The sequence below is a fragment of the Oerskovia sp. NPDC060338 genome (genome assembly GCF_042726295.1).
GTDB classification, from domain to species: domain Bacteria; phylum Actinomycetota; class Actinomycetes; order Actinomycetales; family Cellulomonadaceae; genus Oerskovia; species Oerskovia merdavium.
Genome location: NZ_JBHXCQ010000004.1, coordinates 1 through 57,133 on the forward strand (window position 1 = coordinate 1; position 57,133 = coordinate 57,133).

The window sequence follows — 57,133 nt, forward strand, 5'->3', positions numbered from 1 at the left end:
GCGGGGGGGTGGTGGTCGGCTCTTCGGTGTCGCGCGCACGCCGCACCGCCCGCGCTATTGCGCACGGGTCACCCCCCTCCTTTGTGGGGGTGGTTGGGCTGCCCCCCGCCGGGGGGGCCCCCCCCCCACCACGTACTCGGCGGAGAAAGGGGTGAGCACGACGGCGGCGCACCGGTCGAAGGACCGGTGCGCCGCCGTCGTGCTTCCGTGCGAGGGGTGCCTCAGCGCGGGGCCGTGCCCTCCGTCGGGGGTGTGGCGGGAGGCGTGTCGGTACCGGTCGGCGGGACGCCCGGGCTCTTGGGCTCGTCGACCGGCGGGACCTGGGTCGTGGGGACGCCCGGGCTCTTGGGCTCCTCGACGGGAGCCGCGTGGGTCGAGGTGCGGGTGGGCGGCGTGACCGGCGGCGTCGTGGGTGCCGGCGTCGTCGGGGCCGGGGTCACGGGTGCGGCCGGTGCGGCGTGCGCCGGTGTGTGGGTCGACGGTGCGGCCGACGAGAGCCCGCCGCCCGAGGTGTAGCCGCCCGGCGTCTCGACCGCGACCGCCGGACCGCTCCCGATCTTGCGGAGCGCGATCCCGATGAGGATGAACATGATGCCCAGCCCGATCACGAGGGCCGCGACGCCGAACGCGACGACCGAGGTGAAGAGCGAGGCGCGCAGGAACGACGCGTTCATGACCGTGGCGCGGCGCTCGTCGTCCTGCGGGAGCTCCGCGTACGTCATGCCGTCGCTCATCTCGAGCGCGTGCTTGTTGATGACCTCGGCCTGCGCGTAGGCGGAGAACGGGCCGCTGACGTGGGTCCCCGCGAGGAACGACGCGTCGTCGGACACCGTGATGTCCTCTGCCGACAGCTGCGAGGACACGACGCCCCACGTGACACCACCCGCGATGATCATGACGATTCCCGCGATGACGCTGAGGAGTCCGATGACTCCTACGCCCTTCGCGGGCCGAACCGTGACAGTGCTGGACATTGCGGTATCCCTCCCCGAGCCGGATCTTTGGTGTCAACGTAGCGACGTTTCGTCGTTTCCGCCGGACGAAAGGTCTGTTCGACGTCGAAACGGCGCACGCACGGGCAGGTCGGACACTCCGTCGATGGGAGAATCCGGGGGTGAGGATCACCCATGTGACGGACTGCTACCTGCCGCTGCTCGGCGGCATCGAGACCCAGGTGAGCCGTCTCGCGGCCCAGCAGGCCGCGGCGGGCCACGTCGTCGAGGTGGTCACCACGACGCCCGCGTCGCGGGGCGAGCACGGGGTGAGCACCGAGGTGCACGACGGCGTCACGATCCACCGCGTCGCAGCCCGGGTCCCTGGTGGCTACCCCGTGCATCCCCGCGCCGCCCACCACGTGACCCACCGCCTGCGCGCGTCGCGGCCCGACGTCGTGCACCTGCACATGGGCGTCCTGACGCCGTCCGTGCAGGCGTCGCTGAAGCCCGTCGCGCGCCTCGGCCTGCCCGCGGTCCTGACCGTGCACAGCGTGTGGGGGTCGGCCGAACCGTGGTTCGCCGCGCTCGACCGCGTCACGCACTGGTCGCGCCTCCCGATCCTGCTCTCGGCCGTGAGCGAGCTGACCGCGGCGCCGCTGCGGCGCATCGCGGGACCCGGCGTGCCCGTCGAGATCCTGCACAACGGGCTGGACCTCGACGAGTGGGCCGTGCCGCGCGTCGATCGCGACGCGCGGGGCGAGGGCAAGGCCGTCCACGTCGTCGCCGCGACCCGGTTCGCGCCGCGCAAGCGCGTGCTGCCCCTGCTCGAGTCGATCCGGCAGGCCGTCGAGCGTCTCCCCCACGACGCGCTGTTCGCGACGATCGCGGGCGAGGGCCCCGAGCTCGACGCGGCCCGGCGCTTCGTCAAGGAGCACGGGCTGTCCTCGACGGTCAGCCTCCCGGGACGGCTCGGGGCGCACGAGCTCAAGCGGCTCTACTCGCGCGCCGACGTGTTCCTGGCACCGGCCGTCCAGGAGTCCTTCGGGATCGCGGCGCTCGAGGCCCAGGCCGCGGGGCTCGCGGTGGTGACGCGCGCGGAGTCCGGGGTGGCCGAGCGCCTGACGGACGGGGTCGACGGGCTGCTCGCCGCCGACGACGCCGAGATGACCGAGCAGATCGTGCGGCTCGCGACGCAGGACGGCCTGCTCGACCGGATCGTCGCGCACAACCGCGAGGTCCGGCCGTCGAGCGGGTGGCCCAGCGTGCTCGCGGACGTCGAGAAGGCCTACGAGAAGGCGGCGGCATACCGCGAGGAGAAGGCCGCGCGAGGCTAGAACCGGGGCTGTGGGGCGCGGAGAGGTATAGGGCGAGCGCTACAGACTTGGTCGCCCACGGACGATCATGACCTGGCCCACCGGCTCCTGGCACACTGTGCAGGTTTCACCCTCATCGCCGTGACTTCACAGATCGGGTTTCCGTGCGCGCACTGTTCCGTCTCCCTCGGAACCACTGGATGATTGCCACCTTCTTGATCGCCGTCTGGTGGCCGATCGCCTTGGCGCTCCTCGCGGCCTACTGGATCTACATCGGATGGTGGTGGCACTACTTCATCGTCATGCCTCGACGCGCACGCCACTCGTTCAGTCACCGGTCCACGTGGACGGGACGCCCCACGGGGAATCCTGGTCGCTTGACTCCTCGAGAGGCCGAGCACCACGTGGCCGAGATCATGCGCTGGCTCGGCGAGACGTCGGCCCAGGCCACCGAAGCCACGAACGATGGGGGGCTCGACGTCGTCGGCCGGCACTACGCCGCCCAGGTGAAGCACTACCAAGGCTCGGTCGGGCGCCCCGCCGTGCAACAGCTCCTCGGAGCCTCCCGACCCGACCAGCTGACCCCGCTGTTCTTCACCTCGGGGCGGTACACCGATGCTGCTGTGGAGTTCGCTGATCGAACACTCGTCGCGTTGTTCGTCTACGACGCCCAGGCGCGCGATGTCGCCCCAGTGGGAACCACCGCGCGGACCCTGGCACAGCGCGGGCTGCGGTGCACGACGCCGCCGGACGTCCGCTGCCCGTGCGCGAACCGTCCACGATGAGGCGTCAGGCGCCCTGAGTCGACGCGCGCTCCGACGGCGCAAGGTGATTCTGCGGAGCCGCAACGATCGTCGTGGCTCCGTAGAAAACACCCTCACCCCTGGACCTCTGTTCCGCACGCGAGCGAGCACGTCCCCTGCCGCCCCCGAACCCGCCGCGACGACAACGAGCATCCCCAGGAACGCCGAAGGGCCGGCCCCGCAGATCGCTCTGCGCGGCCGGCCCTTCGCGGCTCAGCGGGAGGTCACTCCCACTCGATGGTGCCCGGCGGCTTGCTCGTCACGTCGAGCACGACGCGGTTGACGTCCTTGACCTCGTTCGTGATGCGCGTCGAGATGATCGCGAGCACGTCGTACGGCAGGCGCGTCCAGTCCGCGGTCATGGCGTCCTCCGAGGACACGGGGCGCAGCACGATCGGGTGACCGTAGGTGCGGCCGTCGCCCTGGACGCCGACCGAGCGGACGTCGGCCAGGAGCACCACGGGGCACTGCCAGATCTCGTCGTCCAGCCCGGCCTTGGTGAGCTCCTCGCGCGCGATCGCGTCCGCCGCGCGCAGGATCTCCAGGCGCTCGGCCGTGACCTCGCCGACGATGCGGATGCCGAGCCCGGGGCCGGGGAACGGCTGACGGGCCACGATGACCTCGGGTACGCCGAGCTCGCGCCCCACGGCGCGGACCTCGTCCTTGAACAGGGCTCGCAGCGGCTCGACGAGCGAGAACTGCAGGTCGTCGGGCAGGCCGCCCACGTTGTGGTGGCTCTTGATGTTCGCGGTGCCCTCGCCGCCGCCGGACTCGACGACGTCCGGGTACAGGGTGCCCTGCACGAGGAACTTGACCTCACCGCCGTGCTCGCCCGCGTCCGCGACGATGTCGCGCGCAGCCTGCTCGAACGCGCGGATGAACTCGCGGCCGATGATCTTGCGCTTGGTCTCGGGGTCCGAGTGGCCCGCGAGCGCCGAGAGGAAGCGCTGCTTCTCGTCCATGACGACGAGCTTGACGCCCGTGGCGGCCACGAAGTCGCGCTCGACCTGCTCGACCTCGCCCGCACGCAGCAGACCGTGGTCGACGAACACGCACGTGAGCTGGTCGCCTACGGCCTGCTGGACGAGTGCCGCGGCGACCGAGGAGTCGACGCCGCCGGACAGGCCGCAGATGACGCGTGCGTCGCCGACCTGCTCGCGGATGAGCGCGATCTGGTCCGCGATGACGTTGCCCGGGGTCCAGTCGCCGGCGAGGCCTGCGCCCTCGTACAGGAAGCGTTCGAGCACGGCCTGGCCGTGCGCGGAGTGCTTGACCTCGGGGTGCCACTGCACGCCGTACAGGCGCCGGCTGGTGTCCTCGAAGGCCGCGACCGGGGAGCCGGACGACGTCGCGAGGACCTCGAAGCCCTCGGGCGCCGCGTGCACGGCGTCGCCGTGGCTCATCCACGTGGTCTGGTGGTCGGGGGTCTCGGCGAGCAGGACGCCCGCGGAGCACACCTCGACCTCGGTGCCGCCGTACTCGCTGAGGCCGGTCTGCGCGACCTTGCCGCCGAGCGCCTGGGCCATGGCCTGGAAGCCGTAGCAGATGCCGAGGACGGGCACGCCTGCCTCGAACAGCGCGGGGTCCACGAAGGGCGCGCCCTGCGCGTACACGGACGACGGACCACCGGACAGGATGATCGCTGCCGGGTTCTTGGCGAGCATCTGCTCGACGGTGAAGGTGTGGGGGACGATCTCCGAGTACACCTTGGCCTCACGCACGCGACGCGCGATCAGCTGGGCGTACTGTGCGCCGAAGTCGACGACCAATACGGGCCGGGGGGCTGAGGGGGTGGGTGTCACCACCCCAGGATAGTTGGCTCGGCGCCGATCCCCGGCATCGGTCCACGACGTGCGACGGGGATCACTTCGCCGGGTCAGGCGGGCAGCCGCTCGCGCAGCTCGCGAGCAGCCCGCTCGGGGTCGGCCGCGCCCGTGATCGCGCGGACCACGACGATGCGCTCGGCCCCCGCGGCGAGCACCTGGTCGAGGCGGGCCGGGTCGACGCCCCCGATCGCGAACCACGGCGTGGTCGGCGCCGACGCGGCGACCTCTCGCAGCAGGTCGAGCCCGACGGCGTCGCGCCCCGGCTTGGTCGGCGTGGCCCAGAGCGGGCCCACGCAGAAGTAGTCGACCTCGGGGTCGGCCTCGGCGGCCGCCGCCTGCGCGAGCGAGTGCGTCGAACGGCCCAGCACCGGGCCCTGCCCCAGGAGGGACCGGACCGCGGGCACGGGCAGGTCGCCCTGGCCCGTGTGCACCACGGGTGCCCCGGCGAGCAGCGCGACGTCGGCCCGGTCGTTGACGGCCCACAGGGCCCCGTGCTCGGTCGCGACGCGCGCGACGGTCTCCTGGAGCTCGAGCTCGCGCGCGACGTCGAGCCCCTTGTCGCGCAGCTGGACGACGTCGACGCCGCCCGCGAGCGCCGCGTGCAGGAAGTCCTCCAGGTCTCCGCGCTCCTCGCGCGCGTCGGTGCACAGGTACAGCCGGGCGGCCGCGAGCCGGGAGCGGGCGCCGTCTCCCGCCGAGGTGTCGACGGGGCGGGGCGCGGGGTGGGTGGTCGTCACGCGCCCAGGGTAGGCCGCGCGGACCGGTCGGTCACTCGGGTGCGTTCCCGGTGGACCCTCCGTGCCGGAAGGGCGTGGTCACTCCCCGGTACACGAGGTGGGTCACCATGCCCTGCGCGGCGTGGTCGAGGTTGTGGCAGTGGTCCATCCAGATCCCCGGGTTGTCGGCGAGGAGCTCGACCTCCCAGACCTCGCCCGGACGGACGTCGAACGTGTCGCGCAGCACCGCGGCGCCGGTCGGTTCCCGCCCGTCGACCGAGAGCACCCTGACGTGGTGCCCGTGCGGGTGCATGGGGTGGGTCTCCGAGCTCCGGTTCACGATGCGCAGGAGGACGCGGTCCCCCTCGTCGACGACGGTCGAGGGGACGTGGGGGTACACCTTCCCGTCGATCGTGTACCCGTACACCGGCACGCCGCCGTCGAACCGTGGCAGGCGGTCCAGGACGAGCGTCGCGGTCACGTCGGGTGCGGGTGCGGTGCCAGGTCCGGCCCCGGCCCCGCCCTCGGGCGGCGAACCGTAGGCCAGCAGGTCGAGGTCCTCGTCGGGGACGGCCCACCGGTCCGCGTCCCCCGGGGCGGCGTCGGCGTCGGCGCCCGCCCCGGCGTCGGGCACGAGCTCCAGGCCGATGTCCTCCTCGCCGTCGACCGCCAGGCGCACGGGGTGGGAGGGCATGGTGAGCTCGACGTCGTAGCGGCCTCCCGCCGGGACGCGCAGCGCGAGGCCGCTCACCTCCTCGGCGCCGGGAACGTCCGTGCCGTCGACGGCGACCACACGGAAGCCGGCCCCGTCCACCCCGATCCGGTGCGGCACCTGGTCGGCGTCGAGGAGCCGCAGCCGTACCCGTTGCCCGGGCGTGGCCGCGAGCTGCTCGACCTCGTCGCTGCCCGCGAGCGTCGTCGTGCCGCTGAGGGTGTGGACCGGGAGCACCAGGTCGAGGTCGGCGACCGGGCCCGAGGCCGGGAGCACGACGAGCGTGCCGAAGAGCCCCCGGCGCACCCCGTCGGACGAGCTCTGGTGCGTGTGGTACCAGTACGTCCCGGGCTGGTCCGCGACGAACCGGTAGGTGAAGGACCGCCCGGGCAGGACGGCGTCCTGCGTCACGCCCGCGACCCCGTCCTCGCCGTTGGGCACGTCGTAGCCGTGCCAGTGCACGCTGACGCCCGCCCGGACGTCCTCGTTGTGGAGCTCGACCTCGACGACCTGCCCGACCTGGGCCCGGATCTCGGGCCCCGGCAGGGAGCCGAAGCTCCAGGCCTGCACCACCTCTCCCGACGGGAGGGTCAGGTCCGACTCGCGGGCCGTGAGGGTCACCGGCACCCGCTGCCCGGGAACGTCCGCGGGGGTCCGGAGCTCGGTCACGTCCACGGTCGGGGCGCCGCCGCCCGCAGCCGAGAGCTCGTCGGTCGCGGGCTCGTCCGCGGCGTGTCCGCTCCCGGTGTGCGCTCCCGTGCCCGGGGCTGCGGCGCCCGCGGCCCCGACGGCACCGGGACCGACCACCTCGAGATGCACCTCTGCCCGGCTCGCCCACCAGGCGAGCCCGAGCGGCAGGAGCAGCACGAACGCCGCGGCGAGGCTCACGCCCCGCACGACGCCCGCGTCACGCCCGGCGAGCACGAGCCACGTCACGAGGGTCGCGGCCGCGACGAGGAGCACGACGACGCCCCCGCTGAGGGGCCCGACGGGGTAGCCGACCACCAGCACGAGGACCAGCTCCCCGGCGGTGGCGTACGCCGCCCCGAGGAGGCAGGCCTGGCGCGCCGGCATCGCTGGACGGCCCCTGCCGACGACGAGCACGACGAGCGCGAGCACCGCCCCGCCGACGGCGAGCGGGAGCCCGACGAGCACCTTCTCCTGGACGAACCACCACCCGTGCCCGCCCAGCAGGACCACGACCCCGACACGCAGCACGAGCGCCACGGTCGCGAGCGCGACCCACGGGCCGCGCCGCGGCCGGAGCGCGGCGAGCACCCACCCGGCCCCGCCCGCGAGGGCGAGGACCAGGTAGACGAGCTGGAGGGCGGGGACGGTCACCGTCAGACGTTCCCGGGGGCGGTGGTCGACGCCGGGCTGGGCACGCGCCCTTCCATCACGAGCGCCCGAGCCCTGGACGCGACGGTCCCCGTGACGCCGAGGATCGCGAGCCCGTTGAGGGCGTGGAAGCCGAGCATGACGGTGCCCGCCGTGGTGATCTCACCGGGGGGCGGCTCCGACCCCGTGAGGACTCCGGTGAGGATGAACAGGATCGTCTGGAACAGCAGGAGGCCGAACCCGAGCACGGCCAGCCACACGGTGCGTCTCCCGGCCTTGGCGAGGGCGGCGAACACGATCGACAGGATCATCAGCAGGGGCAGCACGATGCGGCCGCTCGTCCCGTGGATCGCGAAGAGCTCGTCGTCGGGGTCGCTGAACACGCCGACGGCGGCGAAGTAGAACTGCATGACCACGGCGACGACCACGAGGACGCTGATCACGAGGAATGTCTTGCGCATGAGGAGCTCCACCTGAAGCGGGGAAGGTGGGCGGGCCGCTCGGGTCCGCGGCGGGGCGGTCGATGCTCGACCGCTCGGGGAGGCCGTCCCTGGAGGGAGGTCGCACGCACGGGAGTCGGATGTCCCAGCGGATACACCGAGAGAGGTCGGCAACGCCCCGGTTGATACACGGTCGGCGACCGGACGCGTGCGTTGTAGGGTGGCCGCGAAGCACGGGAGCCCCGCACGGGGCTGAGAGGGCGAGAGCCGACCGTCGAACCTGATCTGGGTCATGCCAGCGAAGGGAGCGAGCGCATGTGCGCAGCCCTGTCCACCGACCACCCTGCACTGCCCGCGCGCCCACCGGGGCGCGGCGAGAGCCCGCGGGGCGTGCCGCCGTCGGGCGCGGTGGGGCGAGCCGCGCCCGCCCACCGGAGGACCACGGACGAGAGGCCCGACGGCGCCACGGACGTCCTCGTCGTGGGCGGCGGCATCGTGGGGCTCACCGCGGCCTGGCGGGCCTCTCGCGCGGGCCTGCGCGTCACCGTCCTGGACCCTTCCCCCGGAGACGGCGCTACCCACGCCGCGGCCGGGATGCTGGCGCCCGTGACCGAGGCCGACTTCGGCGAGGAGGCCGCGCTGCGCCTGGGCTCCGACTCCGCGGCGCGCTGGCCGGTGTTCGCGGCCGAGCTCGAGGCGGACTCGGGGCTGAGCGTGGGCCTGCGGACGACCGGGACCCTCACGCTGGCCTACGACGGCGACGACCTCGCGCTCGGGCGCCGCGTGCGCGCGCTGCAGGAGGCATGGGGGCTCGACTCGACCGAGATCTCGGTCGCCGCGGCGCGCGAGCGGGAGCCGCTCGTCGGTCCGCGCGTCGCCGGGGCGTTCTGGGCGCCCGGCGACCACCAGGTCGACCCGCGCGCGGTGCACCGCGCCCTGACCGCAGCCCTCGCGCGGGACCCGCGTGCCGCCGTCGTGCACCGCCGGGCGGTGCGGCTGCTCCGCTCGACGGGCCTCGGCACTCCCGTGACCGGAGCCCTCGACGACGCGGGGGTCGAGCACCGCGCGGGAACCGTGGTCCTCGCGGCGGGCGCGGACTCGGGCGACCTGCTCGGGGACGTCCCCGAGGTGTGCGCCCCGACCCGTCCGGTGAAGGGGCAGACGCTGCGGCTCGACGCCCCCGCGTGGTTCACGCTCGACCACGTGGTGCGCGGGATCGTGCAAGGGCGTCCGGTGTACGTCGTACCGCGTACGCCTGGACCCGACGGGCACCGCGAGGTCGTGGTCGGCGCGACGAGCGAGGAGCACCCCGACGACCGGCGTGCGACCGCGGGCGGCGTCTTCGCGCTCCTGCGCGACGCGCGCGCCCTGCTTCCCGGGCTGGACGAGCTGGCTCTCGTCGAGGTCACGCCGCGCGTGCGACCGGGCACCCCGGACAACATGCCGTTCCTGGGGCCCACCACCGTTCCCGGCCTGGTCCTCGCGACCGGCCACTACCGCAACGGCGTGCTGCTCGCTCCCGTCACGGCGGCCGCGATCGACGCGGTCCTGACCGGGGAGCCGGTGCCGTCCGCGGTCGCGGCGATCGACCCGCTGCGCTTCTCGCCCACCCCTACCCCCGCGAGACAGAGGCTCGCGTCGAGGTAGCGGGGCGGGCCCCTCTCCCTCGACGGCAGACCTCTACCTCGGCGACCCACCTCCTGGAGGACCGCATGACCCACCCGACTCTCCCCGCGGCCACCGGTGCGCGGCCCACGAACCCGCCCGCGACCGGGAGCGCCCTCGTCAACGGCGAGCACCACCCGCTCACCGCCCCGACGACCGTCGCAGCCCTCGTGGCCGCGCTGCTGCCCGAGCTCGTCGGGGACAGCGGAGACGTCCCCCGGGGCGTCGCGGTCGCGATCGACGACGCCGTGCTCCCCCGCAGCACGTGGCCGTCCACGACCCTGCGCGACGGCGACCGCGTCGAGGTCGTCACGGCGGTGCAGGGTGGTTGAGGCGGCGCGCGGCACGACCGGCGCGCCCGGTCCGGCGCACGCCGGTTCCCCGGCAGCGGACCCTCTCGTCGTCGCGGGCGTCCCCCTCGGCTCCCGCCTGGTCATGGGCACGGGCGGCGCGGCGAACCTGCTGACGCTCGAGGACGCCCTCGTGGCGTCCGGGACCGCGCTCACGACCGTCGCGATGCGCCGCGTCGCGAGGGTGCGCCCGACAGCTGACCGAGCCCGCCCGGGCACCGCAGGCGCGGGCGGTGGTGCGGGCGGTGGTGCGGGCGGTGGTGCGGGCGGCGGTGCGGGCGGTGGTGCGGGCGAGACCGGGATCTGGGGGCTGCTCGAGCGCCTCGGCATCCGTGCCCTGCCCAACACCGCGGGCTGCTTCTCGGCCAAGGAGGCCGTCCTCACGGCCCACCTCGCGCGCGAGGCGTGCGGCACGGACTGGGTCAAGCTCGAGGTGATCGCCGACGACGTGACGCTCCTGCCCGACCCGATCGGGCTCGTCCAGGCCGCCGAGACCCTGGTCCGCGACGGCTTCGTCGTGCTGCCGTACACCAACGACGACCCGATCCTCGCGCGGCGCCTCGAGGACGTGGGGTGCGCTGCGGTCATGCCGCTCGGGGCGCCCATCGGGTCGGGGCTCGGCATCCTCAACCCGCGCAACATCGCGGCCATCACGTCGGCCGCGCGGGTGCCTGTGATCCTGGACGCGGGGATCGGGACCGCGTCGGAGGCCGCGCACGCCCTGGAGCTCGGGTGCGACGGGGTTCTCCTGGCCACCGCGGTCACGCGTGCCGCCGACCCGGTGCGGATGGCCAGGGCCATGCGGCTCGCGGTCGAGGCGGGTCGTCTCGCGGCGCTCGCGGGCCGCATCCCGCGGCGCGAGCAGGCGCTCGCGAGCTCGCCGGTCGACGGGATGGTGGGCCGAGCCGGGGCCGTCGGCGCCGGGTCGCCTGCCGGGCTCACGGGGGCCGGGGTGCTGGGCGGAGGGAACCTCGACCTGGCGCTGTGACCGGTGCGCCGAGGGAGAGGATTCTCGTCGAGGTAGAGGGCGCTGGCCCTCTACCTCGACGGCAGGCCTCTACCTCGGCAGAGGATCAGAGGATCAGTACGTCGGGCGCCCCGGCTCGACGTCCCGCACCCACGCCAGGATCCCGCCCTCGACGTTGCGCGCGTCGACGCCCGCGGCCCGTGCGAGGCTCGCGACGCGGTCGGAGCGGCCTCCGACCTTGCACAGCACCGCGACGGTCCGGTCCCGCGGCAGGTCCGCGAGCGCCGCCCCGGCGCCCGGTCCCGCGTAGATCCCGCTCGGCACCACGCGGGCGCCGTCGATCCCCACGATCTGCGTCTCCCAGTCCTCGCGCACGTCGAGCAGCAGCAGGTCGTCGGTGGGGTCGGCGAGGCGCGCGGCGAGCTCGCGGGCCGTCAGGCTCGTCGGGGACTCAGCCCCCACGCGGCCCGACGACGCCGCTCCCCCTCCAGGGACTGACGCACCGAGGGCGTCGGCCGCGTCGAGCGGGAGCGCGTTCCCAGCGGTGGTCGGCTCCCCCGGCACCCTGGCGAGGTCGACGACGAGGCGACCCTCCGCCGTCGGGCCGGAGAAGAGGTCGCCGGCGACCGGCGGGCCGCCCGTGACGCCCGCCACGGTCGCGGGGGTGGCGGACGGGCCCAGCCCGCAGAACGCCTCGTAGGCGTGGTCCCCGGCCAGCAGCCCGGTGACGGGCACGCGCTGCGGGTCGGCGCGGACCGTGAGGTGGCGCCACGTGAGCTCGAGCGAGTCGTAGACCGCGAGGCGTCCCAGGAGCGTGCGTCCGGCACCCGTGACGAGCTTGACCGCCTCGGTCGCCATGACCGAGCCGATCGTCCCGCACATGGCACCGAGGACTCCGCCCGTCGCGCAGTCGGGGACCGTGCCGGGCGGCGGTGGCTCGGGGAACACGTCGCGGTAGACCACACCCTCGCCACCGGGGGGTGTCGCCCAGAAGACGCTGACCTGGCCCTGGAACCGGAAGATCGAGCCCCACACGCACGGGATGCCCGCGATCTCCGCGGCGTCCCCCACGAGGTAGCGGGTCGCGAAGTTGTCGGTCCCGTCGAGGACCAGGTCGTAGCCGGCCAGGACGTCCAGGACGTTGTCCGCGCCGAGTCGCTGCTCGTGCAGGCGGACGGTCACGTGCGGGTTGACCTCGGCGATCGCGTCCCGAGCCGAGGCGACCTTGGGCCGTCCCACGTCCGAGCCGCCGTGGATCACCTGGCGCTGGAGGTTGGAGACCTCGACGCGGTCGTCGTCGACGATCCCGAGCGTGCCGACGCCTGCCGCCGCGAGGTAGAGCAGCGCGGGGCTGCCCAGCCCGCCCGCGCCCACGACCAGGACGCGCGCGGCGCGCAGCCGTTGCTGGCCCTCGATCCCGATGCCCGGCAGCGCGAGGTGCCGCGAGTACCGGGCGAGCTCCTCAGGGCCGAGCGGCTCGGTCGAGGGCGCGACCAGCGGCGGCAGCGAGGTCATCGTGCGTACTGCTCCACGAGGGCGTCGAGCTTGGCCTCGGCCTCGCGGTGGACCTTCTTCTCCAGGATGAAGGACATGACCGGCACGACACCGGCGAACACCATGCTGGTCAGTCGGCCCCAGCTCCAGCGCATCTTGGACCACAGGTCGAGGACCGTGACGAGGTAGACCACGTAGACCCACCCGTGCGCGAACGGGATCCAGCCGACGAAGCGCATCACGCCGTCGACGTCGACGAACGCGCCCACGCCGTACTTGACGATCATCTCGACGCACAGGATCAGGAGCATCACACCGGTGATGAGGGCCATCACGCGGTAGCGGGCGAGCGCGCCGCGGGCCTTGCGGACCGCACGGTCGACGACCTCCTGCGCGGGGGCCTGCGCCACGGCGTCGGAGGTCTGCTGCGTGCCGGCGGGGTCGGGCGTGGTCATGGGAAGGTTTCCTTACGCTGTGCGAAAATCCGTGGCTCGGTGTCGGTGGCCACACCTAATGTTAGTGACCGTGCGACCCCTCCCCCTCCCCGACCCGGGCACCCCTCCGCTCACCGGCCCTGGCGCCCTCCTCTGGTGGCTCGCCCGCCGCCAGTGGGGCATCCTCACGGTCGCCGTCCTGCTCGGGATGGTCACGTTCGGGTGCCAGGCCGTCATGCCCTACGTGCTCGGCCGAGCGCTCGACGAGGGACTGACCGAGGGCTTCGGCGCGGTCCTGCTGGGCTGGGCCGCGGTCATGCTCGGGATCGGCGTCGTCCAGGTGGCCGCCGCCGCGGTCGGGCACCGGTTCGACATCGAGAACTGGCTGCGTGCGGCCTTCACCACCTCACAGCTCGTCGGGGACACCGTGGCCCGTTCGGGGCACACCATCACCGACGAGCTCCCCACGGGAGAGGTCGTCTCGGCCGTCGCGTCAGACGCGCTGCGCGTGGGCGAGGTCTACGCGATCGCGGCGCGGTTCGCGGGCTCGCTCATGGCGTACGCGGTCGTCGCGGGCATCATGCTGAGCACCTCGTTCCAGCTGGGGCTCGTCGTGGTCCTCGGCCTGCCCGTCGTCGCGGGCATCCTCGCGTTCCTCGTCAAGCCGCTCCAGCAGCGCCAGGCCGCCCAGCGCGAGGCCTCGGGCCGGCTCACGACGCTCGGCGCGGACACCGTCTCGGGCCTGCGCATCCTGCGCGGCATCGGCGGCGAGAAGGTCTTCACGGACCGCTACCGCACCCAGTCGCAGGACGTGCGCCGTACGGGGGTGCGCGTCGCGACGACGCAGTCCTACCTCGACGCGCTCCAGGTCCTGCTGCCGGGGCTGTTCGTGGCCCTGGTCCTCTACCTGGGCGCGCACGCCGCGGTGCGCGGGGAGATCAGCCCGGGGCAGCTCGTGGCGTTCTACGGCTACGCGGCGTTCCTGTCGTGGCCCCTGCAGATCGCGACGCAGACGCTCCAGGCCACGACGCGTGCGCACGTCGCCGCGAAGAAGCTCATCAAGGTCCTCTCGGTCGTCCCGGCGACGGGCGCGGCGCCCGGCACCTCCTCGGCGCCGCCCGCAGGTTCGGTGCTGGTCGACGACGCGAGCGGCGTCGAGCTCGCACCCGGCCGGGTCGTCGCGCTCGTGAGCGTGGACCCGGACGAGTCGGCGCGCATCGCCACGCGCATGGGCCGGTTCGACGACGTCGCGGAGGCGGGCACGCCCGTGCACCTGGGCGGGGTCCGGCTCGCGGACCTCGACAAGGACGTGGTGCGCGAGCGCATCGTCGTCGCCGAGGCCACGCCGCACCTGTTCTCGGGCGTGCTCGGCGAGGAGCTCGACGTGCGCGGCGGGAACCTCGAGGCCGAGCTGATGCGCGCCATCATGATCGCCGACGCGCACGACGTCCTGGACTCGGTCCCGGACGGCCTCGCGGGCGACCTCCCGGAGAAGGGCCGGTCCCTGTCCGGCGGCCAGCGACAGCGCGTGGCGCTGGCGCGCGCGATCCTCACCGACCCGGAGATCCTGATCCTGATCGAGCCCACGAGCGCGGTCGACGCCCACACCGAGGCCCGCATCGCCGAGCGCCTCGCCGAGGTCCGGCGCGGACGCACCACGCTCGTCGTGACCGCGAGCCCGCTCGTCCTCGACCACGTGGACGACGTCCTGTTCGTCGAGGACGGCCGCGTCGTGACCCACGGGACGCACCGCGAGCTCCTGCACCGGCCCCGCGGCGCGCACCAGGGCGAGCAGGCCGCTCGCTACCGTGCCGTCGTCGGGCGCTCGATGGACGAGCCCGCCGCCACGCCGCCCGGCGAGGACGTCGAGGGCGCGCACGGGACCGACCACCTGACCTCGAGCTCCCCCGAGCTCTCCGACGCCTCGAAGGGCGTGTCATGAAGCTGCCCATCGCCGACGGCCCCACCGTCCGCAAGCACACCGCCTACCTGGTCCGCGAGCACCGTGGGACGCTGATCGGTCTCGCGGTCCTGCACACCGTCGCCGCGGTCGCCGGGCTCGCGGGACCGTGGATCCTGGGCCGGCTCGTCGACGCCGTGACCCAGGGCACCACGGCCGGATACGTGAACCAGGTCATCGCGATCGGCGTGGTCGCGGTGATCGTCCAGGCCGTGCTCATCCGCTACGCGCAGAAGGCCTCGATGATCTTCGGCGAGGCCGTGTTCGCCGAGCTCCGCGAGGACTTCCTCGAGACCGTCACGACGCTGCCGCTGTCGACCGTCGAGCGCGCGGGCACGGGCGACCTCGTCGCGCGCACCACGAACGACGTCAACCGCATCCAGCACGCCGTGCGGTTCGGCGTGCCGCGCCTGATCGTCGCGGTCGTGACGATCCTGCTCACGGTCGTCGCGAGCCTGCTCACGTCGCCGCTCGTCGCGGTCGCGCTGTTCGTGGGCGTGCCGCTCATGGTCGTCGTCTCGCGCTGGTACCTGCGCCGGGCCTCTCCGGGCTACCAGCGCGAGTCCGCGGCCTACGCGGCGCTCAACGGCACCATCACCGAGTCGGTCGAGGGTGCGCGGACGGTCGACGCCCTGCGGCTCGGCGCACGCCGCCGGGCCCGGGTCCAGGCGGACCTGCGCGAGGCCTTCGCGGCCGAGAGGTACACGCTGAACCTGCGGACCGTGCTCTTCCCCGCGGTCGACTTCACGTTCGTCCTCGCGCCCGTCGCGGTCATCGTGTGGGGCGGCTACATGATCTCCACGGGGCACGCGACGCTCGGCGCCGTGACGACCATCGCGATGTACGCGTTCCAGCTCGCGGGGCCCGTGTGGGAGCTCATCTTCTGGCTCGACGAGATCCAGGTCGCCGCGACCTCGCTCGCCCGCATCGTCGGCGTCAAGCTCGTCGACAGCGACCGCGAGGCCGGGGACGAGGTCCCCACCGACGAGCACGTCGTGGCCTGCAAGGTCGAGTACGCCTACCGCGCGGGGCACAACGTGCTGCACGGGATCGACCTGGACCTGCGGGTCGGCGAACGCCTCGCCGTGGTCGGCCCCTCGGGCGCGGGCAAGTCGACCCTGGGACGCATGCTCGCGGGCATCCACCCGCCCACGGGCGGGTCGGTCCAGGTGGGCGGTGTCGACCTGGTCGACCTGCCGCTCGACGACCTGCGCCGCCACGTCGCCCTGGTCACCCAGGAGCACCACGTGTTCGTGGGCTCGCTCGCGGACAACCTCCGCCTGGCCGACGAGAAGGCCGACGACGAGCAGCTGCTCGCCGCACTGGCCGCGGTTGACGCCCGCGGCTGGGTCGAGTCCCTGCCGGAGGGGCTCGCGACCGGGGTCGGCTCGGGAGGGCACGTGCTGACCCCCGCGCAGGCGCAGCAGGTGGCGCTCGCGCGGCTCGTCCTGCTGGACCCGCACACGCTGATCCTCGACGAGGCCACCTCGCTGCTGGACCCGCGAGCAGCCCGGCACCTCGAGCGCTCGCTCAACGCGGTGCTCGAGGGGCGCACGGTCGTCGCGATCGCGCACCGTCTGCACACCGCGCACGACGCCGACCGGGTCGCGGTCGTCGACGGGGGCCGCATCACCGAGATCGGCCCGCACGACGAGCTCGTCGCCGCAGGCGGCGACTACGCCCGGCTCTGGAAGTCCTGGCAGCAGGAATAGCCGCACCTGCGCGCTGAGCCACCTCCCACCGCGAGGGCAGCTCACGACGCGTGCGCGCACCTCTCGGGGCGTGACCGGATCCCGGTCACGCCCCTCTGCACCTTCTGCGCGGCGGCCCGGCACGCCGGACGTGGCGACAACGATTCAGGATCAGCGACCTGAGCACAGGGGTCGCCGCAAATATCGCAGGACACTGCGGGATATCAATCGTCCGGTCGTCGCCGCCATGACCTGGCGAGCGCTGCTCGCGCCATGGAACCGGCCCGGTGATAGCGTGACCGCGGAGGTGGAATCGATGGAGCTGGTTTATCGAACCGGTGGAAACCACGTCGTCGTCAATCCGGCGCTTCTCGTGATCGCCTGCGATCCGCGCGAGCTCGAGCCGGTCATGGACTATACGCGCGAAGAGCGAGCGCTGCTGAATTCGCTCCGCAACTTCACCTTCTACACGACCTGTCTGCGAGTCTCTCCGCGCAGGGCGCAAGATCGGGTCGTCATCCTCGCTCCGGACATCGTCGAGTCCCAGACCGGCCTCGTGCAGGGGTATCGCAACGAGACGGCAAAACAGTGGGGCCTTCCCGCCGCGAACCGCGCCGCGACCAACGTCGTCACGATATACCAGATGGTAGGGATCAACGGCGAGTCGGATCCCGGCACCCTCGCCGCACAGCGAAAGGCATTCTTGGACGACCCTCCTTCGTGGTGGCCGTTCCGGCCCGGATAGTACGAGATCGTGCAGGTCGAAGAAAATCAGAACGGCGAGATCCACCCGGCCGTGAACCCGTTGCAGACGCCCTACTTCAACCAGTTCTTCTCCGGCGCGCTCGAAGCCGGGGCTCCGTGGCGATGGCTCGACATGCAGGGCGCGAACGACACGGTGTACGTCCACGCGTCGACGTGCTTCGAGTCCGTCCTGCACTGCTGGTCGTATCTGAACATCCTGCTCGACGCCAAGCCCGCCCTGCTGTCGGCAGCCAAGGACAGCGCCATCGTCGTCATCGGTGCGGGAGTGAGCGGGTTGCTCTTCGCGCAGCGCTTCATCGACTCGGGCTTCACCAACATCACCCTGCTGGAGAAGACGAACAGGTTCGCCGGCAAGACGCATTCGTTGCAGGTGCCGGACCAGGGCGTCACCTCGATCGCCGAGCTCGGCACGTGCTACCTGTCGCCGGCGTACGACGAGATGGTGCAAGCGCTCTCCGAGTTCACCGTCGGCAACAAGCGCGTGGCCGTCGCGCACGGGACCGAACGAGGCATAGTCGTCGGCACGCCGCCGAACGAGACGGTCATGGCTTTCGGCGACTACGGACTCATGGTCGCGTGCCAGTATCTCGGTTTCGGTTGGCCGTGCAGCAAGGTGGAGCAGGACCTCGCCTACGCCGAGCTGCTGGCCGCCGCCGCGATCTACGTCCGCCTGCGCTGGGAGATCTTCGGCACCGTCGACGGCGTCATGCCGGTCTCGAAGCCTGTCGGCGACCCGCACGGCATCTTTTCGAAGAGCTTCGCGCAATATCTTGACGACAACAAGATGGGCGCGTTGAAGGGCTATCTGATGTACGCCTATCAGGTGCAGGGTTATGGCGATCTCGACAAGATCCCTGCGTACTACGGCCTCGTGTGGGTCATGCCGGACATGGCACAACCCTTTGGCGAGTCGAGCGGCGTCACGGCCTGGCAGAAGGGCTGGGAAGACGTCTGGGATCAGATGGTCAAGAAGCGCAACATGAACATCAAGCTGAACACGAGCGTGGTCAGCATCCGCCGCTGACTGCACGGCGCGATAGAGGGCGACACCCGGCCGCTGCACGCTCGGGACAAAGGCAACGCGGAGATCGGTGAGTGCGAGGAACGTGCCGCCGCCGGGGAAGCGGCGCGCGGCTCGGGCGCGCCTGGCATCAGGAGAAGTCGCCAACCCTCGGCACGGCAACCAGGTTCACAGCACTCCCGACGCCCCGCTCCCAGGCAATCCCCAGGAAACCCGGCAAGGCTTAGTTGACCGTTCAACTAGGGAGCTGGGCCGCATGAAGAAGACCGTCGCACTGACCATCGGGATCGTGCTGCTGTGCGGCGCGCTGCTCCTGGGCGGCACCTGGGTCTACGCCCGCTCGCAGGCCGGGACCGAGGCAGCACCTCTCGCCCTCACGTCGCCCGCTCCGAGCGGGTCGTCGGACTCCGCCGACGACGCCGGCAGCACGGCCACCGGCCCCGTCGCCGACGGCGTCTACGCGGTCGACACCGGGTCGCAGGCCGGGTACCGGGTCGACGAGGTCCTCTCGGGACAGGACGTGACCGTCGTCGGTCGCACGAGCGACGTGCGCGGCGAGGTGACGGTCGAGGGCGGCGTGCTCACCGCGGCCAGCGTCGAGGTCGACATGACCACGATCGCGACCGACGACTCGGGCCGCGACCGGCAGTTCCTCGGGATCCTCGACACCTCGGCGCACCCGACCGCGACGTTCGTCCTGTCGTCGCCCGTGGACCTGTCGGGACTCGCCAGCGGCACCGCGACCGTCGAGGCGACAGGGACGCTCACGATCAAGGGCGTCTCGCACGAGGTCGTCGTGACCCTCGACGCCCAGACCGTGGGCGACGGCGCGCAGGTCAGCGGATCCATCCCCGTGACGTTCTCCGACTACGACGTGAGCGCGCCGAACCTCGGGTTCGTCACGGTCGAGGATGCCGGGACCGTGGAGCTGCTGCTCGAGCTCACGCCCGCTGGTTCCTGACCGGGCCGTCCGACGCCCCGCCGGTCGCCTCGCCTGTGGCCTCGCCGGCTGCCTCGCCTGCCGCCTCGCGAGGCGCGACCGGCAGGTCGGGGAGCCCGGCGATCCCGCTCGAGACGCCGTCGCCGCGCTTGCGCCCGCCGGCCGCCTCGTCACGCACCAGGCGGACCCACAGCAGGACCGCGAAGGCTCCGAAGATCCACCACTGGAGCGCATAGAACGCGTTCTGGATGTTGACGCCCGTGCCGCCCTCGATCGTGGGCCGGGGCAGCACGCGCGGACCGCCCTCGTCCGCTGCGAGCTGGGCGGGGTCGGAGTCGATCATGACGAGGTAGCCGCCGTAGATGGGGTTGCCCCAGGCGTTCGCGAGCGCCGCGGACGAGATCGAGTCGGTCTGTCCCTCGGGCAGGCCCCCGGTCCCGTCGGCCTCGGAGGCCTGGAGGTAGGCGGTGACCCGCACCTGGCCGGAGGGTACGGCGAGGGCCACCTCGTCCTCAGCGTCCGCCGTCGGGACCCAGCCGCGGACGACCGGGACGACGGGCGGGCCGGACAGGTCGGCCCACGACTCGCCGTCCGTCCCGTCGTCGGACACGCGCAGGGGCGTCAGGACGAGGAAGCCCGTCTCGCCGTCGAGCGCACGGCCGGCGACCAGGAGCTGGCCCTCGGGCTCGTACTCGCCCTCGACCCAGACCTTGTGCCCCACGAGCTCGCCCGGGAAGGTCGACTGCGGGGGCAGGACCTCGCCGAGCCCGTCGGGTCCCTTGGCCTCCGCCTCGGCCTCGGCCTCCGCGAGGGCGTGCTGCTCGGCGAGCTCGGCACGCTCGTAGGCGCGGTCGAGCTGCCACACTCCGAGGCGGCCGCACACGCCCGCCGCGAGGAGGAAGAGCAGCAGGAAGCCGATCATGCGGGGGCTGCGGGCGACGGCCCAGAAGCCTGGGCGAGGGGAGGCCTGGTCGGACACGCCCCCACGGTAACCGGGCGCGAGTTGCCCCGGAGAATCCGTGCGGGGAGACGTGACCCACACCACTGTCCGCGGTTCCGGCGACCCGATCGGGACTTCCTGACCGACCGGTCGGGGACCTTCGTCCTTTTCTGCCGTTTCGGGCGCACCTCACACTCCGCGGGACCACCGAAACCATGCGTCACCCCGGCCGATGCGGTTGTATGAAGGGGCCACCATCCCCCGGTACAGCTGGAGCGTGCGATGACTACGACCACCTCGCGTCCGACAGAAGGAACACCTTGGCGATCCGGTGAGGTCGCCCCTCTCTCGGAGGAGACCCTCGCCCGCGTCGACGGCTGGTGGAGGGCGGCCAACTACCTCTCGGTGGGTCAGATCTACCTGCTCGCGAACCCCCTGCTGCGCGAGCCCCTCGACCGGGACGACGTGAAGCCCCGTCTCCTGGGCCACTGGGGCACCACGCCCGGCCTCAACTTCCTCTACGCGCACCTCAACCGTGCGATCGTCGAGCGCGAGCAGTCCACGATCTACGTCACGGGTCCCGGCCACGGCGGCCCCGGCCTCGTCGCGAACTCCTACCTCGAGGGCACCTACTCCGAGGTCTACTCCGACATCACGCAGGACACCGAGGGGCTTCGCCGCCTGTTCCGGCAGTTCTCGTTCCCCGGCGGTATCCCCTCGCACGTCGCACCGGAGACTCCCGGCTCGATCCACGAGGGCGGCGAGCTCGGCTACGCGCTCTCGCACGCGTACGGCGCCGCGTTCGACAACCCGGACCTCCTGGTCGCGGCCGTCGTGGGCGACGGCGAGGCCGAGACCGGCCCCCTGGCCACGAGCTGGCACTCGAACAAGTTCGTCAACCCGGTCAACGACGGTGTGGTGCTGCCGATCCTGCACCTCAACGGGTACAAGATCGCGAACCCGACGATCCTCGGCCGCATCAGCGACGACGAGCTGCACGACCTCATGGTCGGCTACGGGCACACGCCCTACTTCTTCTCGGGCGGGTTCGACGGCGAGGACCACTACGAGGTGCACCGCCGGTTCGCGACCCTGCTCGACGAGGTGCTCAACCACATCGCGCAGATCAAGGCCGACGCCGCGGCAGGCAACGACGAGCGCCCGTTCTGGCCCATGATCGTGTTCCGCACCCCCAAGGGGTGGACGGGCCCCAAGACGATCGACGGCAAGAAGACCGAGGACTCCTGGCGCTCGCACCAGGTGCCGCTCGCGAGCGCGCGCGACACCCCCGAGCACCTCCAGGACCTCAAGGACTGGCTCGACTCCTACCGCGTCCACGAGCTGTTCGACGACAAGGGCCGCCTCGACGCGGACATCGCGCAGCTCGCCCCGCGCGGCACGCTGCGCATGAGCGACAACCCGCACACCAACGGTGGCCTGCTCCTCAAGGACCTGCGCCTGCCCGACTTCCGCGACTACGCGGTCGAGGTCACCGCCCCCGGCGGGGGCCTCTCGGAGGCGACCAGGGTCCTGGGCCAGTGGCTGACCGACGTCGTGCGGCTCAACCCGGACAACTTCCGGATCTTCGGCCCGGACGAGACCGCGTCGAACCGCCTGCAGGCGGTCTACGAGGTCACGGACAAGCAGTGGAACGCGGAGTTCTTCGGGCCCGACGTCGACGAGCACCTCGCGCGTGCGGGTCGCGTCATGGAGATGCTCTCCGAGCACCAGTGCCAGGGCTGGCTCGAGGGGTACCTCCTCACGGGGCGCCACGGGCTCTTCTCGTGCTACGAGGCCTTCATCCACATCATCGACTCGATGTTCAACCAGCACGCCAAGTGGCTCAAGGTCACCAACGACATCCCGTGGCGCCGGCCCATCGCGAGCCTCAACTACCTGCTCTCGAGCCACGTGTGGCGCCAGGACCACAACGGCTTCAGCCACCAGGACCCCGGCTTCATCGACCACGTGGTGAACAAGAAGGCGGAGATCGTCCGCGTCTACCTGCCGCCGGACGCCAACACGCTGCTCTCGACCTACGACCACTGCCTGCGCTCGCGCCAGTACGTGAACGTCGTCGTCGCGGGCAAGCAGCCCGCGCCGAACTTCCTGACCATGGACCAGGCGATCGCCCACTGCACGCGCGGCCTGGGCATCTGGGAGTGGGCCGGCACCGAGGTCCCGGGCGAGGACCCGGACGTGGTGCTCGGCTGCGCCGGGGACGTCCCGACGCTCGAGACCCTGGCCGCGGCCGACCTGCTGCGCCAGCACCTGCCCGAGCTCAAGGTCCGCGTGGTCAACGTCGTGGACCTCATGCGCCTGCAGGACGAGAAGGAGCACCCGCACGGGCTCTCCGACCGCGACTTCGACACGCTGTTCACCACGGACAAGCCGGTCGTGTTCGCGTACCACGGCTACCCGTGGCTCATCCACCGCCTGACGTACCGCCGCAACGGGCACGAGAACATCCACGTGCGCGGCTACAAGGAGGAGGGCACCACCACCACGCCGTTCGACATGGTCATGCTCAACGACCTCGACCGGTTCCACCTGGTGATCGACGTGATCGACCGCGTGCCCTCGCTGCGGTCGAAGGCGGCCGGGCTGCGCCAGAAGATGGTGGACGCCCGTCTGGAGGCTCGTCAGTACACGAGAGAGCACGGCGAGGACATCCCCTCGGTCCGTGACTGGGTGTGGCCCGACGCGGGCGACACCGCAACTGCAGAAGGCGGGCCGGCGTACGACGCGGCCGCCGCTACCGGAGGCGACAACGAGTGACCAGCACCGCCCGATCCATCTACCTCGCCTCACCCGAGGGTGAGACGGGGAAGTCGACGATCGCCCTGGGAGTCCTCGACCTGCTGACCCGCAGGGTCCAGCGGGTCGGGGTCTTCCGCCCCGTGACCAGGACCTCGCCCAGCGCCGTCACGGGGGCCGTGGCCCCCGTCGAGGCGGCCGGCACCCCGGCCGGGTCCGCCCCGGCAGAGGCCGGCGCACGCGAGCAGGACCGCGACTACGTGCTCGAGCTCCTGCTCGCGCACGACGGCGTCGACCTCACCTACGAGGAGGCCATGGGCGTCACGTACGACGACGTCCACGCCGACCCCGAGGCCGCGCTCGCGCAGATCGTCTCGCGGTACCACGAGGTCGCCAAGCAGTGCGACTTCGTGGTCGTCGTCGGGACCGACTACACCGACGTCGCAGGACCGACCGAGCTCGCGTTCAACGCGCGGATCGCCGCCAACCTGGGGGCCCCCGTGCTCCTGGTCGTCTCGGGCCGCGAGCGCTCCCCCGAGGCCATCGCGAACCTCATCGAGGTCAGCGTGTCCGAGCTCCGTTCGAACCACGCGCAGCCCATCGCGGTCATCGCCAACCGCTGCCTCCCGGCCAGCATCGAGGACGTGCGCGCCCAGCTGTCGGCGCTGTCGTCCGACGACACGGGCAGGGGCGCGGCGTCGTCGGGCACGCTGCCCGGCTGGGCCATCCCCGAGGACCCGTTCCTCAACGCGCCCACGGTGGCCGCACTCATGGAGGCCGTGGGCGGCGAGCTCGCCCTGGGCGACCCCGAGCTGCTCGGCCGCGAGGTCCTCGACGTGCTCGTGGGTGCCATGTCGCTCGAGCACCTGCTCGACAAGCTGGTCGACGGCGCCGTGGTCATCACGCCCGGCGACCGCAGCGACATCCTCATCGGGCTGCTCGCCGCCCAGCAGGCGCGCAACTTCCCGTCGCTCGCGGGCATCATCCTGAACGGCGGGTTCTACCCGCCCGACTCGACCGGTCGCCTCGTCGCGGCCCTCGACCCGAGCCTGCCGATCATCCGCACCGATCTCGGGACGTTCCGCTCGGCGAGCGCCGCGTCACGCGCGCGGGGCCGGGTCTCCAAGGAGTCCCAGCGCAAGGTCGACACCGCGCTCGCGCTGTTCGAGCAGAACGTCGACGGCGCGGCGCTCCTCGCGGGGCTCGACGTCCCGCGCCCGGAGGTCGTCACGCCGCTCATGTTCGAGTACGAGCTCCTGTCGCGGGCCCGCGCGGACCGCAAGAACATCGTGCTCCCCGAGGGGGAGGACGACCGCATCCTGCGCGCGGCCTCGACCCTCCTGGGCCGTCAGGTCGCGGACCTCACGATCCTGGGCGACGAGCAGTCGATCCGGGCGCGCGCGACCGAGCTGGGCCTGGACATCGACGCGGCGACCGTGATCGACCCGCACGACCCCGAGCTCGTCGAGCGGTTCGCCGAGGAGTACACCCGGTTGCGCGCCCACAAGGGCATGACGGTCGAGCGCGCGCGCGAGATCGTGCCGGACGTGTCCTACTTCGGCACCATGATGGTCCACCTGGGCCTGGCCGACGGCATGGTCTCGGGCGCCCGGCACACCACGGCGCACACCATCAAGCCGTCGTTCGAGATCATCAAGACCGTCCCGGGCGTCTCGGTCGTCTCGTCGGTGTTCCTCATGTGCCTCGAGGACCGTGTCCTGGTCTACGGCGACTGCGCCGTCAACCCGGACCCGACCGACACGCAGCTCGCGGACATCGCCATCTCGTCCGCGGCCACGGCGCTGCAGTTCGGGATCGACCAGCGCGTCGCGATGCTGTCCTACTCGACGGGCGAGTCGGGCTCGGGCGTCGACGTCGACAAGGTGCGCTCGGCGACCGAGCTGGTCCGCAGCCGTCGCCCCGACCTGTTCGTCGAGGGCCCCATCCAGTACGACGCCGCGGTGGACGCCTCGGTGGCGGCCTCCAAGATGCCGGGCTCCGACGTGGCCGGCAAGGCGACCGTCTTCATCTTCCCGGACCTCAACACGGGCAACAACACCTACAAGGCCGTGCAGCGCTCGGCCGGCGCGGTGGCCGTGGGACCGGTCCTGCAGGGCCTCAACAAGCCCGTGAACGACCTCTCGCGCGGTGCCCTGGTCCAGGACATCGTCAACACCGTGGCCATCACGGCCATCCAGGCACAGGCAGGGTCGACAGCCCTGTCCAGCACGAACGGAGCTTCCGCATGACCGTCCTCCCGGAGCACGAGCGCACCAACCCGTACTCGGCGTACGGCGCGCACGGCTCGGTGCTCGTGATGAACTCGGGCTCGTCCTCGCTCAAGTACCAGCTGGTCAACCCGGTGGGCGGCGAGGCCATCGCCGCCGGGACGATCGAGCGCATCGGCGAGTCGAGCGGGGTCATCAAGCACCGCTTCGCGGGGAACACGACGACGCGCGAGGAGCGCGTCGCCGACCACGGCGAGGCGTTGCGCATCGCGCTCTCGCTCTTCGACGAGGTGGGCCCCCGGCTCGCGGACGCCAACGTGTACGCCGTGGGGCACCGCGTGGTGCACGGTGGCGCGACGTTCTCGCGGCCGGTCCTGGTCGACGACGACGTGGAGCGCCAGATCCTCGACCTGGCCCCCCTCGCGCCGCTGCACAACCCCGCCAACGTCACGGGCATCTCGGTCGCACGCCGGCTCCTGCCCGACGTCCCGCACGTCGCGGTGTTCGACACCGCGTTCTTCTCGTCGCTGCCCCGGGCCGCCTCGACGTACGCGCTCGAGAAGGAGACCGCGGAGAAGTACGGCGTGCGCCGGTACGGCTTCCACGGCACGAGCCACCACTACGTGTCGGGCAAGGTCGCGCGCGTCCTGGGCCGCCGGCTGCAGGACCTCAACATCATCGTGCTGCACCTCGGCAACGGCGCGTCGGCCTCGGCCGTGCGCGGCGGGATCGCGGTCGACACCTCGATGGGCCTGACGCCGCTCGAGGGCCTGGTCATGGGGACCCGGACGGGCGACATCGACCCCGCGGTCATCTTCCACCTGGCCCGCAACGCGAACATGTCGATCGACGAGCTCGACGACCTGTTCAACAAGCGCTCGGGCATCAAGGGCCTCGCGGGCGAGAACGACTTCCGCGCCCTGCACGAGCTCATCGCGTCGGGCGACGAGGACGCGAGGCTGGCCCTGGACGTCTACATCCACCGCCTGCGCAAGTACATCGGTGCCTACATGGCCGTGCTGGGGCGCATCGACGTGATCGCCTTCACGGCCGGCGTGGGCGAGAACGACGACATCGTGCGCGCCCAGGTCGTCGAGGGTCTCGCGGGTCTGGGTATCGCCGTGGACCCCGAGCGCAACGCGGTCCGCAGCAAGGAGCCGCGCGTCATCTCGCCCGACTGGACGAGCACGCTCGTCATGGTCGTCCCGACCATGGAGGAGCTCGCGATCGCCCGGCTGAGCGTCGAGGTCGTCGAGGAGACCGAGAAGGCGGGTCGCCCTGTCACGTTCCCCCCGGCTGCGCTAGCCTCCGAGGCGGTGGACCCCGAGGTCCCGGCCGAGGACCACGCGCCCGAGCCGACCCTCGCCGAGGAGAGCTGACCTCACCACCCCGCTGACGCCGTCGGGCAGGGAGCACCGCCCGGCGACGACAGTGCACCGGCACGGCACTGCCGGCGCACGACCCGAGCCACGCCTCGACCCTCTAGGGTCGAGGCGTGGCTCTTCTCATCGACCCGCCGACCTGGCCGGCCCACGGGACCCTCTGGTCCCACCTCGTGTCCGACTCCTCGCTCGACGAGCTGCACGCGTTCGCCGAGCGGTTGGGGCTCGGGCGGCGCGCGTTCGACCTGGACCACTACGACGTCCCGGCCGAGCGCCACGCGGACTGCGTCGCCGCGGGTGCGCACGGCGTCTCGGGGCGAGAGCTCATCGTGCGGCTGCGCGCCTCGGGCCTGCGCGTCCCCGCACGCGACCGGGCGGCCGCGAAGGCGGCAGCGCTCACGGCCCGCTGGGACGCGCTCCTGCCGGGCGTCCCGGGCGCGCGCGAGGTCGGCGCGGACCTCGTGCGGCGCTGGCACGAGCCGCACCGCGTCTACCACGGCCCCTCGCACCTGGTGCACGTGCTCGACTCGCTCGCGGTCCTCGAGGGGCGCTCGCCGGGCGTGCCCGCGCGGGGCGAGGCGGCGCCGTCGGGCACGTCGTCGCGCGCGCAGCTCGCGCTGTGGTTCCACGACGCGGTCCACGAGGGGGTCGCGGGCGAGGACGAGGAGGCGTCGGCGGAGCTCGCGGTGGCGAGCCTCACCCCGCTGCTCGCCGGCCCGACGACGGAGCGCACCCCGGGCGCCGATCCCGCCGCCGGCGGGACTCGCCTCACGGCGGACGACGTCGCGGAGGTCGCGCGGCTCGTCCGGCTCACCGCGGGCCACGACCCCTCCCCCGACGACGCCGTGGGAGCGCTCGTGTGCGACGCGGACCTCGCGATCCTCGGCGCCATGCCCGACCGCTACGCCCGCTACGTGCGCCAGGTCCGGGCCGAGTACGCGCACGTCCCCGACGACCTCTTCCGGGCCGGACGCGCCGCGGTGCTCGAGCAGCTCCTCGCACTGCCCGCGCTCTTCAGGACCCCGCTCGGTCGCGAGCGCTGGGCCGCGCGCGCCGAGGAGAACCTCCGGACCGAGCTCGCGGGACTCGTGGGCGCCTCGGGAACTGCCTGACTGCTCCCCTGGGTTCGCGGCCTTCCCGGGGGCGTGCGGCCCGGGCTCCGCGCCTCGGGCCGCGACGCGCACGACGGCAGGGCTCCGGAGCCCGGACCGGCCGCTAGGCTCGCCCGCGTGAGCGCACCGCAGGGGAACCCCGCGCCGACGGTACCGACGGATCCGACGGCAGGGCCCGTCCCGACCCCTCGGGGGCGTCGGCGGACGCTCGCGCTCGGCGCTGCCGCGCTCGTGCTCGTGGTCGCGGCCCCGCTCGCCTGGGTGCAGGTCGGCGGTCGGCTCCAGGTCAGCCCCGACGTCGCCTCGACGCCCGAGCGGCCCGTGGTCATTGTGCTCGGTGCCGGACTGCGACCCGACGGGTCACCGTCGACCTTCCTGCGTCGGCGCCTCGACGCGGCGCGCGAGCTCTACGAGCAGGGAAAGGTCCAGGTCGTCCTCGTGAGCGGCGACAACTCCCGCGAAGGGTACGACGAGCCGACCGCGATGCTCGACTGGCTCGTCGAGCAGGGGGTCCCGGCCGAGCACGTGGTCCGCGACTTCGCCGGGTTCGACACGTTCGCCGGGTTCGACACGCACGACACGTGCGTCCGCGCGCACGAGATCTTCGGCGTCACGGAGGCCGTGGTCGTCACGCAGGACTACCACCTGCCACGCGCCCTGTTCTCGTGCTCCCAGGCGGGTATCGACGCCGTGGGCGTGGGGGTGCCCTCGACGAGCGTCGAGCCCCCGAAGGCCGTGATGTACCGCGTGCGCGAGGTGCCCGCGTCGCTCAAGGCGGCCTGGGACGCCCTCACGCACCGCGAGCCGGTGCACCCGGGCGCGAAGGAGACCGCGGTCTCCGACGTCCTCGAGTCGCGCTCCGCGACGCCCTGACACCCACGATCGATCGCCCGCCCCGGACGTGGGGCGGGCGATCGATCGTCGTGGGCGCCGGTCGGCGCGACGCCGCTACGGCAGACGCAGCTTCTTCATGACCGCGAACGCGGCCGTGAGCAGGCGGCTGGGCCGGTCCCCCGGCTGGGCGTACAGCGTGTCGAAGCTCAGCCCGCGCGACACCCCGCGCTGGACCACGATCGTCTGGGGCTCGGTGAGCGCCTCGATGCCTTCGCGTCCGTGGCGGCGCCCCTGCCCCGAGGACTTGAAACCGCCCATGGGGGCCGAGACCGAACCGAACGCCGCGGCGTAGCCGTCGTTGATGTTGACCGCACCGGCCTCGACCTGCGCCGCGAGGCGACGGCCCCGCGCCGTGTCCTGGGTCCAGATGCTCGCGCTGAGCCCGTACTCGGAGTCGTTCATGACGCGGATCGCGGTCGCGTCGTCGGGCACGCGCGTCACCGAGACGACCGGCCCGAACGTCTCCTCGTGAGCGCAGGCCGCGGTGGGCGGGACATGGTCGAGGACCGTGGGGGCGTAGAAGTACGGGCCGATGTCCGCGCGGTGGACGCCGCCGGCCAGCACCCGGGCACCCTGCGCGAGGGCGTCGTCGACGTGCGCGACGACGCGGTCGAGCTGCGCCTGCGACGTGAGCGAGCCCATGTCGACCGAGTAGTCGAGCGCGGTCCCGAGCGTGAGCCCGCGCACGAGCGGGACGAACGCGTCGAGGAACTCCTCGGCGATGTCCTCGTGGAGGATCAGACGCTCGATCGAGACGCACAGCTGGCCGCTGTTCGAGAAGCAGGCCCGCACCGCTCCCTGGGCTGCCGACGGGACGTGCGCGTCCGCCGCGACGTACAGGGGATTCTTGCCGCCCAGCTCGAGCGTGGTCCCGATGAGGCGCTCGCCAGCCTGGGCGGCGACCTTCCGACCTGTCGCGGTCGAGCCCGTGAAGGCGATGTGGTCGACCAGACCCGTCAGAGCGGCGCCCACGTCTCCACCGCCCGCGACGACGAGGAAGAGGTCGCCGGGCAACCCGGCCTCCTCGAGCAGCTCGGCGGCCCACAGTGCGGTCAGGGACGTCTGCGGCTCCGGCTTGAGCACGACCGCGTTGCCTGCCACGAGCGCGGGCAGGGCCTCGGCGAGCCCGAGCGTCAGCGGGTAGTTCCAGGGAGCGATGGCCCCGACGACGCCGACGGGCCGGCGGTGCACCGTGGCTCCGGTCAGGACCGGGAGCATGCCGCCCACGCGACGGTCCGCGAGGTAGGTGGCCGCCCGCACGCCGTAGTGACGCGTGACCTGGGCGATGTCGCCGACCTCCTCGAACGCGCTGCGCCGCGACTTGCCGGTCTCCATCTGCAGGAGGTCCAGGACCTCGGCCTGCCTCTCGAGGACCAGGTCGTGGAAGCGCAGGAGCACCGCGGCACGCTCGGCGACCGTGGTGTGAGCCCACGAGCGCTGAGCCCGACGAGCACGCTCGACGGCTTCGGCCACGTCCTCGACCGAGGACAGGGGGATCGCCGCGAGGGGCGCACCCGTGAACGGGAGGAGGGACCGGTGGTCGCCCGCGGTGTGAGAGGTGACGATGCGGGCCACGAGGGGAGCGACGACGTCGGGCTCCAGGACGTACGTGGCCGAGGGATCCTCGGGGTCGATGAGTCCGTCGATCGCGGCGCTGCCGCCCTGGCCGCCGTCGGCTGGTTCGCTTGCCATGCGTGACAGGTTACGCGTCGGTACCCCCACGCAGAACATCCTTCACACAATCCCCCTGGTGACGCGGTCCCGACGCCGCGCCGGGAGACCGGGCCGGGGGCTCCGGGCCGCACGCCGCCCGGCTCAGCCCTGCGCGGCCCAGGTCCGCGCGCCGTCGAGCAGGTGCGTGAGCGCCTCGTCCACGACCCCGGCGGGGTCACGCTCGGGGGCACTCTGCGCCCACCAGACGAGGGCCGCGAAGTTCGCTGCCGCGCACGCCGCCGCGAGCGAACGGGCACGCAACGAGGACTGCGCGGCCCCCTCGGCCCGGCTGAGGAACTCCGCGACCGACGCGGCCGACGTCCCGATGCTCGACGTGCCCCAGGAGAGGAGCTCCTCGTCGCCGGCGATGAGGCACAGCCGCTGACGCGTGACCTCGAGCGCCTCGGGCGGGAAGGTGGACGACGCTACGAACGCACCGCGCACGACGTCGAGGGCCTCGGGCAGGGTCACGTCACCGGCCGCGGCGAGCACGCCGTCGATCGCGTCGCGCGCCTCCCCCGAGCCACCCCAGACCATCGCGGCCTTGGAGGGGAAGAGGCGGAACAGGGTCCGTCGGCCGACGCCGCACGCGACCGCCACGTCGTCCATCGTGACGTTGCCGAACCCCTCGTCCGTGAAGAGGCGCAGGGCCGTGGCCGCCACCCGGTGCCGGTCGACGGTAGCCGGCCGGCCTCGGCGTGCGGTTGTCTCCGACATCACATCTCCTCGGGGTACTTCTTTATGGCACTCGGTGTTAAAAAGGTAGCAGGGGGCCGCACCCGGCCCCTCCATCCGGCGGAAGGACCCCATCATGACCACGTCGACCATCCCGAACCGCTTCGCAGGGGCGACCGTCGTCGTCACCGGCGCCGGCTCCGGCATCGGCAAGGCGACCGCGACCCGGCTCCTCGCCGAGGGCGCCCGCGTCATCGCGAGCGACCTCGACGCCGAACGGCTCGATGCGCTCAGCGTAGAGGTCGGCGACCTCCCCCTGACGACCGTCGTGGGCGACGTGTCCGACGACGCGGTGATCGCGCAGATCGTCGAGGTCGGCGAAGGGCGCATCACGGGCCTCGTCAACAACGCGGGGATCATGGACGCGTTCGTGCCCACCGCCGAGATCGACGACGCGCTGTGGGAGCGGGTCCTGCGCATCAACGTGACAGCCCCCATGAAGCTCATGCGCGCCGTGCTGCCCGCGATGGTCGAGGCCGGGCACGGGCGGATCGTCAACGTCGCGAGCGAGGCCAGCATCCGCGCAGGCGCGTCGGGCACGCCCTACGCGACGTCCAAGCACGCCGTCGTGGGCCTCACCAAGAGCACCGCGCTCTTCTACGGCCCCGCGGGCGTACGCGTCAACGCCGTCGCACCGGGAGCCGTCGCGACCAACATCGAGGCGCCGTTCCGCTCCGAGCTGGGCGCCCAGCGCCTGGGCCCGATCATGCAGGCGACCGTGCCCGCTCCCGCGACCGCCGAGCAGCTCGCGGCCTCGATCACGTGGCTGCTGTCCGAGGACTCCGCCAACGTCAACGGCGCGCTCCTGATGTCGGACGGTGGCTGGTCGACGATCTGACGGCTCGCCCCCACGGGTGACGGCCGCGGGTCGGTCGGGCGGCAGCACCGCGCCTCCTGACCGACCCGCGAGCGGCAGCTCGTCGCGTCGCGCCGTCGCGGCCGAGGGTCAGACGAGGTCTCGCCCCAGGACCGTGCACTCGGCGTCCGTGTACCCGAGGCGCTCGTAGAAACCCAGGACGGGCGTGTTGGTCGTGCGCACCATGAGTCGCACCTTGCGGGCACCGGCGGCCAGGAGCCACGCCTCCGCGGCCACGACCGCGTCCCTGCCGAGTCCCGCGCCCTGGAGCGCGGGCGCCACCGCGACGTAGTAGATCCAACCGCGGTGCCCCTCGTACCCGGCCAGCGCGGTGGCGACGACGGCGCCGCCCTCGTCGTGCGCGACCAGGACCGTCGACGTCGGGTTGACCCGCGCGTCAGCGACGTCCCGGTGGGCGTCGTTCCACGGGCGCGCCAGTCCGCACCCGTCCCACAGGGCGACGACCTGCTCGACGTCGTCGTCGGCGATCTCACGGAACTCCACGCCGCCGACCCGCAGGTGCTCGGGCGCGGCGTCGGGCGCACCCGCGGCGAGGGCGTTCGTCAGAGCGACCCCGTCGCGGATGCGGCCCGGAGCCATCAGCGCGGCTGGTACGGCGAGACGACGACCTCGACGCGCTGGAACTCCTTGAGGTCGGAGTAGCCCGTCGTGGCCATGGCGCGCTTGAGCGCGCCCACGAGGTTGAGCGTGCCGTCGGCCTGACGGCCCGGGCCGAACAGGATCTCGTCGAGCGTGCCGGCCGTGCCGACGCTCACGCGCTCGCCGCGGGGCAGCTGCGGGTGGTGCGCCTCGGAGCCCCAGTGCCAGCCACGCCCGGGAGCCTCGGAGGCGCGCGCCAGAGCAGCACCCAGCATCACGGCGTCGGCGCCGCACGCGACCGCCTTGACCAGGTCGCCCGAGCGGCCCACGCCGCCGTCGGCGATGACGTGCACGTACCGGCCGCCCGACTCGTCGAGATAGTCACGGCGCGCGGCCGCGACGTCTGCGACGGCCGTCGCCATGGGGGCGTGGATGCCGAGGCTCACGCGCGTCGTGTGCGCCGCGCCGCCGCCGAACCCGACCAGGACGCCCGCGGCACCCGTCCGCATGAGGTGCAGGGCCGCGGTGTACGTCGAGGCGCCGCCGACGACCACGGGGACGTCCAGCTCGTAGATGAAACGCTTGAGGTTGAGCGGCTCGGCGTTGCCCGAGACGTGCTCGGCCGAGACCGTGGTGCCACGGATGACGAACAGGTCCACCCCCGCGTCCACGACCGTCTTGTAGAACTCCTGGGTCCGCTGCGGGGACAGCGCGCCCGCGACCGTGACGCCCGTCGCGCGGATCTCCTTCAGGCGCTGGGTGATCAGCTCGGCCTTGATGGGCTCGGCGTACACCTCCTGCATGCGGCGCGTCGCGCTCGCGGCGTCGAGCGTCGCGATCTCCGCGAGGATCGGCTCCGGGTTCTCGTAGCGCGTCCACAGGCCCTCGAGGTCCAGCACGCCCAGGCCGCCCGCGTTGCCCAGGGCGACCGCGGTCGACGGGCTCATGACGGAGTCCATGGGTGCCGCCAGGATCGGCAGGTCGAAGTGGTAGGCGTCGATCTGCCACCCCACCGACACGTCCTCCGGGTCACGAGTACGCCGGGAGGGGACCACGGCGATGTCGTCGAAGGAGAAGGCGCGCCGTCCGCGCTTGCCACGACCGATCTCGATCTCGTTGCTCACCCGACGAGGATACCGGCCCGCACCGCTCCCCCGCCCGCCCGTGCCGCCGGGTGGACTCTGCACGTCCAGCCCCGGGCGACCGGGAGCCCGGCGGACCGTCGGGGACGGCGGGCCCGTCCCGCGGCGCACGGGCGAGCCTGCGGCGACCCGACGCCCCTGCGAACGCGCCGCGCCCGTGCGTGTCAGTGGCCGCTGGCATGCTCACGACCAGAGACCAGGACAGGTCGGGCACGGCGCAGTCGGCGGGCCGGCCGTCCACAGGACCACTGCAAGGAGCACGACGATGAGCTGGACCACCAGGCCCCTGCTGGGCTTCGACACGGAGACCACCGGCGTGGACGTCCACAACGACCGCATCGTGACGGCAGCCCTCGTCCGGCGCGTGCCGGGCGAGAGCACCGAGGTGCGGACGTGGCTGATCGACCCGGGCGTCCCCATCCCCGCGGAGGCCGCCGCGATCCACGGGATCTCGACCGAGCACGCGGTCGAGCACGGGGAGGCCCCGGGCCCCGCGCTCGAGGAGATCGCGTCGCTCATCGCCGCGGACCTCGCGCTGGGGGTCCCGGTCGTCGCGTTCAACGCCGCGTTCGACCTCTCGCTGCTCGACGCCGAGCTCACGCGGCACGGTCTCCCGACCCTGGGCGAGCGCCTGGGGCGCGAGGTCACCCCGGTGATCGACCCGCTCGTGCTGGACCGCTCGCTCGACCGCTACCGCAAGGGCAAGCGCAAGCTCGGTGACCTGTGCGCGCACTACGGCGTGTTCGACGGCGGCAACCTGCACACCGCGGACGTCGACGTCCTGGCGACCCTCGACGTGCTCGAGGCCATGACCCGCGCGTTCCCGGAGATCGTCGACCAGGACCTCGACGCGCTCCACCGCCACCAGATCACGGCCCACCGCGCCTGGGCGGAGAACTTCAACTCCTGGCGCCAGCAGCAGGGGTACGTCGGGGCCGGCGCCAGCACCGCCTGGCCGTCCTGACCGCCCGCAGCACACCGCTCTGAACTCATGGAACAGATGAGTCAGGCGTGATGATCTCGTGAAACTGCCGCCACACCCCAAGATCGACGCGCCAATATCTCATGCATGAGTTACGGTCGGTCCATGACCATGGTCGACGAAGCACCCCAGCACCTCGCGCAGGTCGCCGCGCTCATCCGCGGCGCCCGCCAGAACAAGGGCCTGACCCAGGCCCAGCTCGCCGAGAGGCTCGGCACCAGCCAGAGCGCGATCCACCGGATCGAGCAGGGCTCGCAGAACGTGAGCCTCGACATGCTCGCGCGGATCAGCGCAGCCCTCGACTCCGAGATCATCACGTTCGGGGCCCCCAAGCACTCGCACCTGCGGGTCAGCGGAGGTCACGAGCTCTCCGGACGCATCGAGGTCAACTCCTCGAAGAACGGGGCCGTCGCGCTGCTCTGCGCGTCGCTGCTCAACCGGGGCCGGACCACGCTGCGGCGCGTCGCGCGCATCGTCGAGGTCGACCGCATCGTCGACGTCCTGCGCAGCATCGGCGTCCAGGCGACCTGGTCGACCGACGGCCGCGACCTCGAGATCGTCGTGCCCGAGCACCTCGACCTGGCCTCGATCGACGTCGACGCGGCACGCCGCACACGGTCGATCATCATGTTCCTCGGCCCGCTCCTGGGCCTCGAGCGCGAGTTCGCGCTCCCCTACGCGGGCGGGTGCGACCTCGGCACCCGGACCGTCGAGCCGCACATGATCGCGCTGCGCCCGTTCGGGCTGTCGGTCACGGCGGCATCGGGCAACTACGAGGCCCTCGTGACCCCGGGTGGCACGGAGGACCTGAGCGTCGTCCTGACCGAGCGCGGCGACACCGTCACGGAGAACGCGATCATGGCGGCCGCATCGCGCGACGGCGTGACCACGATCCGCAACGCCAGCCCCAACTACATGGTCCAGGACCTGTGCTTCTACCTCGAGCTCGTCGGGGTGCGCATCGAGGGCATCGGCACCACGACCCTGCGCATCCACGGCCGCACCGACATCGACGCGGACGTCGAGTACGCGGTCTCCGAGGACCCGGTCGAGGCCATGAGCCTGCTGACCGCGGGGATCGTGACGGGCTCGGAGATCACGGTCGCGCGCGTGCCCATCGAGTTCATGGAGATCGAGCTCGCGACGCTCTCCGAGATGGGGCTGCGCTACTCGCTCACGCCCGAGTACCTGGCGCTCAACGGTCGCACGCGTCTGGTCGACGTGACGGTGCACCCGAGCGAGCTGCACGCCCCGATCGACAAGATCCACCCCATGCCGTTCCCGGGGCTCAACATCGACAACCTGCCGTTCTTCGCGGTCATCGCCGCGTGCGCGAGCGGTCACACGCTCATCCACGACTGGGTCTACGAGGGCCGGGCCATCCACCTGACGGACCTGACCCGGCTCGGGGCGGACGTCCGGCTGCTCGACTCGCACCGCCTCGACATCACGGGACCCACCCACTGGTCGGGCGCCGAGGTCAGCTGCCCGCCCGCGCTGCGCCCCGCCGTCGTGATCCTGCTCGGGATGCTCGCCGCGAAGGGCACCTCGGTGCTGCGCAACGTCGACATCATCTCGCGCGGCTACGAGCAGCTCCAGGAGCGGCTCATCGAGCTGGGGGCGCGGATCGAGACGTTCCGCGACTGACCCCTCCGAGCACAGGAACGGGCGCGACCCCCACCAAGGGGGTCACGCCCATTCTGGCGTACGGGAGGAGGCGGGTCAGCGTCCCGTGTAGTTGGGCGCCTCGACCGTCATCTGGATGTCGTGCGGGTGCGACTCCTTGAGCCCGGCCGGCGTGATGCGCACGAACTTCCCGCGCTCCTGGAGCTGGGGGATCGTGTGCGCACCGACGTAGAACATCGACTGGTGCAGTCCGCCGACGAGCTGGTGGGCGACCGCACCGAGCGGGCCGCGGTAGGGCACCTGACCCTCGATGCCCTCGGGCACGATCTTGTCGTCGCTCGCGACGTCCGCCTGGAAGTAGCGGTCCTTGGAGTAGGACACCTTCTTGCCGCGCGAGGCCATCGCGCCGATCGAACCCATGCCGCGGTAGAGCTTGTACTGCTTGCCGTTGACGAACACGAGGTCGCCGGGGCTCTCGTCGCAGCCCGCGAGGAGCGAGCCGAGCATGACCGTGTCCGCTCCGGCGACGAGCGCCTTGGCGATGTCTCCCGAGTACTGCAGGCCGCCGTCACCGATGACGGGGACGCCGGCCGGGCGGCACGCGAGCGAGGCCTCGTAGATCGCGGTGACCTGCGGGACGCCGACCCCGGCGACGACGCGGGTCGTGCAGATCGAGCCCGGCCCGACGCCGACCTTCACGCCGTCCGCGCCCGCGTCGACGAGCGCCTGCGCACCCGCACGCGTCGCGACGTTGCCGCCGACGATCTGGACGTCCTTGAACGCCGGGTCCGCCTTGAGCTTGCGGATCATGTCGAGCAGGAGGCGGGCGTGCCCGTTGGCGGTGTCCGCGACGAGGACGTCGACCCCGGCCTCGGCGAGCGAGGTCGCGCGCGTCCAGGCGTCACCGAAGAAGCCGATCGCGGCGCCCACGCGCAGACGCCCCTCGGCGTCCTTGGTCGCCCCCGGGTACTGCTCGGTCTTGACGAAGTCCTTGACCGTGATGAGCCCGCCCAGGCGGCCCTCGGCGTCGATCAGAGGCAGCTTCTCGATCTTGTGCTTGGCGAGCAGCGCTGCGGCGTCGTCGCGCTCGATGCCGATCGGGGCCGTCACGAGCGGCATGGGGGTCATGATCTCGAAGACGCGACGCTCCGCGAAGTCAGCGGGGTTGACGAAGCGCAGGTCCCGGTTCGTGATGATGCCCAGGAGCTTGCCGGTCTCGTCGACCACGGGCAGCCCCGAGACCCGGTACTGGCCGCACAGGGCGTCGAGCTCGGAGAGGGTGGCCTCCGGGCCGACCGTGACCGGGTCGGTGATCATACCGGACTCGGAGCGCTTGACGAGGTCGACCTCCTTGGCCTGCGCCTCGATCGACAGGTTGCGGTGGATGATCCCGATCCCGCCCTGGCGGGCCATGGCGATCGCCATGCGCGACTCGGTGACCGTGTCCATCGCGGCGGAGAGCAGCGGCGAGGACATGGTGATCTCGCGCGTCAGCCGCGCGGTCGTATCGACCTCGCTCGGGATGACGTCCGTCTCGTTCGGGAGCAGGAGGACGTCGTCGTACGTCAGTCCGGTGAATCCGAAGGGGTCGTGTGCGGGGGCTGCGAGAGAGTCGGTCACATCAAGATTCTACGCCGAGGGCCTCTGACATATTCCCGGCCGTCCCGCCACCGGACGGCCGGGAGGGCGGCTCCCGCCGTGCACGTGGCGCGCGTCACCGGACGACGGCGAGCGCCTCGTGGAGGAGCCCCGTGAAGCTGCGCACCCGCTGCACGGTCGCGGCGAGGGGCAGGCCCGTCGCCGCCGCGTCGTTCTGGAGCCCGACGAAGATGGGCAGGTCCGGGTTCGCCTCGTGCACCGTCCGGACGACGTCGAGGTCCGGCCGGGGCTGCGTCGTCACGACCGCGACCGCTGCAGGACGCACCATGGCGACGAGCTCGAGAGAACGGTGCATCGTGGCCGACCCGGTCACGATGCGGGCCATGGCTCCCTGCGCGCCCAGGGCGGCGGCGAGCGCGTGGGCCGCGAGCGGCACCTGCTCTCCCGGCGCCGCGAAGATCAGCACGATCCGCCGCATCCTGCTGGGATGGTTGGGGGGCGGACCGCCTCCCGCGACGAGCGCGGCCTCGGACTGCTGGGTGTACTCGCGCAGCGCGGCCAGGGTCGCGTTGCTGAAGACCACCTCCGGCATCTCTCCCGGGGAGGCGAGGAACGTGCGCTCGGCTATGCGGTGGAGGGCCGGTTCCACGAGCGTCGACCACCACTGACCGGGGTCGGTGCCGGGCGCGATGCGCAGGAGCTTGTCGCACCGCTTCTGGTCGAACGAGATCGCGGCGTCGACCACGTCGGACACGCCCGTGGCGCGCGTCGCGCCGATGCGGACCGGCTCGTCGTCCGCGCCGCGCGGGACCGCGCGCAGGAGGCGCAGCCCCCCGCCGGGCGTCTCGCCCGACGGCTCGCCCTCGTCCCCGTCCTCGGCGGGGCCGTCGGAGCCGGCGGCCTGCTCGATCTGGCCGCTCTCGAGCGCGAGCTCCGCCTGGTCGGCATCCAGGGCCGCGCGCGCGGCGTCGACCGGTGCGACGCCCTCGAGCGTGAGGCGACGCATGATGACGAGGCGCGCGACGTCGTCGGCCGTGTATCTCCGGTGCGAACCGGCAGTGTGCTCGGAGGGACCCAGACCGTAGCGACGGTCCCAGGTGCGGAGGGTGGCCGGGGCGACGCCCAACCTCTTGGCGACGGCTGCGACAGCGAGTGCAGGAACCTCGGTCACCTTCCGTCGGGGCCCGCCGGGGGTCGGGGCGGACCGGAGTGAAGTCATGCACCGATTCTGCCGACCGGCTCACCCCCTCGCCACTTCGGGCGCGGCGTGTCTCGGTCGGCTGTCCCGGTGTGTCCTGTCACACAGTGGACAACGCCGCAGTTCGCGCCATGTTCGCCATGAAACGGTGCACAGAGAGGCAAAGCCGGTCAGAAACTCATCCACCCCCGCCCCTTGAACAACTTCTGCAACGCTTGTAGGTTGTTCGACATGACAGAGATCTCGAGGCTCCCCGGACCGGTGATGGAACTGTGGGAATGGCAGTACCAGGGCTCGTGCCGCGACGCGGACGACACCCTCTTCTTCCACCCGGAGGGCGAGCGAGGCTCCACCCGCCGCCGCCGCGCGGAAGCGGCCAAGGCCATCTGCGCCTCGTGCCCCGTGCTGATGCAGTGCCGCGAGCAGTCGCTCAAGGTTCGCGAGCCGTACGGCGTGTGGGGCGGCCTGAGCGAGGACGAGCGCTCTGCGATCCTGGCCGGGGTCTCCAAGACCGCCTGACCTCCACCTGACCTCACGCTCGTCGCGGCGCCGCGCTCGACGAAGCGCCGCGGCCGGCACCACGACCGGCCTCGTCACGACCTGCACCACTCGAGAGCTCAGCAGACCCCTGACATGACGAAGGGCCCCGCAACCGAGGTTGCGGGGCCCTTCGTGCTGGCAGCTGCCAGCCGTCAGCCGATGATCAGGCGACGACCACGGCGAGGATGTCGCGTGCGGAGAGCACCAGGTACTCCTGGCCCCCGTACTTGACCTCGGTGCCGCCGTACTTGCTGTAGATGACCTTGTCGCCGACGACGACGTCCAGGGGGACGCGGTTGCCGTTGTCGTCGATACGACCCGGACCAACGGCCAGGACCTCGCCCTCCTGGGGCTTCTCCTTGGCGGTGTCCGGAATGACCAGGCCGGATGCGGTCGTGGTCTCGGCCTCGAGGGCCTTCACGACGATCCGGTCCTCGAGCGGCTTGATGGGGACCGACACGTCGGACCTCCCCTTTCGCTATGAGAACTGCAACGGATGAGTGTCGAGCGCTGCCTGCCGTCCGTCGTCGCGGGTGCCGGACCGGCTGGTGTCGCTCTGGTGTTCGCCCGCCCCCGAGGGGGCGAACGTCCTACGCACAATCTAGGTCCGCATTAGCACTCGGTCAAGGCGAGTGCCAACGCGCGCCGGGCGTGGAAAGATCGACGCATGGACGCGTCGGCACTGACCAAGCTGCTCAGCCCGACGGGGTGGGCGCTCCTCAACGCGCTCCCCCCGTACGACGAGCGGCAGGCCATGGTGCTCGCGACGGGACTGCGGGCCCAGGGGGTGGACCCTGAGCTCGCCGCGGCCGCGCTCACCCAGTCGCGCCTGCGCGCCAAGGCGCACCTGAAGTTCGACACGTTCGCGGACGGCATGCTCTTCACCCAGGACGGCCTCGAGCAGGCCACGCGGCTCGTGGTGGCCGCACGCCACGCGCAGCGCTATCACGCGGCCGGCGTGACCAAGGTCGCCGACCTGACGTGCGGGATCGGTGCCGACTCCATGACGTTCGCCGGGACGGGCCTGCAGGTCCTCGCGACGGACATCGACGAGGTCACGGCGTCGATCGCGACCGTCAACCTCCGTCACTTCCCCGAGGCCGAGGTCCGCCACGCGGACGGGCTGAGCATCGACCTGGCGGCAGAGGGCGTCGACGGCGTGTTCGCCGACCCTGCGCGCCGCACGCGCTCGGGCACGCGCATCTTCGACCCTCGCTCGTACGCTCCCCCGCTCGACGACGTGTGGGCCCTGCGCTCGGTCGTTCCCGCGGTCGGTATCAAGGTCGGCCCCGGCATCCCGCACGCGGGACTGCCGACCGACGCCGAGACGCAGTGGGTCTCGGTCGACGGCGACGTGGTCGAGGCCGCGCTGTGGTTCGGCCCGCTCGCCCCCGAGGGCCCCGGGCGCACCGCGCTGGTCCTGCGGACCGTGACGGACGACGACGGCACGCGCCGCACCACGTCGCGCACCCTTCGCCATGCCCAGGGGGACGACGAGCTCGTCCCGGACGTGGGCGTCGTCGGGCACTATCTCTACGAGCCCGACGGCGCGATCATCCGCGCCGGGCTCGTCGCCCAGGCCGCAGCAGAGCTCGGCGGGCGACTGCTCGACCGGACCATCGCCTACGTGACCACGGACTCCCCCGCTCCCCGCTCCGCCGTGGGCAGCCCTGGGTCCGCAGACGTCGCGACCGGGTACCGCGTCCTGGACGTCATGCCCTTCAGCCTCAAGAAGCTCAAGGCCTACCTGCGCGAGCGTGGCGTGGGACGGCTGACCATCAAGAAGCGGGGCACGGCCGTCGTGCCCGAACAGCTCCGCAAGCAGCTCGACCTCCGCGGTACCGCGGAGGCGACCGTCGTCCTCACCCGGATCGCCGGCTCGCAACAGGTCCTGGTCGTCGAACCGTTGATCCGGCCCGACGGCACGAACATCCTCGACTCCCCCACGCCTCCTGAAAGGGGCTGATCGGTGCACCTTCCCTTCGCCCGGTCCGAGCGTTCGTCCGTCGGTATCGAGTGGGAGCTCGCGCTCGTCGACAAGGACTCGGGCGACCTGCGCCAGGTCGCCCAGACCGTGCTCGACGCCGTCGAGCCCACCGACGGCTCGCAGCACCCCCACATCCGCCAGGAGCTCCTGCTCAACACGGTCGAGGTCGTGAGCGGCGTGTGCCGCACGGTCGGCGACGCGGGCCGCGACCTCGAGGCCGCGATCGAGGAGATCCGCGTCCTGACCGACCCCCTGCGCGTCGAGCTCATGAGCGCGGGCACGCACCCGTTCGCGCGCTGGGCCCAGCAGAAGGTCACCGACAAGCAGCGCTACGCGACGCTCATCGACCGCACCCAGTGGTGGGGCCGGCAGATGCTCATCTACGGCGTGCACGTGCACGTCGGGATCGAGGACCGCAGCAAGGTGCTGCCCATCTCGCGCGCCATGCTCGGGTACTTCGCCCACCTGCAGTCGCTCTCGGCCTCGTCACCGTTCTGGGGTGGCAAGGACACGGGCTACGCGTCGAACCGTGCGCTCATGTTCCAGCAGCTGCCGACCGCGGGCCTGGGCTTCCAGTTCGAGACCTGGGAGCAGCTCGAGGGCTACGTCGGGGACATGATCCACACGGGCGTGATCGACCAGTTCGACGAGGTCCGGTGGGACCTGCGCCCCTCACCGCGCTTCGGGACGCTCGAGACCCGCATCTGCGACGGCGCGACCAACCTCACCGAGGTCCTCGCGCTCGCGGCGCTCAACCACTGCCTCGTCGAGCACCTGTCGACGCTGCTCGACCAGGGCAAGGAGCTCCCGACCATCCCGGCCTGGTTCGCCCAGGAGAACAAGTGGCGTTCGGCCCGGTACGGGATGGACGCGATCATCATCCTCGACCGCGCGGGCAACGAGGAGCTCGTGACCGAGGCCGTCGCCAAGCTGCTCGTCGAGCTCGAGCCCGTGGCGGCCCGGCTCGGGTGCCTCCAGGAGCTCGACGACGTCCGCGTGATCCTGCGGCGCGGTGCGTCGTACCAGCGGCAGCGGGCCGTGGCGCGCCGCAACGGCGGAGAGCTGGACGCCGTGGTTCGCGCGCTCGTCGCGGAGATGCGGGCGGGGCGCCCGCTGTAGCGGCGAGAGGCCCGACGCCGGAGCGCACCGCGGGTGCGCCCGGTCAGTGGTCCGTGATCGTGACCCCACGTGCCGCGGCCTGCTCGGCGAGCCAGTCCTCCGACCAGTCGGTGGCCGTGCACGGCGACGACGAGCTGTCCGCGACCTCCTGCGAGTAACCGCCCCAGGACAGGACGCGGCACGTCGCGTCCGACTCGACGACGTCCTTCCAGTCCTCGTCGTCCCGCAGCCCCGCCTCGCCCGCGGACTGGACGACGTCGAACCGGTGCCACCACTGCATGAGGTGCGAGAGCTCGTGCGCGAGCACGAACTCCTTCGCCGCTGCGCTCGCCTCGGGTCCCCAGTACATGAACAGGGTCGTCGGGTAGTCGGGGTCGTAGCACCCGGCGACGCCGGTCTCGCGCAGGTCTCGCTCGACGATCCACTCCATGCCGCAGTTGTAGGCGCCGTCGTCGGTGAAGACCACGCGCAGGCCCTCGTTGGCCGGGTTGAGATCGACGAGCCATCGCGTCGGGTCGGGCTGGCCGGGCGCGAAAGCGGTGCCGGGGGCCGCCGTGAGCAGGCTGTCCGGCACCGGCAGCGCGTAGTCTCCCTGCTTCCAGCGTTCCTCCATGCCCGCGTCGGCAGAGAGGTCTGATCCGCCCGCGGCGAGGTCGCCCGGAGCAGGGTCGGCGACGACGTCGTCCGAACCGGTGCCCGGGACGGGGGTGGTCTCCGGGTCCGGCTCGGGCGCGACCCAGCCGTCGATCGCCGGCACGGTCGGTGCGGGGTTGTCGAAGGCGCCCGCGAGCCCCTGCTGCGCGGACCGGATCACGCCGGCGGCCAGCCCGACCACGACCAGGACCCCGACGAGAGCGACGAAGGTCCCGACGAGCGCGGAGCGTCGACGGCGCGGGGGCTGTGGTGCGGCCGGGGCCGGGTACCCGGTGGGCCCGGCAGGGGCCGGGGGCCAGCGGTGGCCGCCCGCACGCGCCGCCTCCTGGGCGGCGAGCGCGCGGTGGACCGCGAACCAGTGCGCCGACGCCGCCAGGGCGTGCTGCTGAGCGCGGCCCACCTGGGTGAGGGCGTACGCGTGCCACGCCTGCGCGCTCTGCCACGCGGCGGCAGCGCTGCCCGGCGCGTGCGCGGACCCCGACGGCGGGCCCTGGTAGGCAGGTCCTGCCGGGCCGGGTCGCGCGGGATCCATGAGCTCTCCGTACTGCCCCGCGGCGGTCGCGTCGGCCAGGTCGCACGGTATCAAGTCCACCCGCGCGCCCCGCCCGGGGGTCCGAACAATTCGGTGGCGGTGGCTGAGAGCATGGGCGCATGGATCCCGCGGACTTCTACACCGGACTCGTCGTCGAGCTCTACTCGCCCCTGAAGTCGGGCCACGAGGACCCCGAGCGCTACGCGCGCTTCGTCCTGGACTCGGGCGAGCCGGCCCTCGAGCTCGGGTGCGGCGACGGGGACCCGCTCCTCGCGCTGCGCGCGCTCGACCTCGACGTCGAGGGCGTCGACTCGTCGGCCGACATGCTCGCCCGGTGCCGCGAGCTCGCGGCCCAGGAGTGCCTCGACGTCGTGGTGCACCACCAGCGCATGGAGGAGCTCGACCTCGACCGGTGCTACCGGTCGATCTTCCTCGCAGGCCCCACGTTCACCCTGCTGCCCGACGACGGCACGGCCCTCGCGGCGCTGCGCCGCATCCGGACCCACCTGACCCCCGACGGCACCGTGCTGGTCCCCCTCTTCGTCCCGACGCCGACGCCCTCCGAGCAGCTCGGGCGCGCCCGCGCGACGACGCGTGAGGACGGCGCGCTCCTGAGCGTCGCGGTCATCTCCGAGGAGCGCGACGAGGTCGCCCGGGTCCAGCGCAGCACGCTGCGCTACGAACGGGTCCTGGACGGTCTCACCACGGTCGACGAGCGGGTGTGGACCATCCACTGGTACACCCGCGACGGCTTCCGCGACCTGGCCCGTGCCGCGGGTCTCGAGGTCGTCGAGGTCCAGGACGACGAGGGGCGCCCGGCCGCGCACGACGCGAGCGACGTCACGTTCGTGCTGCGCGCCGCGCGCTGAGCGACGGCGCCCGATCGGGCACGCCGCCTCACCGAGAACGAGCTGCTCGGCTCCGAGCGGGCCAGGCCTGGCCCGCTCAGACCGTGACGGTCGTGAGCGGCATCGAGGAGTCGACGGGGATGTCGAGACCCGAGGGCGCGACGCCCGCCCGGACGACCGCCGACCCGAGCGCGGCGATCATCGCGCCGTTGTCGGTGCAGTACCGGATGGGAGGGATGCGCAGGTCGATGCCGGCCTCGGCGCAGCGCTTCGCGGCCATGTCGCGCAGCTGCGAGTTGGCGCTGAACCCGCCACCGACCACGAGCGTCTCGACGCCGTGCCGCTGGCAGGCTGCGATGGTCTTGGCCGTGAGGACGTCGGCGACGGCCTCGGCGAACGAGGCCGCGACGTCGTTGAGGGGCACCTCGAGCCCGCTGTCGACGCGGGCCTCGACCCAGCGGGCGACCGCGGTCTTGAGGCCCGAGAACGAGAAGTCGTACGCGTGCTTCTCCTGGTCCTTGCGTGCGGTGAGGCCACGCGGGAAGCGGATCGCGGTCGGGTCGCCCTCGCGCGCGAGGCGGTCGACGTGGGGCCCTCCGGGGTAGGGCAGCCCGAGGAGGCGGCCGACCTTGTCGAACGCCTCGCCCGCGGCGTCGTCGAGCGTCGAGCCGAGCTCGGTCACGTCGGTCGCGATGTCGTCCACGAGCAGCAGCGACGAGTGCCCGCCCGAGACCACGAGCGCCATGACGCGCTCGGGGAACTCGCCGTGGACCAGCTCGTCGACCGCAGCGTGGCCGATCACGTGGTTCACGCCGTACAGGGGCTTGTTCAGACCGATCGACAGCGCCTTGGCGGCCGAGGCGCCGATCGTGAGCGGGCCGACGAGGCCGGGACCGGCCGTGACCGCGATCGCGTCGATCTGCGAGAGGTCGACGTCCGCCTCGCCCAGCGCACGCTGGATCGTGGGGATCATCGCCTCGAGGTGGGCGCGCGAGGCGACCTCGGGGATGATGCCGCCGTAGCGGGCGTGCTCGTCCATCGAGCTCGCGACCGCGTCGACGAGGAGCTCGCGGCCGCGCACGAGCGCGACCCCCGTCTCGTCGCAGGAGGACTCGATCCCGAGGACGAGGGGGGCACCGAGGCTGTCAGAGGAACCGCCAGAAACCATGGTTCCCAGCGTAGTCGTGCTGGAGAGGTCGTCGTGCGGGCGGGGACGCCGTCGTTGTGTCGCACGTCACGCCCCGGATCGGGAAGGGTGATTGATCCTTCAACTGTTGACCGAGGCATGAGCACAGAGACCTTCACCCCCATCGACGCCGCCTTCGACGACCTGCTCGAGATCGACGCCTCGACCGCCGACCTGCTGTTCCGCGAGGCCCGCACCGTCCACGCGTTCGAGGACGAGGCCGTGCCGGACGAGAAGATCCAGGCCGCCTACGACCTGGTCCGCTGGGGACCGACCGCCATGAACACCGTGCCGCTGCGCCTCCTCGTGGTCCGTGACCCCGAGGCCCGTGCACGCCTGGTCGAGCACATGGCCGACGGCAACAAGGCCAAGACCCTGGCTGCGCCGCTGACCATCGTCGCCGCGGCCGACCCCAACTTCCACGAGTACCTGCCCGTCCTCGCCCCGCACATGGAGGGCGCCAAGGAGAACTTCGAGGCTGCCGGCGAGGAGACCCGTACCGGGATGTCCCGCACCTCTGCGCTGATCCAGGTCGGCTACTTCATCGTGGGTCTGCGTGCGGCCGGTCTGCACGTCGGTCCCATGGGTGGCTTCGACGCGGCAGGTGTCGACGCCGAGTTCTTCGGCGAGAACGGCTGGAAGTCGCTCGTCGTCATCAACGTCGGCACCCCGGCCGGCGAGGGCGCGACGTACCCGCGCCAGACGCGCCTCACGTTCGAGCAGGCCTCGACGACGCTCTGACGCCGTCCCGCCGGTGCGCCGAGCCCTCTGCGGCCCCCGGCTGAACGACCCCGAGACCCGTCCGGTCAGGCCCCTGTGGCCACCGGGCGGGTCTCGTCGTTGGACCACTGGGACCACGAGCCCGCGTAGAGCGCGGCGTCGATCCCCAGCGTGGCGAGGGCTGCGACCTCGTGCGCGGCCGTGACCCCGGACCCGCAGTAGACGCCGACGTGCTGCTCGCCGTCGGCGCGCACCCCGAGCGCCGCGAAGCGCTCGCGCAGCGCGGGCTCGTCGAGGAACCGTCCGTCGGACCCGAGGTTCTGGACGGTCGGCGCGCTCACGGCTCCGGGCACGTGCCCCGCGCGCGGGTCCACGGGCTCGACCTCGCCCCGGAAGCGCTCGCCCGCCCGAGCGTCGAGGAGCAGTCCGCTGCCCGACGACGCCAGGCGCGCCGCGTCGTCGGGCGTGAGCGTGGGGAGCTCCCCCTGCGACAAGACGACGTCCCCGCGCACGGGGACGACCTCCCCCTGCTCGAGGACGAAGCCCGCACCGGTCCAGGCACCGAGACCACCGTCGAGGAGGCGGACGTCGGCGAGACCCGCCCAGCGCAGCAGCCACCAGGCGCGCGCCGCCGACGTGGCGCCCACGGCGTCGTACGCGACGACGCGGGACCCCTGGCGCACGCCCCAGCGACGCGCGGCCGCCTCGAGGTCGGCGAGGTCCGGGAGCGGGTGCCGGCCCCTCGCCGGGGACGGCGGCGCGGCGAGCTCGGACTCGAGGTCCACGAACACCGCGCCGGGCAGGTGCCCCGCGAGGTACTGCTCGTGGCCGTCCGTGACCCCGAGGGCCCAGCGGACGTCGAGCAGGACCAGGTCGCCCGTTCCTGCCGCGAGCTCGTCGTGCAGGGCCCGTGCCGAGACGAGCACCGCGTCGCGTGCGCTCACGCGACGCCCGGCTCGTCGGGCACCGCTGCGTCGCGGGTCTCCGCGGCAGGCGCGTCGTCGGTCAGCTCGAGGCGCATGGTGTACGCGTCGACGTCCTCTGGCTGGTAGTACCGCTTGCGGATGCCGAGCTGCTCGAACCCGAACTTGCCGTACATGGCCAGCGCGGCGTCGTTGTCCACCCGGACCTCGAGCAGCACCGCGCTCGCCCCGACCTGGCGCGAACGGTCGATCAGAGCCGTCAGCAGCACCGACCCGATGCCGAGGTGCTGATACTGCGGGTCCACGCCGATCGTCATGATCTGCGTGACGTCGCCGTCGAACCACAGTCCCGCGTAGCCGATGAGCTCCTGCGGGCCGGCGGCGTAGAGGCGGACGGGCTCGGCCGCGACGTACCAGCGGCCCAGCGCCCCGAGCTCCTCGGCGAGCATGCCGTAGGTCCAGGCGCTCGACCCGAACAGCTCCTGCTCGAGGCGTACGACGCGCGGCAGGTCCGCGGCCCGCAGCGGCCGGAGCTTGACCTCGTAGTGCGCGCTCACGCCCCGGCCCCCGTCGGCGTCGCCGCGGGCGGTGCGTCGCTCGCCCGCTTGCGCGCGGCGGGCTCCTGGACGTCCGGTCGGCGCAGGTACAGCGGCTCGGTGGGCTGCTCGACGCCCGCGTCGCGGCGGGCGATCGCGAGCCGCGCCAGGACCGTCGCGTCGGGCACCAGGGGCGCGTCCTCGGCGAGCGGCAGGTGGTCCGGGTACAGAGCGGCCCCTTCTCCCACGACGACGGCGCCCGCGACCTGGTCGGCCAGGCCCGCGGCCGGACCCACGTCGGGACCCGCGACGAGCTCGACGACCGGGGTCGCGTGCGGGCCCTCGTGCGCCACGACGCGGTAGCGCGCCCAGTACACCTCACGACGGCGCGCGTCGGCGGTCGCGAGGACCTCGTCGCCCGGCGTGAGGCCCAGGTCGCTCACGGCCTGCGCCGCGATCGCGTCGAGGCCCGAGACGCCGAGCGCCGGGATGCCGAGCGAGAGCGCGAGCGTGCGGGCCGTGACCAGCCCCACGCGCAGGCCCGTGAACGGCGCCGGCCCGGTGCCCGCGACGACCGCGGTCAGCGCGGTCCGGTCCACGCCGGCCTCGGCGAGCACCTCGCTCACGAGGGGAGCCAGGGTCTCGGCGTGCCGGCGTCTCTCGTCCGCGGAGCGCACGGCGAGCCGTTCACCGCCTTCCCCGACGAGGGCGACCGCGACGGCGGCTGACGTATCGAGCGCGAGGACTGCCACGGTCCCAGCCTACTTTTCCGCGGACGGGTCGGCGGCCAGCTCCTGCATGCCGGAGCCCTCCGCACGGGGTCCCGCGGTGTCGTCCGCCTCCTCCGAGGACTCGACGGACGCGACGACGGCCGCGCGCAGCGCGGCTGCGGCCCGCTCGAAGCCGGCCCAGCGGTCGCCCACGGCCCGCACGGTCACGTGCCGGACCCCGGCCTCGGGCGAGTCGAGCCCGTCGTCGGTCCCGTCGCTCCCCGCGGAGACGCCCAGTCCGCCGCGCGGGCGCTCGATCGTGATCTCCAGGCGGTCCTCGGCGAGGGACTCCACGAGGTCCTGTCCCCACTCGACGACCGTGACCGACTCGTCGAGGCTCGCGTCGAGGTCGAGCGCCTCGACCTCGTCGAGCGAACCGAGCCGGTAGGCGTCGACGTGCACCAGGTACGGCCCGTCCGCGAGCGGCGGGTGCACGCGCGCGATGATGAACGTGGGCGACGCCACCTGGCCCCGCACCCCCAGCCCCGTGCCGATCCCCTGGGTCAGGGTCGTCTTGCCCGCGCCCAGGTCGCCCGTGAGCATCACGAGGTCTCCCGCGCGCAGCTCGCGGGCCAGCGCGAGCCCGAACGCGCGGGTCGCGTCGGCGTCGGGCAGATCGATGGTCAGGTCGTTCATGACAGCCACTCCTGGTCGTGGTGAAGGGGGTTGCTCGACGCCTCGGGGGCGCGGTCCGCCGGAGCGCCCGTGGCGGGCTCCGTCGTCGGGCCGGTCGTGCCGCCCGTGCCGTCGACGTGAACGCGCGGCACGCGCGCGCCCAGACGCGTCGTGATCTCGTAGCTGATGGTGCCGGCGGCCAGCGCCCAGTCCTCGGCGGTCGGGGCTCCCCCGCGGGCCAGCCCCGCACCGGGCCCGAACAACGTCACGACGTCGCCCGCCTGCTCGGACGCGTAGGGACCCAGGTCGAGCACGAACTGGTCCATGCAGACCCGCCCGGCCACGTGCAGGACGCGGCCCGTGCCGTCCACTCCGCCGGCCTCGTCGATCGGCCCACCCACCAGCACGGGGCCACCGGGCCGCTCGGGCAGGGCGCCCGAGGCGTGCCGCGGGATGCCGTCGGCGTAGCCGAGCGGGACCACGCCGAGGATCGTCGCCTGCGGCGTCGTGTAGGCGTGCGCGTAGGAGACGCCCTGGCCCCCCGCGACCTGCTTGACGGTCGCGAGCCGAGCCTCGAGCGTCATGGCCGGGGTCAGGCCGAAGTCGTCGGGCGTCCCGAGCTGCGGGACCGGTGAGAGGCCGTAGACCGCGAGGCCCGGGCGCACCAGGTCGTAGTGCACGCGGGGGTTGGTGAGCGTCGCCGCGGAGTTCGCGAGGTGACGCACCTCGAGCTGCACGCCGGCGGCCTCGGTCGTGCGCACCGCGGCGTCGAACACGTCGGCCTGGTGCAGGACGGTCGGGTGCTCGGGCTCGTCCGCGAACGCGAAGTGCGACCAGATCCCGACGACGCGCAGCACGCCCTCGGACTCGGCGCGCAGCGCGGCGTCGAGCACGGCCGGGAGCTGGTCCGGCACGATCCCGTTGCGCCCGAGCCCCGTGTCGATCTTCAGGTGCACGCGGGCGGGGCGCCCGGCCGCGCGGGCTGCCGCGGCGACCTCGTCCAGGGCCCACGGCGCGGCGACCGAGACGTCGATCTCGGCCTCGACGAGCGCCCGGAGCGGCGCTCCCGGCGCGTAGAGCCAGGTCAGGACCCGCGCCTGGTCGGGGCCGATGCCCGCGGCGCGCAGCGCGAGCGCCTCCGAGACCTGCGCCGTGCCGAGCCAGGTCGCACCGCCCGCGAGCGCCGCACGGGCGCTGGGCAGCAGGCCGTGGCCGTACGCGTCGGCCTTGACGACCGCCATGACCTGGGCCGTGCCGGCGTGGCGCGCGAGGGACTCGACGTTGGAGCGGATCGCGCCCAGGTCGATCACGGCGCGGGCCGGGTAGTAGTCGGCGGGCGGGACGGGGCCGGTGGCCGACGGCGAGGGGGTGGTGTCGCCGGTGGAACCGTGCGGGGGATCGCTGAAGGGGCTCACGGTCACCGATTCTCTCACCGGCGGTGACGGGCGTGCGGGCCGAGGCGACGGACCCGCCCACCAGGGACGCCGTCGGGCCTACGACCACTCCTGCAGAGGCCGCGTCGTCTCGAACCGCCGTGGCCTCCCGCTGAGCGGGTCGACGAACTCGATCGAGCGCGAGACAAGCTGGAGCGGCCGGCTGAAGTCGTCGGGGCGCACGTCGTAGAACGTCGGGTAGAAGTTGTCGTGCAGGATCGGCAGGCCCAGCGAGCTCATGTGCAGCCGGAGCTGGTGGGTCTTGCCCGTGTGCGGGGTGAGGCGGTAGAGGCCGAGGCGACCGCGCGACGCGTCGCCCGTCCCGGACGGATCCTCGCGGGTGCCCACGAGCTCGACGAGGCTCTCGGAGTTCGGCTCGCCCGGCACCTCGGACGCGCGCATGACGCCGCGCTCCTTGTGGATCCGACTGCGGACGACGCGCGGCAGGTCGAGCGCAGGGTCGACGCCCGCGACCGCCTCGTACACCTTGGTCACGCGCCGCTCGGCGAACAGCGTCTGGTACGGCCCGCGGACCTCGGGTCGCACGGTCAGCACGAGCACCCCCGCGGTCACGCGGTCGAGCCGGTGCGCGGGCGAGAGCTCGGGCAGGTCGAGGTCTCGGCGCAGCCGGACCAGCACGGACTCCGCGATGAAGGCACCGCGCGGGATGCTCGCGAGGAAGTGCGGTTTGTCGACCACGACCAGGTCGTCGTCGCGGTGCAGGATCTCGATCTCGAACGGCACGCGCGTCTCCACGGGCGGGTCCCGGTACAGGAACACGCGCGCGTGCTGCGCGAAGGCCGTGTCGGGCGTGACCGGCCGGCCCAGGTGGTCGACGACCTCCCCCGCGGCGACCTTCTCGCGCAGGCGCGGCTCGTCGTCGGGAAACCGGTGGACGAGGTGGTCCAGGACGGTGTCCCACCGGGGCGAGCCGTCGCTCCCGTCGCCGTTCTGGGGCAGGACGACGCGGGTCGCGTTGAGGCCGTCGCGCACGGGGAGCGGCTGGAACGGGGTGCGCCGACGGCGCGGCGGGACCTGGGGGGTCGTGGAGGTCGGCACGGCCACCACGGTAGCCGCTCGCCCTGGGCGCCCCCTGCCGGGTGCCCTCAGGAGGGGCGCACGACGACGTCGGCCCGGTCCCGCGTCGAGGCCACGAGGCGGGCGTTGGCCTCGTCGGGGCCCAGCGCCCAGGCGCGCGCCGCGGCAGGCGGCTTGCCGTGCCGCTCGTGCCGGGCCACGAGGCGCTCGACGCGGACCTGCTCGGGGACCTCGAGGAACCAGGTCTCGTCGAGGATCGTGCGCACCGGGCTCCAGCGCCCGTGGTCCTGGTCCTCGTCCAGCAGGAGGTAGTTGCCCTCGGTCAGGACCAGCTCGACGTCGGGTCCGACGGGGATCGACCCCGCGACCGGCTCCTCGATCTCGCGGTCGAACGCGGGCGCGTAGACCGTGACCCCCTCGCGGGGCGACCGGAGCCGCTCGAGGAGCGCGACGTACCCGTGCGCGTCGAACGTGTCGGGCGCGCCCTTGCGGTCCCGGCGGCCCAGGCGGGCGAGCTCGGCGTCGGCGAGGTGGAAGCCGTCCATGGGCACGACGACGGCGCTCACCCCGGGTGCGCGGGTACCCTCCGCGGACGGTCCCGACGGGACGCTGCCGCTGTCGGCGGCTGCGGCGTGCTGCGCGAGCGCTGCGAGGACGTCCGCGGCGAGCGTCGACTTCCCCGCCCCCGGTGCGCCGACGATCCCGACGAGCACCCTGGCTCTGCCCCCGGACGCCGCGCCCCGGGCCGACGGGCCCTCGGAGGCCGCGCCCCGGGCGCGTGCGACGAGGTCCAGGCACCTGGCCGCGAGCGCCGTCGCGACCTCGCCCTCGACCAGCACCTGGTCGCCCTCGACGTCTACGTGCCTCACCCGCGACATCCTCTCTCTCGTCACCGATGGCGTGGCGGTGCGACGCCACCGTGGACCTGCGCGTCCGCCACCGTGGACCTGCGCGTCCGTCACCCTCGGAGCAGGTCCGCGACCACGCCGGGAACTGCCTCGGCCACGTCCATGGCCGCGACGGGCCCGCCAGGGTTCGCCCGCACGGCCGCCAACCCGTGGACCGTAGCAGCCGCGGCAGCGAGCACTGCGGCCAGCCCGGGCTCCTGGACCACGCGCTCGCCGTGGGCGGCCAGAAGGGCGCCCAGGAGCCCCGTGAGCACGTCCCCGGCCCCCGCGGTCGCGAGCCAGGCCGGTCCGTCCGCCTGGGACCACACTCCCTCGGGTCCGACCACCACGGTCGCCGACCCCTTGAGCAGCACGGTCGCACCCGTGAGCTCGTGCGCGGTGCGCGCCCAGCGCAGCGGCTCGGCCTCGACGTCGGCCCGGTCGACGTCCTCGCCACGCGCCCTCAGGAGGCTCGCGAGCTCGCCCGCGTGCGGCGTCAGCACGACCGACGGCGGGCAGGTCGCAGGCAGCAGCGACAGCGCGCCGGCGTCCACGACGCACGCCGGTCGCGGCCCGGCCGAGGCGTCCCAGGCATCCTGTGCGAGCTCGCCGCACGCCACCGCGAGCGCGTACCGGATGCGCTCGTGCTGGCCGGCGTCCGGTCCGGCGCCCGTGTCCCGCTCGCTCGCGCCGTCGCGCAGGGGCGACCGCTCCCCCGCGGCCGGCACCCCCGACCCGAGCGCCCACGCCTGGACCCTGCCCTCGGCGGGCACGGCCTCGGGGCGAGCCGAGACGACGACCCGCGCGACGTCGTCGAGCCCGCGGTACCGCACCATGCCCGCACCCGCACGGACGGCCGCCGTGACCGCGAGCACCGCGGCCCCCGGGAACGTCGGCGTGCCCGCGACGACGCCCAGGACCCCGCGCGTGTACTTCTGGTCGCTCGCCCCGGGCACAGGCCACAGGCGTGCGACGTCCGCAGGTTCGAGGCGCCGGATCGCGGGGGTTCCCAGGTCGGAGAGGCCCACGTCGACGGGTGTCACGTGCCCTGCGAGGTGGGTCGCCGGGGGCAGGAGCAGCCCGGGCTTGGGTGCGCCGAACGTGACCGTCCGGTCGGCGGGCAGGACGGGCCCGGGGACCGAGCCGTCGTCGACACCGATCCCGCTCGGGGTGTCGACCGCGACGACCCAGGGTCGCGGCCCGCCGCGGGAGACCCACCCCGACAGCCGGTCCGCGAGCGCCTCGACCAGCTCGCCGGCCACGCCCCGGAGGGCTCCCGACGCACCGATCCCGACCAGCCCGTCGACGACCACGTCGGCCGAGAGGATGCCCTCGACGACCTGTCCCCATCGCGCGCGCCCTGCCGGGGCGCCCAGGTCGAGGACCCGCCCACCCGCGCGGCGCAGCGCCGTGAGACCTTCGGTATGAGGGTGCTCGCTCGTGCAGACCGCCTCGACCGCGACCCCTCGCCGGGCCAGGTACGCCCCCGCGAACAGGGCGTCGCCGCCGTTGTTGCCCGAGCCCACGAGGAGCACCACCCGTGTGCCGGTCACGTGCCCTGGGCGCGCTCCGCCGTCGGGACCGGCACCCCCTGTCCGCGCGGACCGCGCGTGCGGGAACGCGCGCCGCAGGTCGCCTGCGACGATCGTCGCGAGCGCGAACGCCGCACGCTCCATGAGCGGGACGCCCCGGGCGAGCAGCGGCTCCTCGGCGGCACGGACCTGGGCGGCGGTGAACGCTTCGATCATGGGGCCATGATGCCGCGCGGGGGCCCGACCTGCCGGACCGGCCAGCTCGCGGCAGCACCCTCGCGGGGCCGGCGCCGCACCGGGCTAGATTGGCGACCATGCGATTCGGACTCTTCATCCCGCAAGGCTGGCGACAGGACCTCGTCGGCATCGACCCTTCCGAGCAGTGGGAGACCATGCGGTCGCTCGCTCACCACGCGGACACCGCGACGACCGGAGCGCCCGGCCCGGGCGGCTCAGACGCGCAGCACGTGTGGGAGTCGGTGTGGGTCTACGACCACTTCCACACCGTGCCCGAGCCCACGGGAGAGGCCACGCACGAGGCCTGGACGCTCATGGCCGCGTTCGCGGCGTCGACCGAGCGCGTGCGCCTGGGCCAGATGTGCACGTGCATGGCCTACCGCAACCCGGCCTACCTCGCGAAGGTCGCGGCGACCGTCGACATCGTGAGCGGCGGCCGCACCGAGATGGGCATCGGCGCCGGCTGGTACGAGCACGAGTGGCGCGCCTACGGCTACGGGTTCCCGGGGGCGGGAGCGCGCCTGGGCGCGCTCGACGAGGGCGTGCAGGTCATGGAGCAGATGTGGCGCACGGGCTCCGCGACGCTCGACGGCACGTACTTCCAGGTCGACGGCGCGCTGTGCCACCCGCAGCCGCTCCAGGTCCTGGACGGCGTGGGCTCCGACGGCGGCAGCGCTCCCAGCATCCCCCTGTGGATCGCGGGCGGCGGTGAGAAGAAGACGCTGCGCATCGCGGCGCAGCACGCCCAGTACACCAACTTCGACGGTTCGCTCGAGGGGTTCGCGCACAAGTCCGACGTCCTGCGGGGGCACTGCGAGGCGATCGGTCGGCCGTTCGAGGACATCACGCGCTCGGCCAACTACAACGTGGTCATCGGCGAGACCGAGGCCGACGTCGAGGACCGCCTGCGGTGGATCGGCGAGCACTACGCCAAGACCGTCCCCGCCAAGGCCGAGCAGACCGTGCGGGACTTCCGCTCGGGCCCGCTCGTGGGTACCCCCGAGCAGGTGGTCGAGACGCTCCAGAAGCTCGAGGGCGCGGGCATGACGTACGCCATCACGTACTTCGCGGAGGCGGCCTACGACCGCAGCGGGATCGAGCTGTTCGAGCGCGAGGTCGTGCCGGCGCTGCAGGGCTGACCGCTCCGCCGGCTCGGTGCCCGCGGGGGACCGGGGTGCCGGTGCCGAGCACGAGGTTGCGGTCGTTCTGACGTCGAGAACGACCGCAACCTCGTGCTCGACGGCCGCTCGCGGCCACGCGACCACCTGCTCGACGCCGGAGCGCCCCGCGTCTCTCGCCTCCTGCGGGTGGGACGACTTCGAGGCGACGAGCCCTCAGCCCTCCGCGACCACCATGGCCGACGCGATCCCGGCGTCGTGCGAGATCGACAGGTGGAACGAGGTGATCCCGAGCGCGGTCGCCCTGGCCTGGACCGTCCCGGTGATCTCGACCTGTGGAGCGCCACCGACGACGCGGTGGACCGTGGCGTCCTGCCAGTTCATGCCGCCCGGCGCGCCGAGCGCCTTGGCGATGGCCTCCTTGGCCGCGAAGCGGGCCGCGAGGGACGCCGCCGGGAGGTCGCGCTCGGCGGGGGTGAAGAGCTTCTCGCGCAGGCGCGGCGTCCGGCCGAGCGTGTCCATGAACCGCGCGACGTCCACGACGTCGATTCCCACCCCGATGATCATGCGTTCACCCTAAGCGGTGGCGCGCGGCACGGGCCCCGGACGCCGGAAGCCCACCGGGCCGGTGGCGCGGTGGGCTTCTCGGTGGTGCTGCGTCCGGGCGATGCCGGCGCGGCGCGTGGGACTACTCGACCGTGACGGACTTCGCCAGGTTGCGCGGCTGGTCGACGTCGAGGCCCTTGGCCGTGGCCAGCGCCATGGCGAAGATCTGCAGCGGGACGACCGCCAGGAGCGGCGAGAGCAGCGTGGGCGACTGCGGGATCCAGAAGATCTCGTCCGCGAAGGGCAGCACCGCGTCGTCGCCGTCCTCGGCGATGACGAGCGTGCGGGCCCCACGGGCCCGGATCTCCTGGATGTTGGAGATGACCTTCGAGTGGAGCGAGTCGCGTCCGCGCGGCGAGGGCACGACGACGAAGACCGGCTGCCCCTCGTCGATCAGGGCGATGGGGCCGTGCTTGAGCTCGCCCGCCGCGAAGCCCTCGGCGTGGATGTACGCGAGCTCCTTGAGCTTGAGCGCGCCCTCGAGGGCGACCGGGAACCCGACGTGCCGGCCCAGGAAGAGCACCGACGTCGCGTCCTTCATGGAGCGGGCCACGGCGCTGACGTACTCGCCCCGCTCGATCACGGTCTGGATCTTGCGCGGCATCTCGCGCAGGTCGTCGAGGATCTCGCGGATCTCGTCGGGGAACTTGTTGCCGCGCAGCTGCGCCAGGTAGAGGCCCAGCAGGTAGGCCGCGGTGATCTGCGAGAGGAAGGCCTT

51 protein-coding genes and 1 riboswitch (1 of these 52 cut by a window edge) are annotated in these 57,133 nt (G+C 72.9%); of the genes, 24 read left to right on the forward strand and 27 right to left on the reverse strand.

Features of this window, described 5'->3' with window-relative positions; all coding sequences use genetic code 11:
- Positions 1–221: 221 nt before the first annotated feature.
- Positions 222–974: a hypothetical protein gene (locus tag ACFWGN_RS05825; RefSeq protein WP_377616087.1), complete on the reverse strand. Its 753-nt coding sequence runs from the start codon at positions 972–974 to the stop codon at positions 222–224.
- A 140-nt stretch (positions 975–1,114) separates the two neighbouring features.
- Here ACFWGN_RS05825 and ACFWGN_RS05830 point away from each other — a divergent pair, with 140 nt between their 5' ends.
- Both ACFWGN_RS05830 and ACFWGN_RS05835 read left to right on the forward strand, forming a co-directional pair.
- Positions 1,115–2,269 carry a glycosyltransferase family 4 protein gene (locus ACFWGN_RS05830; protein WP_377616088.1) on the forward strand — a complete coding sequence of 385 codons (1,155 nt, stop codon included), beginning with the start codon at positions 1,115–1,117 and terminating at the stop codon, positions 2,267–2,269.
- Between the two features lie 179 nt (positions 2,270–2,448).
- On the forward strand, positions 2,449–3,033 hold the full coding sequence (locus tag ACFWGN_RS05835; protein ID WP_377616090.1) for a restriction endonuclease: 585 nt from the start codon (positions 2,449–2,451) through the stop codon (positions 3,031–3,033).
- A gap of 242 nt (positions 3,034–3,275) precedes the next feature.
- On the opposite strand, the gene guaA is transcribed toward ACFWGN_RS05835, so the two are convergent.
- The 4 genes from guaA to ACFWGN_RS05855 form a co-directional block, all read right to left on the reverse strand.
- Entirely contained in the window at positions 3,276–4,853 is a 1,578-nt protein-coding gene (gene guaA / locus ACFWGN_RS05840; protein ID WP_377616091.1) for a glutamine-hydrolyzing GMP synthase, read from the reverse strand.
- Positions 4,854–4,927: 74 nt separating this feature from the next.
- Positions 4,928–5,614, reverse strand: a complete 687-nt coding sequence (thiE, locus tag ACFWGN_RS05845) for a thiamine phosphate synthase (protein WP_377616092.1) — start codon at positions 5,612–5,614, stop codon at positions 4,928–4,930.
- A 31-nt stretch (positions 5,615–5,645) separates the two neighbouring features.
- Complete coding sequence (locus ACFWGN_RS05850; RefSeq protein ID WP_377616093.1) at positions 5,646–7,646, reverse strand: multicopper oxidase family protein; 2,001 nt, start codon at positions 7,644–7,646, stop codon at positions 5,646–5,648.
- Between the two features lie 2 nt (positions 7,647–7,648).
- Positions 7,649–8,104, reverse strand: a complete 456-nt coding sequence (locus ACFWGN_RS05855) for a DUF6220 domain-containing protein (RefSeq protein WP_377616095.1) — start codon at positions 8,102–8,104, stop codon at positions 7,649–7,651.
- A gap of 210 nt (positions 8,105–8,314) precedes the next feature.
- Positions 8,315–8,392, forward strand: a riboswitch (TPP riboswitch).
- 6 nt (positions 8,393–8,398) lie between these two features.
- Here ACFWGN_RS05855 and thiO point away from each other — a divergent pair.
- The 3 genes from thiO (at position 8,399) to ACFWGN_RS05870 (ending at position 11,086) form a co-directional block, all read left to right on the forward strand.
- Positions 8,399–9,730 carry a glycine oxidase ThiO gene (gene thiO / locus ACFWGN_RS05860; RefSeq protein ID WP_377616097.1) on the forward strand — a complete coding sequence of 444 codons (1,332 nt, stop codon included), beginning with the start codon at positions 8,399–8,401 and terminating at the stop codon, positions 9,728–9,730.
- 65 nt (positions 9,731–9,795) lie between these two features.
- Positions 9,796–10,080: a sulfur carrier protein ThiS gene (gene thiS, locus ACFWGN_RS05865; RefSeq protein ID WP_377616098.1), complete on the forward strand. Its 285-nt coding sequence runs from the start codon at positions 9,796–9,798 to the stop codon at positions 10,078–10,080.
- 103 nt (positions 10,081–10,183) lie between these two features.
- Complete coding sequence (locus ACFWGN_RS05870; protein WP_377616309.1) at positions 10,184–11,086, forward strand: thiazole synthase; 903 nt, start codon at positions 10,184–10,186, stop codon at positions 11,084–11,086.
- A 93-nt stretch (positions 11,087–11,179) separates the two neighbouring features.
- Here the strand turns inward: ACFWGN_RS05870 and moeB are convergent, their stop codons facing one another.
- Positions 11,180–12,580: a molybdopterin-synthase adenylyltransferase MoeB gene (gene moeB / locus ACFWGN_RS05875; RefSeq protein WP_377616099.1), complete on the reverse strand. Its 1,401-nt coding sequence runs from the start codon at positions 12,578–12,580 to the stop codon at positions 11,180–11,182.
- Positions 12,577–13,014, reverse strand: a complete 438-nt coding sequence (locus tag ACFWGN_RS05880) for a DUF3817 domain-containing protein (protein ID WP_377616100.1) — start codon at positions 13,012–13,014, stop codon at positions 12,577–12,579. The genes moeB and ACFWGN_RS05880 overlap by 4 nt, the downstream gene beginning before the upstream one ends.
- Positions 13,015–13,072: 58 nt before the next feature.
- Here ACFWGN_RS05880 and ACFWGN_RS05885 point away from each other — a divergent pair, with 58 nt between their 5' ends.
- From ACFWGN_RS05885 to ACFWGN_RS05905, 5 genes are all read left to right on the forward strand, one after another.
- Positions 13,073–14,935, forward strand: coding sequence for an ABC transporter ATP-binding protein (locus ACFWGN_RS05885; RefSeq protein WP_377616101.1), 1,863 nt, complete (start codon positions 13,073–13,075; stop codon positions 14,933–14,935).
- Entirely contained in the window at positions 14,932–16,665 is a 1,734-nt protein-coding gene (locus tag ACFWGN_RS05890) for an ABC transporter ATP-binding protein (RefSeq protein WP_377616102.1), read from the forward strand. The genes ACFWGN_RS05885 and ACFWGN_RS05890 overlap by 4 nt, the downstream gene beginning before the upstream one ends.
- A 130-nt stretch (positions 16,666–16,795) precedes the next feature.
- On the forward strand, positions 16,796–17,389 hold the full coding sequence (locus tag ACFWGN_RS05895; protein WP_377616103.1) for a hypothetical protein: 594 nt from the start codon (positions 16,796–16,798) through the stop codon (positions 17,387–17,389).
- Between the two features lie 9 nt (positions 17,390–17,398).
- Positions 17,399–18,433: an NAD(P)-binding protein gene (locus ACFWGN_RS05900; RefSeq protein ID WP_377616104.1), complete on the forward strand. Its 1,035-nt coding sequence runs from the start codon at positions 17,399–17,401 to the stop codon at positions 18,431–18,433.
- A gap of 253 nt (positions 18,434–18,686) precedes the next feature.
- On the forward strand, positions 18,687–19,391 hold the full coding sequence (locus tag ACFWGN_RS05905) for a YceI family protein (RefSeq protein WP_377616105.1): 705 nt from the start codon (positions 18,687–18,689) through the stop codon (positions 19,389–19,391).
- Here ACFWGN_RS05905 and ACFWGN_RS05910 read toward each other — a convergent pair.
- On the reverse strand, positions 19,372–20,349 hold the full coding sequence (locus tag ACFWGN_RS05910; RefSeq protein ID WP_377616106.1) for an SURF1 family protein: 978 nt from the start codon (positions 20,347–20,349) through the stop codon (positions 19,372–19,374). The two genes, ACFWGN_RS05905 and ACFWGN_RS05910, sit on opposite strands and share 20 nt — an antisense overlap.
- A gap of 243 nt (positions 20,350–20,592) precedes the next feature.
- On the opposite strand from ACFWGN_RS05910, the gene ACFWGN_RS05915 reads away from it, so the two are divergent.
- The 5 genes from ACFWGN_RS05915 (at position 20,593) to ACFWGN_RS05935 (ending at position 28,662) form a co-directional block, all read left to right on the forward strand.
- A complete protein-coding gene (locus ACFWGN_RS05915) occupies positions 20,593–23,088 on the forward strand; it encodes a phosphoketolase (RefSeq protein ID WP_377616107.1) in 2,496 nt (831 codons plus the stop codon).
- Complete coding sequence (gene pta, locus ACFWGN_RS05920) at positions 23,085–25,316, forward strand: phosphate acetyltransferase (RefSeq protein WP_377616108.1); 2,232 nt, start codon at positions 23,085–23,087, stop codon at positions 25,314–25,316. Before ACFWGN_RS05915 ends, pta begins: the two co-directional genes overlap by 4 nt.
- Complete coding sequence (locus ACFWGN_RS05925) at positions 25,313–26,674, forward strand: acetate/propionate family kinase (RefSeq protein WP_377616109.1); 1,362 nt, start codon at positions 25,313–25,315, stop codon at positions 26,672–26,674. Before pta ends, ACFWGN_RS05925 begins: the two co-directional genes overlap by 4 nt.
- A gap of 116 nt (positions 26,675–26,790) precedes the next feature.
- Entirely contained in the window at positions 26,791–27,789 is a 999-nt protein-coding gene (locus tag ACFWGN_RS05930; RefSeq protein WP_377616110.1) for a DUF4031 domain-containing protein, read from the forward strand.
- A 117-nt stretch (positions 27,790–27,906) separates the two neighbouring features.
- The gene (locus ACFWGN_RS05935) at positions 27,907–28,662 is read left to right on the forward strand and encodes a vancomycin high temperature exclusion protein (protein ID WP_377616112.1); all 756 of its coding nucleotides are present in this window, start codon (positions 27,907–27,909) and stop codon (positions 28,660–28,662) included.
- A 75-nt stretch (positions 28,663–28,737) separates the two neighbouring features.
- Here the strand turns inward: ACFWGN_RS05935 and ACFWGN_RS05940 are convergent, their stop codons facing one another.
- Together ACFWGN_RS05940 and ACFWGN_RS05945 are read right to left on the reverse strand one after the other, a co-directional pair.
- Positions 28,738–30,375, reverse strand: coding sequence for a succinic semialdehyde dehydrogenase (locus ACFWGN_RS05940; protein WP_377616113.1), 1,638 nt, complete (start codon positions 30,373–30,375; stop codon positions 28,738–28,740).
- Between the two features lie 123 nt (positions 30,376–30,498).
- On the reverse strand, positions 30,499–31,113 hold the full coding sequence (locus tag ACFWGN_RS05945; protein WP_191801346.1) for a TetR family transcriptional regulator: 615 nt from the start codon (positions 31,111–31,113) through the stop codon (positions 30,499–30,501).
- A gap of 94 nt (positions 31,114–31,207) precedes the next feature.
- Between ACFWGN_RS05945 and ACFWGN_RS05950 the strand changes: the two genes are divergently transcribed.
- Positions 31,208–31,969, forward strand: a complete 762-nt coding sequence (locus ACFWGN_RS05950; RefSeq protein WP_191801348.1) for an SDR family NAD(P)-dependent oxidoreductase — start codon at positions 31,208–31,210, stop codon at positions 31,967–31,969.
- 108 nt (positions 31,970–32,077) lie between these two features.
- On the opposite strand, the gene ACFWGN_RS05955 is transcribed toward ACFWGN_RS05950, so the two are convergent.
- Entirely contained in the window at positions 32,078–32,587 is a 510-nt protein-coding gene (locus ACFWGN_RS05955; protein WP_377616114.1) for a GNAT family acetyltransferase, read from the reverse strand.
- Complete coding sequence (locus tag ACFWGN_RS05960) at positions 32,587–33,711, reverse strand: GuaB3 family IMP dehydrogenase-related protein (protein ID WP_056653894.1); 1,125 nt, start codon at positions 33,709–33,711, stop codon at positions 32,587–32,589. The genes ACFWGN_RS05955 and ACFWGN_RS05960 overlap by 1 nt, the downstream gene beginning before the upstream one ends.
- 283 nt (positions 33,712–33,994) lie before the next feature.
- Between ACFWGN_RS05960 and ACFWGN_RS05965 the strand changes: the two genes are divergently transcribed.
- Positions 33,995–34,693: an exonuclease domain-containing protein gene (locus ACFWGN_RS05965; protein ID WP_191801352.1), complete on the forward strand. Its 699-nt coding sequence runs from the start codon at positions 33,995–33,997 to the stop codon at positions 34,691–34,693.
- Positions 34,694–34,816: 123 nt separating this feature from the next.
- On the forward strand, positions 34,817–36,358 hold the full coding sequence (locus ACFWGN_RS05970) for a UDP-N-acetylglucosamine 1-carboxyvinyltransferase (protein ID WP_225219969.1): 1,542 nt from the start codon (positions 34,817–34,819) through the stop codon (positions 36,356–36,358).
- A 75-nt stretch (positions 36,359–36,433) separates the two neighbouring features.
- Here the strand turns inward: ACFWGN_RS05970 and guaB are convergent, their stop codons facing one another.
- Entirely contained in the window at positions 36,434–37,957 is a 1,524-nt protein-coding gene (guaB, locus tag ACFWGN_RS05975; RefSeq protein WP_377616115.1) for an IMP dehydrogenase, read from the reverse strand.
- Positions 37,958–38,051: 94 nt separating this feature from the next.
- The gene (locus tag ACFWGN_RS05980) at positions 38,052–39,155 is read right to left on the reverse strand and encodes a MerR family transcriptional regulator (RefSeq protein ID WP_191801356.1); all 1,104 of its coding nucleotides are present in this window, start codon (positions 39,153–39,155) and stop codon (positions 38,052–38,054) included.
- Between the two features lie 210 nt (positions 39,156–39,365).
- Here ACFWGN_RS05980 and ACFWGN_RS05985 point away from each other — a divergent pair, with 210 nt between their 5' ends.
- On the forward strand, positions 39,366–39,653 hold the full coding sequence (locus ACFWGN_RS05985) for a WhiB family transcriptional regulator (RefSeq protein WP_056653881.1): 288 nt from the start codon (positions 39,366–39,368) through the stop codon (positions 39,651–39,653).
- Positions 39,654–39,837: 184 nt separating this feature from the next.
- Here ACFWGN_RS05985 and groES read toward each other — a convergent pair whose 3' ends face one another.
- Positions 39,838–40,134: a co-chaperone GroES gene (groES, locus tag ACFWGN_RS05990; RefSeq protein ID WP_056653879.1), complete on the reverse strand. Its 297-nt coding sequence runs from the start codon at positions 40,132–40,134 to the stop codon at positions 39,838–39,840.
- Between the two features lie 207 nt (positions 40,135–40,341).
- On the opposite strand from groES, the gene ACFWGN_RS05995 reads away from it, so the two are divergent.
- Both ACFWGN_RS05995 and ACFWGN_RS06000 read left to right on the forward strand, forming a co-directional pair.
- Positions 40,342–41,640: an SAM-dependent methyltransferase gene (locus ACFWGN_RS05995; protein ID WP_377616116.1), complete on the forward strand. Its 1,299-nt coding sequence runs from the start codon at positions 40,342–40,344 to the stop codon at positions 41,638–41,640.
- A gap of 3 nt (positions 41,641–41,643) precedes the next feature.
- Entirely contained in the window at positions 41,644–42,780 is a 1,137-nt protein-coding gene (locus ACFWGN_RS06000; protein ID WP_056653873.1) for a glutamate--cysteine ligase, read from the forward strand.
- A 43-nt stretch (positions 42,781–42,823) separates the two neighbouring features.
- Here the strand turns inward: ACFWGN_RS06000 and ACFWGN_RS06005 are convergent, their stop codons facing one another.
- Entirely contained in the window at positions 42,824–44,026 is a 1,203-nt protein-coding gene (locus tag ACFWGN_RS06005; RefSeq protein ID WP_377616117.1) for a hypothetical protein, read from the reverse strand.
- A gap of 59 nt (positions 44,027–44,085) precedes the next feature.
- On the opposite strand from ACFWGN_RS06005, the gene ACFWGN_RS06010 reads away from it, so the two are divergent.
- Positions 44,086–44,835: a class I SAM-dependent methyltransferase gene (locus ACFWGN_RS06010; RefSeq protein WP_377616118.1), complete on the forward strand. Its 750-nt coding sequence runs from the start codon at positions 44,086–44,088 to the stop codon at positions 44,833–44,835.
- A gap of 76 nt (positions 44,836–44,911) precedes the next feature.
- Here ACFWGN_RS06010 and tsaD read toward each other — a convergent pair whose 3' ends face one another.
- Positions 44,912–45,982 carry a tRNA (adenosine(37)-N6)-threonylcarbamoyltransferase complex transferase subunit TsaD gene (gene tsaD, locus ACFWGN_RS06015; protein WP_377616119.1) on the reverse strand — a complete coding sequence of 357 codons (1,071 nt, stop codon included), beginning with the start codon at positions 45,980–45,982 and terminating at the stop codon, positions 44,912–44,914.
- A gap of 117 nt (positions 45,983–46,099) precedes the next feature.
- Between tsaD and ACFWGN_RS06020 the strand changes: the two genes are divergently transcribed.
- On the forward strand, positions 46,100–46,741 hold the full coding sequence (locus ACFWGN_RS06020) for a malonic semialdehyde reductase (protein WP_191801367.1): 642 nt from the start codon (positions 46,100–46,102) through the stop codon (positions 46,739–46,741).
- Positions 46,742–46,806: 65 nt separating this feature from the next.
- Here the strand turns inward: ACFWGN_RS06020 and ACFWGN_RS06025 are convergent, their stop codons facing one another.
- The 8 genes from ACFWGN_RS06025 to ACFWGN_RS06060 all read right to left on the reverse strand — a co-directional run bounded on the left by ACFWGN_RS06025 (position 46,807) and on the right by ACFWGN_RS06060 (position 54,670).
- Entirely contained in the window at positions 46,807–47,664 is an 858-nt protein-coding gene (locus ACFWGN_RS06025) for a sulfurtransferase (RefSeq protein WP_191801369.1), read from the reverse strand.
- Entirely contained in the window at positions 47,661–48,200 is a 540-nt protein-coding gene (rimI, locus tag ACFWGN_RS06030; RefSeq protein WP_377616120.1) for a ribosomal protein S18-alanine N-acetyltransferase, read from the reverse strand. Before rimI ends, ACFWGN_RS06025 begins: the two co-directional genes overlap by 4 nt.
- The gene (gene tsaB / locus ACFWGN_RS06035) at positions 48,197–48,931 is read right to left on the reverse strand and encodes a tRNA (adenosine(37)-N6)-threonylcarbamoyltransferase complex dimerization subunit type 1 TsaB (protein ID WP_191801373.1); all 735 of its coding nucleotides are present in this window, start codon (positions 48,929–48,931) and stop codon (positions 48,197–48,199) included. Before tsaB ends, rimI begins: the two co-directional genes overlap by 4 nt.
- A gap of 9 nt (positions 48,932–48,940) precedes the next feature.
- Entirely contained in the window at positions 48,941–49,585 is a 645-nt protein-coding gene (gene tsaE / locus ACFWGN_RS06040; RefSeq protein ID WP_377616122.1) for a tRNA (adenosine(37)-N6)-threonylcarbamoyltransferase complex ATPase subunit type 1 TsaE, read from the reverse strand.
- Positions 49,582–50,874 (reverse strand): alanine racemase, encoded by a 1,293-nt coding sequence (alr, locus tag ACFWGN_RS06045; RefSeq protein WP_377616310.1) that lies wholly within the window; start codon positions 50,872–50,874, stop codon positions 49,582–49,584. The genes tsaE and alr overlap by 4 nt, the downstream gene beginning before the upstream one ends.
- Before the next feature lie 183 nt (positions 50,875–51,057).
- Positions 51,058–52,056 carry a pseudouridine synthase gene (locus ACFWGN_RS06050; protein ID WP_377616123.1) on the reverse strand — a complete coding sequence of 333 codons (999 nt, stop codon included), beginning with the start codon at positions 52,054–52,056 and terminating at the stop codon, positions 51,058–51,060.
- Positions 52,057–52,103: 47 nt separating this feature from the next.
- Positions 52,104–52,829: a nucleoside/nucleotide kinase family protein gene (locus ACFWGN_RS06055; RefSeq protein ID WP_377616312.1), complete on the reverse strand. Its 726-nt coding sequence runs from the start codon at positions 52,827–52,829 to the stop codon at positions 52,104–52,106.
- A 164-nt stretch (positions 52,830–52,993) separates the two neighbouring features.
- Positions 52,994–54,670 carry a bifunctional ADP-dependent NAD(P)H-hydrate dehydratase/NAD(P)H-hydrate epimerase gene (locus ACFWGN_RS06060; RefSeq protein WP_377616124.1) on the reverse strand — a complete coding sequence of 559 codons (1,677 nt, stop codon included), beginning with the start codon at positions 54,668–54,670 and terminating at the stop codon, positions 52,994–52,996.
- A gap of 98 nt (positions 54,671–54,768) precedes the next feature.
- Between ACFWGN_RS06060 and ACFWGN_RS06065 the strand changes: the two genes are divergently transcribed.
- Positions 54,769–55,830 (forward strand): LLM class F420-dependent oxidoreductase, encoded by a 1,062-nt coding sequence (locus tag ACFWGN_RS06065; RefSeq protein WP_377616125.1) that lies wholly within the window; start codon positions 54,769–54,771, stop codon positions 55,828–55,830.
- 195 nt (positions 55,831–56,025) lie between these two features.
- Here ACFWGN_RS06065 and ACFWGN_RS06070 read toward each other — a convergent pair whose 3' ends face one another.
- A complete protein-coding gene (locus tag ACFWGN_RS06070; RefSeq protein ID WP_056653843.1) occupies positions 56,026–56,376 on the reverse strand; it encodes a holo-ACP synthase in 351 nt (116 codons plus the stop codon).
- Positions 56,377–56,497: 121 nt separating this feature from the next.
- Positions 56,498–57,133 carry the final stretch of a glutamine--fructose-6-phosphate transaminase (isomerizing) gene (gene glmS / locus ACFWGN_RS06075; RefSeq protein ID WP_377616126.1) on the reverse strand. It continues 1,230 nt past the right edge of the window, so only the last 636 of its 1,866 coding nucleotides appear in the window; the start codon falls outside the window, past its right edge — the gene reads right to left on this strand; the stop codon is at positions 56,498–56,500.

What these genes read in the sequence shown, in the direction of transcription:
- ACFWGN_RS05825 (WP_377616087.1), bottom strand. Translation starts at nt 974, where the DNA reads ATGTCCAGCACTGTCACGGTTCGGCCCGCGAAGGGCGTAGGAGTCATC.
- ACFWGN_RS05835 (WP_377616090.1), top strand. Translation starts at nt 2,449, where the DNA reads ATGATTGCCACCTTCTTGATCGCCGTCTGGTGGCCGATCGCCTTGGCG.
- ACFWGN_RS05855 (WP_377616095.1), bottom strand. Translation starts at nt 8,104, where the DNA reads ATGCGCAAGACATTCCTCGTGATCAGCGTCCTCGTGGTCGTCGCCGTG.
- thiO (WP_377616097.1), top strand. Translation starts at nt 8,399, where the DNA reads ATGTGCGCAGCCCTGTCCACCGACCACCCTGCACTGCCCGCGCGCCCA.
- thiS (WP_377616098.1), top strand. Translation starts at nt 9,796, where the DNA reads ATGACCCACCCGACTCTCCCCGCGGCCACCGGTGCGCGGCCCACGAAC.
- ACFWGN_RS05870 (WP_377616309.1), top strand. Translation starts at nt 10,184, where the DNA reads ATGGGCACGGGCGGCGCGGCGAACCTGCTGACGCTCGAGGACGCCCTC.
- moeB (WP_377616099.1), bottom strand. Translation starts at nt 12,580, where the DNA reads ATGACCTCGCTGCCGCCGCTGGTCGCGCCCTCGACCGAGCCGCTCGGC.
- ACFWGN_RS05880 (WP_377616100.1), bottom strand. Translation starts at nt 13,014, where the DNA reads ATGACCACGCCCGACCCCGCCGGCACGCAGCAGACCTCCGACGCCGTG.
- ACFWGN_RS05885 (WP_377616101.1), top strand. Translation starts at nt 13,073, where the DNA reads ATGTTAGTGACCGTGCGACCCCTCCCCCTCCCCGACCCGGGCACCCCT.
- ACFWGN_RS05890 (WP_377616102.1), top strand. Translation starts at nt 14,932, where the DNA reads ATGAAGCTGCCCATCGCCGACGGCCCCACCGTCCGCAAGCACACCGCC.
- ACFWGN_RS05905 (WP_377616105.1), top strand. Translation starts at nt 18,687, where the DNA reads ATGAAGAAGACCGTCGCACTGACCATCGGGATCGTGCTGCTGTGCGGC.
- ACFWGN_RS05915 (WP_377616107.1), top strand. Translation starts at nt 20,593, where the DNA reads ATGACTACGACCACCTCGCGTCCGACAGAAGGAACACCTTGGCGATCC.
- ACFWGN_RS05925 (WP_377616109.1), top strand. Translation starts at nt 25,313, where the DNA reads ATGACCGTCCTCCCGGAGCACGAGCGCACCAACCCGTACTCGGCGTAC.
- ACFWGN_RS05940 (WP_377616113.1), bottom strand. Translation starts at nt 30,375, where the DNA reads ATGGCAAGCGAACCAGCCGACGGCGGCCAGGGCGGCAGCGCCGCGATC.
- ACFWGN_RS05945 (WP_191801346.1), bottom strand. Translation starts at nt 31,113, where the DNA reads ATGTCGGAGACAACCGCACGCCGAGGCCGGCCGGCTACCGTCGACCGG.
- ACFWGN_RS05950 (WP_191801348.1), top strand. Translation starts at nt 31,208, where the DNA reads ATGACCACGTCGACCATCCCGAACCGCTTCGCAGGGGCGACCGTCGTC.
- ACFWGN_RS05955 (WP_377616114.1), bottom strand. Translation starts at nt 32,587, where the DNA reads ATGGCTCCGGGCCGCATCCGCGACGGGGTCGCTCTGACGAACGCCCTC.
- ACFWGN_RS05965 (WP_191801352.1), top strand. Translation starts at nt 33,995, where the DNA reads ATGAGCTGGACCACCAGGCCCCTGCTGGGCTTCGACACGGAGACCACC.
- ACFWGN_RS05970 (WP_225219969.1), top strand. Translation starts at nt 34,817, where the DNA reads ATGACCATGGTCGACGAAGCACCCCAGCACCTCGCGCAGGTCGCCGCG.
- ACFWGN_RS05980 (WP_191801356.1), bottom strand. Translation starts at nt 39,155, where the DNA reads ATGACTTCACTCCGGTCCGCCCCGACCCCCGGCGGGCCCCGACGGAAG.
- ACFWGN_RS05985 (WP_056653881.1), top strand. Translation starts at nt 39,366, where the DNA reads ATGACAGAGATCTCGAGGCTCCCCGGACCGGTGATGGAACTGTGGGAA.
- ACFWGN_RS05995 (WP_377616116.1), top strand. Translation starts at nt 40,342, where the DNA reads ATGGACGCGTCGGCACTGACCAAGCTGCTCAGCCCGACGGGGTGGGCG.
- ACFWGN_RS06010 (WP_377616118.1), top strand. Translation starts at nt 44,086, where the DNA reads ATGGATCCCGCGGACTTCTACACCGGACTCGTCGTCGAGCTCTACTCG.
- tsaD (WP_377616119.1), bottom strand. Translation starts at nt 45,982, where the DNA reads ATGGTTTCTGGCGGTTCCTCTGACAGCCTCGGTGCCCCCCTCGTCCTC.
- ACFWGN_RS06020 (WP_191801367.1), top strand. Translation starts at nt 46,100, where the DNA reads ATGAGCACAGAGACCTTCACCCCCATCGACGCCGCCTTCGACGACCTG.
- tsaE (WP_377616122.1), bottom strand. Translation starts at nt 49,585, where the DNA reads ATGAACGACCTGACCATCGATCTGCCCGACGCCGACGCGACCCGCGCG.
- ACFWGN_RS06060 (WP_377616124.1), bottom strand. Translation starts at nt 54,670, where the DNA reads ATGATCGAAGCGTTCACCGCCGCCCAGGTCCGTGCCGCCGAGGAGCCG.
- ACFWGN_RS06065 (WP_377616125.1), top strand. Translation starts at nt 54,769, where the DNA reads ATGCGATTCGGACTCTTCATCCCGCAAGGCTGGCGACAGGACCTCGTC.
- ACFWGN_RS06070 (WP_056653843.1), bottom strand. Translation starts at nt 56,376, where the DNA reads ATGATCATCGGGGTGGGAATCGACGTCGTGGACGTCGCGCGGTTCATG.